Annotated in this window: 47 protein-coding genes and 1 pseudogene (2 of these 48 only partly in view); 32 read left to right on the forward strand and 16 right to left on the reverse strand. The window is 68.9% G+C overall.

Annotation, left to right across the window (positions count from 1 at the left end):
- The 3 genes in view from thrA to thrC are tightly spaced (at most 34 nt apart) and all read left to right on the forward strand, a layout consistent with a single transcriptional unit that may run on beyond the window.
- Positions 1-1,595: the 3' portion of a bifunctional aspartate kinase/homoserine dehydrogenase I gene (gene thrA, locus IC535_RS05870; RefSeq protein WP_228885054.1), read on the forward strand. The gene continues 925 nt to the left of window position 1, outside the view; 1,595 of the gene's 2,520 nt are visible here — the last part of the coding sequence; its start codon lies beyond the left edge, outside the window; its stop codon occupies positions 1,593-1,595.
- Positions 1,592-2,521, forward strand: a complete 930-nt coding sequence (locus IC535_RS05875) for a homoserine kinase (RefSeq protein ID WP_228885052.1) — start codon at positions 1,592-1,594, stop codon at positions 2,519-2,521. The genes thrA and IC535_RS05875 overlap by 4 nt, the downstream gene beginning before the upstream one ends.
- A gap of 34 nt (positions 2,522-2,555) precedes the next feature.
- Positions 2,556-3,848 carry a threonine synthase gene (gene thrC / locus IC535_RS05880; protein ID WP_228885050.1) on the forward strand — a complete coding sequence of 431 codons (1,293 nt, stop codon included), beginning with the start codon at positions 2,556-2,558 and terminating at the stop codon, positions 3,846-3,848.
- Between the two features lie 304 nt (positions 3,849-4,152).
- Here the strand turns inward: thrC and IC535_RS05885 are convergent, their stop codons facing one another.
- Entirely contained in the window at positions 4,153-4,914 is a 762-nt protein-coding gene (locus IC535_RS05885) for a helix-turn-helix domain-containing protein (RefSeq protein WP_228885049.1), read from the reverse strand.
- A 139-nt stretch (positions 4,915-5,053) separates the two neighbouring features.
- Between IC535_RS05885 and hisS the strand changes: the two genes are divergently transcribed.
- The 15 genes from hisS (at position 5,054) to IC535_RS05960 (ending at position 19,074) form a co-directional block, all read left to right on the forward strand.
- Positions 5,054-6,451, forward strand: a complete 1,398-nt coding sequence (gene hisS, locus IC535_RS05890) for a histidine--tRNA ligase (RefSeq protein WP_228885047.1) — start codon at positions 5,054-5,056, stop codon at positions 6,449-6,451.
- Positions 6,448-6,756 carry a hypothetical protein gene (locus IC535_RS05895; RefSeq protein ID WP_228885046.1) on the forward strand — a complete coding sequence of 103 codons (309 nt, stop codon included), beginning with the start codon at positions 6,448-6,450 and terminating at the stop codon, positions 6,754-6,756. Before hisS ends, IC535_RS05895 begins: the two co-directional genes overlap by 4 nt.
- A 190-nt stretch (positions 6,757-6,946) precedes the next feature.
- A complete protein-coding gene (locus IC535_RS05900) occupies positions 6,947-7,273 on the forward strand; it encodes a YerC/YecD family TrpR-related protein (RefSeq protein ID WP_228885044.1) in 327 nt (108 codons plus the stop codon).
- Positions 7,274-7,284: 11 nt separating this feature from the next.
- Positions 7,285-8,196, forward strand: coding sequence for an ATP phosphoribosyltransferase (hisG, locus tag IC535_RS05905; protein ID WP_228885042.1), 912 nt, complete (start codon positions 7,285-7,287; stop codon positions 8,194-8,196).
- Positions 8,197-8,207: 11 nt separating this feature from the next.
- On the forward strand, positions 8,208-9,503 hold the full coding sequence (hisD, locus tag IC535_RS05910) for a histidinol dehydrogenase (RefSeq protein WP_228885249.1): 1,296 nt from the start codon (positions 8,208-8,210) through the stop codon (positions 9,501-9,503).
- Complete coding sequence (gene hisC / locus IC535_RS05915) at positions 9,500-10,591, forward strand: histidinol-phosphate transaminase (RefSeq protein ID WP_228885040.1); 1,092 nt, start codon at positions 9,500-9,502, stop codon at positions 10,589-10,591. Before hisD ends, hisC begins: the two co-directional genes overlap by 4 nt.
- Positions 10,588-11,661: a bifunctional histidinol-phosphatase/imidazoleglycerol-phosphate dehydratase HisB gene (gene hisB, locus IC535_RS05920; protein WP_228885038.1), complete on the forward strand. Its 1,074-nt coding sequence runs from the start codon at positions 10,588-10,590 to the stop codon at positions 11,659-11,661. The genes hisC and hisB overlap by 4 nt, the downstream gene beginning before the upstream one ends.
- Positions 11,658-12,260, forward strand: a complete 603-nt coding sequence (gene hisH, locus IC535_RS05925; protein ID WP_228885037.1) for an imidazole glycerol phosphate synthase subunit HisH — start codon at positions 11,658-11,660, stop codon at positions 12,258-12,260. Before hisB ends, hisH begins: the two co-directional genes overlap by 4 nt.
- Positions 12,257-12,991: a 1-(5-phosphoribosyl)-5-[(5-phosphoribosylamino)methylideneamino]imidazole-4-carboxamide isomerase gene (hisA, locus tag IC535_RS05930; protein ID WP_228885036.1), complete on the forward strand. Its 735-nt coding sequence runs from the start codon at positions 12,257-12,259 to the stop codon at positions 12,989-12,991. Before hisH ends, hisA begins: the two co-directional genes overlap by 4 nt.
- A complete protein-coding gene (hisF, locus tag IC535_RS05935; RefSeq protein WP_228885034.1) occupies positions 12,985-13,761 on the forward strand; it encodes an imidazole glycerol phosphate synthase subunit HisF in 777 nt (258 codons plus the stop codon). The genes hisA and hisF overlap by 7 nt, the downstream gene beginning before the upstream one ends.
- Entirely contained in the window at positions 13,751-14,374 is a 624-nt protein-coding gene (gene hisIE, locus IC535_RS05940) for a bifunctional phosphoribosyl-AMP cyclohydrolase/phosphoribosyl-ATP diphosphatase HisIE (RefSeq protein ID WP_228885032.1), read from the forward strand. The genes hisF and hisIE overlap by 11 nt, the downstream gene beginning before the upstream one ends.
- Positions 14,375-14,510: 136 nt before the next feature.
- Entirely contained in the window at positions 14,511-16,109 is a 1,599-nt protein-coding gene (locus tag IC535_RS05945) for a calcineurin-like phosphoesterase C-terminal domain-containing protein (RefSeq protein ID WP_228885030.1), read from the forward strand.
- A 121-nt stretch (positions 16,110-16,230) separates the two neighbouring features.
- Positions 16,231-17,286, forward strand: coding sequence for a glucokinase (locus IC535_RS05950; RefSeq protein WP_429000325.1), 1,056 nt, complete (start codon positions 16,231-16,233; stop codon positions 17,284-17,286).
- A gap of 58 nt (positions 17,287-17,344) precedes the next feature.
- Positions 17,345-18,343, forward strand: coding sequence for a N(4)-(beta-N-acetylglucosaminyl)-L-asparaginase (locus IC535_RS05955; RefSeq protein WP_228885028.1), 999 nt, complete (start codon positions 17,345-17,347; stop codon positions 18,341-18,343).
- Positions 18,344-18,345: 2 nt separating this feature from the next.
- Entirely contained in the window at positions 18,346-19,074 is a 729-nt protein-coding gene (locus IC535_RS05960; RefSeq protein ID WP_228885027.1) for a copper homeostasis protein CutC, read from the forward strand.
- Positions 19,075-19,634: 560 nt separating this feature from the next.
- On the opposite strand, the gene IC535_RS05965 is transcribed toward IC535_RS05960, so the two are convergent.
- Entirely contained in the window at positions 19,635-22,706 is a 3,072-nt protein-coding gene (locus tag IC535_RS05965; protein ID WP_228885026.1) for a TonB-dependent receptor, read from the reverse strand.
- A gap of 448 nt (positions 22,707-23,154) precedes the next feature.
- On the opposite strand from IC535_RS05965, the gene IC535_RS05970 reads away from it, so the two are divergent.
- The 6 genes from IC535_RS05970 (at position 23,155) to IC535_RS05995 (ending at position 33,018) form a co-directional block, all read left to right on the forward strand.
- A complete protein-coding gene (locus IC535_RS05970; RefSeq protein ID WP_228885019.1) occupies positions 23,155-25,620 on the forward strand; it encodes a GH92 family glycosyl hydrolase in 2,466 nt (821 codons plus the stop codon).
- 117 nt (positions 25,621-25,737) lie between these two features.
- On the forward strand, positions 25,738-26,781 hold the full coding sequence (locus tag IC535_RS05975; protein ID WP_228885018.1) for a LacI family DNA-binding transcriptional regulator: 1,044 nt from the start codon (positions 25,738-25,740) through the stop codon (positions 26,779-26,781).
- A 69-nt stretch (positions 26,782-26,850) separates the two neighbouring features.
- On the forward strand, positions 26,851-28,137 hold the full coding sequence (gene fucP / locus IC535_RS05980) for an L-fucose:H+ symporter permease (RefSeq protein WP_228885247.1): 1,287 nt from the start codon (positions 26,851-26,853) through the stop codon (positions 28,135-28,137).
- 6 nt (positions 28,138-28,143) lie between these two features.
- Positions 28,144-29,139: a carbohydrate kinase family protein gene (locus tag IC535_RS05985; protein ID WP_228885016.1), complete on the forward strand. Its 996-nt coding sequence runs from the start codon at positions 28,144-28,146 to the stop codon at positions 29,137-29,139.
- On the forward strand, positions 29,136-30,329 hold the full coding sequence (locus IC535_RS05990; protein ID WP_228885014.1) for an AGE family epimerase/isomerase: 1,194 nt from the start codon (positions 29,136-29,138) through the stop codon (positions 30,327-30,329). Before IC535_RS05985 ends, IC535_RS05990 begins: the two co-directional genes overlap by 4 nt.
- A 61-nt stretch (positions 30,330-30,390) precedes the next feature.
- Positions 30,391-33,018 carry a beta-mannosidase gene (locus IC535_RS05995; RefSeq protein ID WP_228885012.1) on the forward strand — a complete coding sequence of 876 codons (2,628 nt, stop codon included), beginning with the start codon at positions 30,391-30,393 and terminating at the stop codon, positions 33,016-33,018.
- A gap of 77 nt (positions 33,019-33,095) precedes the next feature.
- On the opposite strand, the gene mtnC is transcribed toward IC535_RS05995, so the two are convergent.
- The 5 genes from mtnC to IC535_RS06020 form a co-directional block, all read right to left on the reverse strand.
- Positions 33,096-33,794 carry an acireductone synthase gene (mtnC, locus tag IC535_RS06000; protein ID WP_228885010.1) on the reverse strand — a complete coding sequence of 233 codons (699 nt, stop codon included), beginning with the start codon at positions 33,792-33,794 and terminating at the stop codon, positions 33,096-33,098.
- A 3-nt stretch (positions 33,795-33,797) separates the two neighbouring features.
- Positions 33,798-34,361, reverse strand: a complete 564-nt coding sequence (locus tag IC535_RS06005; protein WP_228885008.1) for a 1,2-dihydroxy-3-keto-5-methylthiopentene dioxygenase — start codon at positions 34,359-34,361, stop codon at positions 33,798-33,800.
- A 176-nt stretch (positions 34,362-34,537) separates the two neighbouring features.
- Positions 34,538-35,173 carry a methylthioribulose 1-phosphate dehydratase gene (locus IC535_RS06010; protein WP_228885006.1) on the reverse strand — a complete coding sequence of 212 codons (636 nt, stop codon included), beginning with the start codon at positions 35,171-35,173 and terminating at the stop codon, positions 34,538-34,540.
- A gap of 369 nt (positions 35,174-35,542) precedes the next feature.
- A complete protein-coding gene (locus tag IC535_RS06015) occupies positions 35,543-36,970 on the reverse strand; it encodes an amino acid permease (protein ID WP_228885004.1) in 1,428 nt (475 codons plus the stop codon).
- 69 nt (positions 36,971-37,039) lie between these two features.
- On the reverse strand, positions 37,040-38,518 hold the full coding sequence (locus IC535_RS06020; RefSeq protein ID WP_228885002.1) for an amino acid permease: 1,479 nt from the start codon (positions 38,516-38,518) through the stop codon (positions 37,040-37,042).
- 184 nt (positions 38,519-38,702) lie between these two features.
- Here IC535_RS06020 and IC535_RS06025 point away from each other — a divergent pair, with 184 nt between their 5' ends.
- The gene (locus IC535_RS06025; protein ID WP_228885000.1) at positions 38,703-39,284 is read left to right on the forward strand and encodes an NUDIX hydrolase; all 582 of its coding nucleotides are present in this window, start codon (positions 38,703-38,705) and stop codon (positions 39,282-39,284) included.
- A gap of 113 nt (positions 39,285-39,397) precedes the next feature.
- Here the strand turns inward: IC535_RS06025 and serA are convergent, their stop codons facing one another.
- Positions 39,398-40,639 (reverse strand): phosphoglycerate dehydrogenase, encoded by a 1,242-nt coding sequence (gene serA / locus IC535_RS06030; protein WP_228884999.1) that lies wholly within the window; start codon positions 40,637-40,639, stop codon positions 39,398-39,400.
- Between the two features lie 185 nt (positions 40,640-40,824).
- Between serA and IC535_RS06035 the strand changes: the two genes are divergently transcribed.
- The 3 genes from IC535_RS06035 to IC535_RS06045 all read left to right on the forward strand — a co-directional run bounded on the left by IC535_RS06035 (position 40,825) and on the right by IC535_RS06045 (position 44,388).
- Positions 40,825-42,213, forward strand: a complete 1,389-nt coding sequence (locus tag IC535_RS06035; protein ID WP_228884998.1) for an FAD-binding oxidoreductase — start codon at positions 40,825-40,827, stop codon at positions 42,211-42,213.
- A 61-nt stretch (positions 42,214-42,274) separates the two neighbouring features.
- Positions 42,275-42,571 (forward strand): DUF2388 domain-containing protein, encoded by a 297-nt coding sequence (locus tag IC535_RS06040; protein WP_228884996.1) that lies wholly within the window; start codon positions 42,275-42,277, stop codon positions 42,569-42,571.
- Entirely contained in the window at positions 42,571-44,388 is a 1,818-nt protein-coding gene (locus IC535_RS06045; protein WP_228884995.1) for a DUF4105 domain-containing protein, read from the forward strand. Before IC535_RS06040 ends, IC535_RS06045 begins: the two co-directional genes overlap by 1 nt.
- Here IC535_RS06045 and IC535_RS06050 read toward each other — a convergent pair.
- Together IC535_RS06050 and IC535_RS06055 are read right to left on the reverse strand one after the other, a co-directional pair.
- Entirely contained in the window at positions 44,366-45,433 is a 1,068-nt protein-coding gene (locus IC535_RS06050; RefSeq protein ID WP_228884993.1) for an ATP-binding protein, read from the reverse strand. The genes IC535_RS06045 and IC535_RS06050 overlap by 23 nt on opposite strands.
- Complete coding sequence (locus IC535_RS06055; RefSeq protein WP_228885246.1) at positions 45,433-46,179, reverse strand: response regulator; 747 nt, start codon at positions 46,177-46,179, stop codon at positions 45,433-45,435. Before IC535_RS06055 ends, IC535_RS06050 begins: the two co-directional genes overlap by 1 nt.
- Positions 46,180-46,307: 128 nt before the next feature.
- On the opposite strand from IC535_RS06055, the gene IC535_RS06060 reads away from it, so the two are divergent.
- The 4 genes and pseudogenes from IC535_RS06060 to IC535_RS18835 form a co-directional block, all read left to right on the forward strand.
- Positions 46,308-47,459, forward strand: coding sequence for an efflux RND transporter periplasmic adaptor subunit (locus IC535_RS06060; protein ID WP_228884991.1), 1,152 nt, complete (start codon positions 46,308-46,310; stop codon positions 47,457-47,459).
- A gap of 69 nt (positions 47,460-47,528) precedes the next feature.
- The gene (locus IC535_RS06065; protein WP_228884990.1) at positions 47,529-50,642 is read left to right on the forward strand and encodes a multidrug efflux RND transporter permease subunit; all 3,114 of its coding nucleotides are present in this window, start codon (positions 47,529-47,531) and stop codon (positions 50,640-50,642) included.
- Position 50,643: 1 nt separating this feature from the next.
- A complete protein-coding gene (locus IC535_RS06070) occupies positions 50,644-51,033 on the forward strand; it encodes a nuclear transport factor 2 family protein (protein WP_228884988.1) in 390 nt (129 codons plus the stop codon).
- A gap of 308 nt (positions 51,034-51,341) precedes the next feature.
- Positions 51,342-51,656 (forward strand): annotated as a pseudogene (locus IC535_RS18835) (hypothetical protein); the annotation flags it as partial.
- A gap of 12 nt (positions 51,657-51,668) precedes the next feature.
- Here the strand turns inward: IC535_RS18835 and IC535_RS06080 are convergent.
- The 6 genes from IC535_RS06080 to IC535_RS06105 form a co-directional block, all read right to left on the reverse strand.
- On the reverse strand, positions 51,669-52,229 hold the full coding sequence (locus IC535_RS06080) for a hypothetical protein (protein WP_228884985.1): 561 nt from the start codon (positions 52,227-52,229) through the stop codon (positions 51,669-51,671).
- Positions 52,219-52,785, reverse strand: coding sequence for an elongation factor P-like protein YeiP (yeiP, locus tag IC535_RS06085; protein WP_228884983.1), 567 nt, complete (start codon positions 52,783-52,785; stop codon positions 52,219-52,221). The genes IC535_RS06080 and yeiP overlap by 11 nt, the downstream gene beginning before the upstream one ends.
- A 78-nt stretch (positions 52,786-52,863) precedes the next feature.
- Positions 52,864-53,634 carry an SDR family NAD(P)-dependent oxidoreductase gene (locus IC535_RS06090; RefSeq protein WP_228884981.1) on the reverse strand — a complete coding sequence of 257 codons (771 nt, stop codon included), beginning with the start codon at positions 53,632-53,634 and terminating at the stop codon, positions 52,864-52,866.
- A 92-nt stretch (positions 53,635-53,726) separates the two neighbouring features.
- Positions 53,727-56,291, reverse strand: coding sequence for a sensor domain-containing protein (locus IC535_RS06095; RefSeq protein WP_228884979.1), 2,565 nt, complete (start codon positions 56,289-56,291; stop codon positions 53,727-53,729).
- Entirely contained in the window at positions 56,288-57,181 is an 894-nt protein-coding gene (locus tag IC535_RS06100) for a hydroxymethylglutaryl-CoA lyase (RefSeq protein ID WP_228884978.1), read from the reverse strand. Before IC535_RS06100 ends, IC535_RS06095 begins: the two co-directional genes overlap by 4 nt.
- Before the next feature lie 173 nt (positions 57,182-57,354).
- Positions 57,355-57,671 carry the 3' portion of a VOC family protein gene (locus IC535_RS06105; protein WP_228884977.1) on the reverse strand. 70 nt of this gene lie beyond the right edge of the window, so only the last 317 of its 387 coding nucleotides appear in the window; its start codon lies off the right edge, out of view; it ends in the stop codon at positions 57,355-57,357.

Raw genomic sequence — 57,671 nt, forward strand, 5'->3', positions numbered from 1 at the left:
CGGACCATCCCGGAACCCGGATCACCGCCGAGCGCACCGTATCCGGCCCGATCAAGGGCCTGACCCTGAGCCCGGACCTGGCCGTGCTGAACCTGGAAGGCACCGGCCTGATCGGTGTGCCGGGCACCGCCGAGCGGGTGTTCGCCGCGCTGCGCACTGCGCAGGTGTCGGTGGTGATGATTTCCCAGGGCTCGTCGGAGCACTCGATCTGCTGCGTGGTCAAACAGGCCGAGGCGGCGCGTGCGCGCGATGCGCTGCTGCACGCCTTCGCCCACGAACTCAGCCTGGGCCAGGTGCAGCGGGTGCAGCTCACCGGCAATGTCAGCGTGTTGGCGGCGGTGGGCGATGGCATGGCCGGGCAGCCGGGGGTGGCCGCGCGGCTGTTCCAGTCGCTGGGCCATGCCCAGGTCAATATCCTGGCGATCGCGCAGGGCTCGTCCGAACGCAACATCTCGGTGGCCGTCGACAGCGGCCATGCAATCAAGGCACTGCGCGCGGCGCACGCCGGTTTCTGGCTGTCGCCGCAGACCTTCTCGGTCGGGGTGATCGGCCCGGGCAATGTCGGTGCGGCGCTGCTGGCGCAGCTGCAGGCCGCGCAGGCCGGCTTGCTGGGCCGGGCCAATGTCGATCTGCGGCTGCGGGCGGTGGCCTCGCGCCAGCGCATGCTGCTGGACCAGCGCGGCGTGCAGGGCGACTGGCGCGCCGCGTTGGCCGCGCAGGGCCAGGCCACCGACCTGGAGCAGTTCACCGAACACCTGCTGTCGGCGCACCTGCCGCATGCGCTGATCATCGACTGCAGCGGCAGCGCAGCGGTGGCCGACCGCTACGCCGGCTGGCTGGCGGCCGGCATCCACGTGGTGACCCCGAACAAACAGGCCGGCGCCGGCCCGCTGCCGCGCTACCAGGCCATCCGCGCCGCGGCCGCCGCCAGCGGTGCGCGCTTCCGCTATGAAGCCACGGTGGGGGCCGGGTTGCCGGTGATCACCACGCTGCGCGACCTGGTCGATACCGGCGATGACGTGCTGGCCATCGACGGCATCTTCTCCGGCACCCTGGCCTGGCTGTTCAACAAGTACGACGGCCAGGTACCGTTTTCGCAGCTGGTCGCCCAGGCGCGTGGCATGGGCTATACCGAGCCGGACCCGCGCGATGACCTGTCCGGCGTGGACGTTGCGCGCAAGCTGGTGATCCTGGCGCGCGAAGCCGGGCGCGACCTCAGCCTGGAACAGGTGCAGGTGGAAAGCCTGGTGCCCGAAGTGCTGCGCCAAGCCAGCGTGGAAGACTTCATGGCCGGGCTGGAGGGGGTGGACGCCGCCTTCGCCGATCGGCTGGCCCAGGCCGATGCGCGCGGCGCGGTGCTGCGCTATGTGGCGCGCCTGTCCGCCGATACCGCCCAGGTCGGGCTGGTCGAACTGCCGCGCGGCCATGCCTTCGCCAACCTGCGGCTGACCGACAACGTAGTGCAGTTCACCACCGGCCGCTATTGCGACAATCCACTGGTGGTGCAGGGCCCGGGCGCGGGACCGGAGGTGACCGCCGCCGGTGTGTTCGCCGACGTGCTGCGGGTGGCGGTGGGCGAAGGGGCGCGGCTGTGAGCGTAGCCAACGGGCAGGCACGCGCGTTTTCGCCGGCTTCGGTGGGCAATGTGGCGGTGGGCTTCGATATCCTCGGCCATGCCCTGGCCGGGGTTGGCGATACTGTCACGGTGCGCCGCATCGATGCGCCGCAGGTGCGCATCGCCGCCATCCGTGGCGCCGCGTTCGCATTGCCGCTGCGCGCCGAGGACAACACCGCCGGGGTGGCCTTGATCGCGCTGCGGCAGGCATTGGCGCTGCCGTACGGGTTCGAGGTGGAAATCGACAAGGGCATCGCGCTGGGCTCGGGCATGGGCGGTTCGGCAGCTTCGTGTGTGGCTGCGCTGGTGGCGGCCAATGCGCTGCTGGACACGCCGCTGCCGCGCCAGGCGCTGTACCCGTTCGCGCTGGCCGGCGAGGCGGTGGCCAGCGGCGGCCGGCATGGCGACAATCTGGGCCCGATGCTGCTGGGCGGGCTGGTCCTGAGTACGGCCGAGCAGCTGGTGCCGATTCCGCTGCCGGCGGCCTGGCACAGCCTGCTGGTGCACCCCGACGCGGTGCTGGAAACCCGACGGGCCCGCGCCGCACTGCAGGGCCACTACGCATTGCCCGAATTCGTCGCACAGAGCGCCAACCTGGCGCTGGTGCTCAGCGGCTGCTTCACCGGTGATGCCGCGCTGGTCCGCGCCGGCCTGCGCGACGTGCTGGTCGAGCCGCGCCGCGCCGGCCTGATCGCCGGCTTTGCCGCTGCGCGCGATGCCGCACTGGCGGCCGGCGCGATGGGCGCCAGCATTTCCGGCGCCGGCCCCAGCGTGTTCGCCTGGTTCGAGCACGCCGAGGCGGCCCACCACGCGCAGGCGGCGGTGCAGCGCGCCTTTGCCGAGGCCGGTTTCGACAGCCAGGCCTGGGTATCGCCATTGAACGCGCCCGGCGCCTGTCTGCTGTGAATGCTGTGATCTTTCCTTTCTGCCAGGACCTGCGATGAATTTCGTTTCCACCCGCCATGCCGCGCCCGCCGTTTCACTGAGCCAGGCCATTGCCGCCGGACTGGCGCCCGACGGCGGCCTGTACGTTCCCCAGGTCCGTCCGTCGGCGCAGGCCTGGCAGCGCCAAGGCAGCCTGGCCGGCGATGCCGCTGCCGTGCTGGCGCCGTACTTCGCCGGCGATGCGCTGGCCGGGGCGCTGCCGGCGCTGTGCGCGCAGGCCTTTGATTTCCCCGCGCCGCTGCGCGCCTTGTCCAGCCCCGGCGACTTTGTGCTGGAGCTGTTCCATGGGCCGACCGCTGCGTTCAAGGATTTCGGTGCGCGCTTCCTCGCCGCCAGCCTGGCACGGCTGCAGCGCGACCAGCGGCAGCCGCTGACGATCGTGGTGGCCACCTCCGGCGACACCGGTGCAGCGGTGGCGGCCGCCTTCCATCGCCAGCCCGGCATCCGGGTGGTGGTGCTGTATCCCGATGGCCGGGTATCGCCGCGGCAGGCGCACCAGCTGGGTTGCTTTGGCGACAACATCCGCACCCTGCGCGTGGCCGGTTCGTTCGATGATTGCCAGGCGATGGTCAAGCAGGCGCTGGGTGACCGGCAGCTGCAGGCGCAGGTGCCGTTGAGTTCGGCCAACAGCATCAGCCTGGGCCGCTGGCTGCCGCAGATGAGCTACTACGCGCATGCCGCGCTGGAACACCACGCCGCTACCGGCAAGGTGCTGAACCTGGTGGTTCCCACCGGCAACCTGGGCAATGCGATGGCCGCAGTGCTGGCGCGGGCGATGGGCCTGCCGCTGGGCCGCATCGCGCTGGCGACCAATGCCAACGATGTGCTGCCGCGCTTTTTCGCCGGCGGCCAGTACCAGCCACGCACCAGCGTGGCCACCGTGGCCAATGCGATGGATGTGGGCGCACCGAGCAACTTCGAGCGGCTGCGCTGGCTGTATGCCGACGACGATGCGGCCTTGCGTGCCGATTTCCGGGTGGAGGCGGTGGATGATGCGGCCATCGCCGCGCTTATCGCGCGGCGCTGGGCGCAGGCCGGTGAGGTGTTCTGCCCGCATACCGCCACGGCGGTGGCCTTGCTGGAGAAGCTGCGCAGCGAAGGCGTGCAGGGCGACTGGGCGGTGGCGGCGACCGCGCACCCGGCCAAGTTCGAGTCGGTGGTGGAGCCGTTGATCGGGCAGCCACTGGCGGTGCCGGCGTCGCTGGAGGCGTTGCTGCAGCGGCCGGCCAGTGCGCAGGCCTGCGCGCCGGAGTATGGGGCGTTGCGTGAGGTGTTGCTGGAAGGATGAGGGGCTGTAGCGCCGGGCTCTGCCCGGCTGGCGTTGCTGCTGCTGTTTCCGCTTCGCGGATAACTTCAAAAACGTTTCGTGCCCCGCGCCCCTAGACCAGCGGGCGCTCGCTGTTCCAACGCGTCGCCACGCGCCCATGTGCTGCCGCACAGACCTCAGCACGCTTCATGCTTGGCCCGCGCCTCTTCGCCCCCGCTGCCGCTGCGATGCTCGGCTCGCTCCAACGGGGAGGTAGATCAAGATCAAGAGCAACAGCAACAGCAGCGGGGCAGAGCCCCGCTCTACGAGCAGAGGCTGGCGCCGCTCAGTACGTCTCGTCGGCCGACAGCAGGCGCAGGCCGTCTTCGTCGAGGATCTCGACGGTGTTCAGATGGGGCAGGGCGATCAGGCCCTGCTGGCGCAGCTTGGTGAAGGTGCGGCTGACCGTTTCCATGGTCAGGCCGAGATGGTCGGCGATGTCGCCGCGGCCCATCGGCAGGGTCACGCGCAGGCCGTTTTCGCCAAGGCGCGCCTGGCGTGCGGCCAGCCGCAGCAGGAAATCGGCCAGCTTCTCGGCCGGCTGCAGGCGGCCCAGCGACAGCGCCGCGTCGTGGGCGTCGTCCAGTTCCTGGCAGGCGCGCTGCAGCAGCTTGCGTTCCAGGTGCGGGAAGCGTGCGCGCAGGTCCTTCATCTGCGGCAGCGCCACCCGGCAGACCCGGCTGTCGGCGATCGCTTCGATGTCGTAGCGGTGGTGGTCGCTGCCGGTCAGGCCCAGGTAGTTGCCGGGCAGCACGAAGCCGCTGATCTGGCGGCGGCCGTCGGACAGGGTGCGGACCAGGCGCAATGCGCCGCCGGTCAAGGTATAGACATGTTGGCGCGGCTCGCCGGCACGGGCCAGGGTGGCGCCCAGCGGCAGCGGCAGCGATACGGTGACTCGTTCCAGCGCCTGTACCTCCTCCGGGGCCAATGCCGAACACACCGCCAGGTGGCGGACCGAGCAGTGCAGGCAGTCGCGCAGCGGCGAGCAGCCCGGCGTGGCAGGGTCTTCAACGGCGGAAAGCGCGGTACCGGGGTGGGGCCGGGTCATGTCGAACCAGGGAGCGGGGCCTGCCCATGATACGCCATGCGGCGGTTTGCCCGGGCTGCAGGCGCCATCGCGGTGGCGCGCCCGGCTGCGGCTAGAATATGCAGCTGGCCCATTCCCCCGTTCCGCAGGAGTCCCGCAAGTGATCAAGCCCCGTACGCCGCCCGGCATCATGGAATTGCTGCCGCGCGAGCAGATCGCGTTCCAGCGCATGCTGGACGTCATCCGCCGCAACTACGAGCGGTTCGGGTTCCTGCCGGTGGAAACCCCGGTGTTCGAGCTGTCCGACGTGCTGCTGACCAAGTCCGGTGGCGAGACCGAGCGCCAGGTGTATTTCGTGCAGTCCACCGGCGCGCTGGCCAACGCCGCCGAGGCCGGCGACAACGCGCTGCCCGAGCTGGCGCTGCGCTTCGACCTGACCGTGCCGCTGGCGCGTTACGTGGCCGAACACGAGCACGACCTGACCTTCCCGTTCCGTCGTTACCAGATGCAGCGGGTCTACCGCGGCGAGCGCGCCCAGCGCGGCCGCTTCCGCGAGTTCTACCAGTGCGACATCGATGTGATCGGCAAGGACACGCTGAGCACCCGCTATGACGCCGAAGTGCTGGCGGTGATCCACGCGGTGTTCGCCGAACTGCGCATCGGCGATTTCTCCGTGCAGTTGAACAACCGCAAGCTGCTGCGCGGCTTCTTCGAAAGCCTGGGCGTGGCCGATGGCGAGCGCCAGCTGGCGGTGCTGCGCGAAGTGGACAAGCTGGACAAGCGGGGTGCCGACTACGTGCGCGACACGCTGGGGGGCGAAGGGTTTGCGATCCCGGCCGAGCAGGTCGAGCGGATCCTGGCGTTCGTGGCGGTGCGCTCGTCCAGCCACGCCGACGCGCTGGCGCAGCTGGATGCGTTGCTGGCCGATCCTGCCGCCAGCGATACCCTGAAGGTGGGCGTGGCCGAGTTGCGCGAAGTGCTGGAACTGGTCAAGGCGCTGGGCGTGCCGGAAAGCGCGTATTGCCTGAATTTCTCGATCGCGCGCGGCCTGGACTATTACACCGGCACCGTCTACGAGACCACGCTGACCGACCACCCGCAGATCGGTTCGATCTGCTCGGGCGGCCGCTACGAAGACCTGGCCAGCCACTACAGCAAGTCCAAACTGCCCGGCGTGGGCATTTCGATCGGCCTGACCCGGCTGTTCTGGCAGCTGCGCGAGGCCGGGCTGATTGCCGGTATCGAAGACAGCAGCGTGCACGCCCTGGTGGCGCTGATGGACGATGCCAGCCTGCCGCAATCGCTGGACATCGCCCGCCGCCTGCGCGCCGGTGGCATCAATGCCGAAGTGCAGATGGAGCCGAAGAAGATCGGCAAGCAGTTCCAGTACGCGGCCAAGGCGGGGATCCGCTTTGTGGTGCTGGCCGGTGAGGATGAGCTGGCGCGTGGCGTGGTGGCGGTCAAGGACCTGCTGCGCGAGCAGCAGTTCGAAGTCTCCCGCGACGAGCTGGCCAGCGCCCTGCAGGTGGAGCTGGAACAGGCCAAGGTCATGCCGTGAAGCGGCTGGGGGTGGGGGCGCTGTTGGCGCTCCTGCTGGCCGGCTGCCAGAGCGATCTGTCGCTGCACAGCCGGCGGATCGGTCCGGGGCACTATCAGCTGGTGGCCGATCGTTGCCACCTGGGCTACCGGGATGCGCAGCAGCGCAATCCGCTGGAGCTGGACCTGGAAGGCCTGGCCACGCAGAAATGCCGCGGCCGCGCCGGGCCGCTGGAGGCCCTGCAGCAAATTCCCAGCCGCAAGGGCAGCCTGTTCGGCGAGTGCCTGCGCAGCGGCGCCCTGCGCGCCGAGGTGCGCTGCCGGTAGGTACCGACCGTTGGTCGGTACGGACCCACGGCGAAATGACACAACGATGGATGCCAACCATCCCCAACGCCCGCCCCGTGCGGGCGTTGTGCGTTTGCGCCTGGCTGAACCGGTCCCTTCGGCCTACGGGCCGAGTTTGACCACGCGGCAGCCTTGCGCTAATGTATTAGCACGCTATTACATTGATACGATGAAACTACGTCCGATCCCCCGCGAAAAAGATGCCCAGGCCGACCTGGCCCGCCTGGCCGAGGCCTTTGCCGCGCTGACCGGCGCCGGGCAGGTCACCGCGTTCCTGCGCGACCTGTGCACCCCGGCCGAGCTGGAGGCGCTGGCCGACCGCTGGAAGGTGGTGCCGCTGCTGCAACAGGGCGTGCCGTACCGCGAAATCCATGAATTGACCGGGGTCAGCGTGACCACCACCGGGCGCGTGGCGCGCTCGCTGGAACACGGCCACGGCGGCTATGCCGCCGCTGTTGCCGCCACCGCCATGCCCACGCCCGCCGAATCCAAGTAGAGACCCGCCCCATGAGTGCAACCCAGACCGCCCCGGCACGCGACCGGCTGCGTATCGCCATCCAGAAGAACGGGCGGCTGGCCGAGCCGGCGCGCAGCCTGCTCACCGCCTGCGGGCTGAGCTGGCGGCAGAGCCGCGACAAGCTGTTCTGCTATGGCGAATCGCTGCCGGTGGACCTGCTGCTGGTCCGCGACGACGACATCCCCGGGCTGATCGCCGATGGCGTCTGCGACTTCGGCATCGTCGGACGCAACGAACTGGACGAGCAGGGCGCCGCCCGCCGCCGGATCGGCCTGCCCGATGCCTACCAGGCGCTGCGCGGCCTGAACTTCGGCCAGTGCCGGCTGATGCTGGCGGTGCCCGAGGAATGGGAGTGGAGCGGGGTGGAACAACTGGCCGGCAAGCGCATCGCCACCAGCTACCCGGCGATCCTGGCCGACTGGCTGGCCGCGCGCGGGGTGGATGCCCAGGTGGTGGAACTGTCCGGTTCGGTGGAAATCGCGCCGCGCCTGGGCACCGCCGACCTGATCTGCGACCTGGTCTCCAGTGGCGCCACCCTGGCCGCCAACCAACTCAAGCCGGTGGAAACCCTGCTGGAAAGCGAGGCGGTGCTGGCCGGCCCGGTGAAGACCCCCGACGACGCCCGCGCCGGACTGATGGCGATGCTGCTGCGGCGGCTGGATGGCGTGGTCAAGGTGCGCGACAGCAAGCTGCTGATGTTCCGTGCCGCGCAGGATCGCGTGTCCGAACTGACCCGGCTGCTGCCCGATGCCGACCCGCTGGTGCAACTGCCCGACGACGGCGGCCACCTGCGCCTGCAGACCATGTGCCACGGCGCATTGACCTGGCAGCGGCTGGAAGACCTGGAGCGCGCCGGCGCGCAGGGCCTGATGGTGTTGAGCGTGGAGCGGTCGCTGGCATGAACGCACTGTCGATGAATGTCCAGCAGTGGTCCGCTCTGGACGCCGATGCCCAGGCGCAGGTGCTGCAGCGCCCGGTGCAGGCGGTGGCGGCACGCACCAGCGAGGCGGTGGCCGGCCTGATCGCGGCGGTGCGCGCCGATGGCGATGTCGCGCTGCGCGAAATCAGCCTGCGTTTCGATGGCGTGGCACCGGCCTCGTTCGAAGTGGGTGAGGCCGAGTTCGCCGCCGCCGAACAGGCGGTGTCGGCCGAGCTGCGCCAGGCGATGGTCGATGCCGCCGCGCGCATCCGGGTATTCCACCAGGCCGGGATGAGCCAGGGCTATGCGGTTGAGACCGCGCCCGGGGTTCGTTGCGAGCGCGTGGTGCGGCCGATCGGCCGGGTCGGCCTGTACGTGCCTGCCGGCAGTGCGCCGTTGCCCTCGACCGCCTTGATGCTGGGCGTGCCGGCGCAGCTGGCCGGCTGTCGCGAAGTGGTGCTGTGCACCCCGCCGCGCAAGGACGGCAGCGCCGATCCGGCGGTGCTGGTGGCCGCGCGGCTGACCGGCGTGCACCGCGTGTTCAAGCTCGGCGGCGCCCAGGCGATCGCGGCGATGGCCTATGGCACCGACAGCGTGCCGGCCTGCGACAAACTGTTCGGCCCGGGCAACAGCTTTGTCACCGAGGCCAAGCAGCAGGTGGCGCGCGATGGCGCGGCGGCGATCGACATGCCGGCCGGCCCTTCGGAAGTACTGGTGATTGCCGACGCCGGCGCCAACCCGGCCTTCGTCGCCGCCGACCTGCTGTCGCAGGCCGAGCACGGCCCCGATTCGCAGGTGCTGCTGCTGACCGATGACGCCGCGCTGCTGGCGCAGGTGCAGGCGCAGGTGCAGGTGCAGCTGGCGCGGCTGTCGCGTGCGGCGATCGCCGCCCAGGCCCTGCAGGCCTCGCAGCTGATCCTGGTCGACTCGCTGGCGCAGGCCTTCCAGATCAGCAACCGCTATGCGCCCGAACACCTGATCCTGGCCCTGCGCGCACCGCGCGACTGGCTGGCGCAGGTGGAAGCGGCCGGCTCGGTGTTCCTCGGCGACTACACCCCCGAAGCCCTGGGCGACTACTGCAGCGGCACCAACCACGTGCTGCCCACCGCCGGTGCCGCGCGCGCCTACAGCGGGGTCAGCGTGGCCAGTTTCCAGAACCTGATCAGCGTGCAGTCGGCCACCGCGCAGGGCATTGCCGCGATCGGCGGCTGCGCGCGCACGCTGGCCCGTGCCGAAGGCCTGGACGCGCACGAGAATGCGGTGGCACTGCGCATGGAGGTGGCCGCATGAGCGCGCCCGATGCGGTGATGTCGCTGGTCCGCGCGGACCTGCAGGCCTTCGCCGGCTATTCGTCGGCGCGCAGCAGCGCGCTGGTCGGCGATGTGTGGCTCAACGCCAATGAGTCGGCCTGGGCCAACCCGGCCGACAGCGAGGGCCGGGCGCGTCGCTACCCGGACCCGCAGCCGGCTGCGTTGCGTGCACGCTTGGCGCAACTGTATGGCTGCGCGACCGAGCAGCTGTTGATCGGCCGCGGCAGCGATGAGGCAATCGACCTGCTGGTGCGCGCACTGTGCGAGCCCGGCCGCGATGCGGTGCTGGTGACCCCGCCGGTATTCGGTATGTACGCGGTGTGCGCGCAGCTGCAGAACGCGCCGCTGCTGGAGGTGCCGCTGCGCGACGACGGCGATGCGCTCAACGCCGATATCGACGCGGTGATCGCCGCCGCGCTGGCCGGCAACGCCAAGCTGGTGTTCCTGTGTTCGCCCTCGAATCCGGCGGGCAGCGCGATCACGCTGGAGCAGGTGGAACGCGTAGCCACGGCGCTGCAGGGCAGGGCGCTGGTGGTGGTGGACGAGGCCTATGCCGAGTACGCCGCGCTGCCGTCGGCGGTCACGCTGCTGCCGCGTTACGGCAATGTGGCCGTGCTGCGCACGCTGTCCAAGGCGCACGCGCTGGCTGCCGCGCGCATCGGCAGCCTCATTGCCACGCCGGCGCTGATCGCGCTGTTGCGCCGCTGCCAGGCGCCATATCCGATTCCCGGCCCCTGTGCCGAGCTGGCGCTGGCGGGCCTGAGCGACAGCAACCTGCAGCTCACCGCCTCGCGCGTGGAGCGCATCAAGGCCGAGCGCGGCCGCCTGCAGCAGGCACTGGCCGTGCTGCCCGGCGTGCTGCGCGTGTATCCGTCGCAGGGCAATTACCTGTTGGTGCGCTTCAGTGATGCGCAGCAGGCCTTCGATGCGCTGTTGGCGGCCGGCGTGGTGGTGCGCGACCAACGCGCCGCGCCGCAACTGCACGACGCCCTGCGCATCACCATCGGCAGCACCCTGGAGAACGACCGTGTGCTCAGTGCGCTGGCTGCGCGGAGGGTAGCGGCATGACCCCCATCCTGTTCGTGGACCGCGACGGCACGTTGATCGAAGAGCCCGCCGATTTCCAGATCGATGCCTACGAAAAGATCCGCTTCGTGCGCGATGTGATCCCGGCCATGCTCAAGCTGCGCGACGCCGGCTACCAGTTCGTGATCGTCAGCAACCAGGACGGGCTGGGCAGCGAAGGCTACCCGCAGGCCAGTTTCGATGGCCCCAACGACCTGATGCTGCAGATCTTCGCCAGCCAGGGCATCGTGTTTCGCGACGTGCTCATCGATGGCAGCTGGCCGGATGACAATGCGCCCACCCGCAAGCCGGGCATCGGCATGATGCTGCCCTACCTGCAGGACCGCAGCATCGACTGGGCGCGCTCGGCGATGGTCGGCGACCGCCCCACCGACATCCAGTTCGCCGAGAACATGAAGATCCGCGGTTTCCAGCTGCGCACCGAACAGTTCGGTGGCCAGTGGGACTGGAACGCGATCGCCCACGAGCTGGCCGATGCGCCGCGCCGGGCCACCGTGCAGCGCAACACCAAGGAGACCAGGATCCGCGTCGAGATCGACCTGGACCAGGTGGCCGAGCCGCAGACCCAGACCGGGTTGCCGTTCTTCGACCACATGCTCGAACAGATCGGCAAGCACGGCGGCTTCGCGCTGCGGGTGCAGGCCGAGGGCGACCTGCACATCGATGAACACCACACCATCGAAGACACCGGCCTGGCATTGGGCCAGGCGCTGCGTGAGGCGCTGGGCGACAAGCGCGGCATTGGCCGCTACGGCTTCACCCTGCCGATGGACGAAACCCTGGCCAGCGCCGCGCTGGATTTCAGCGGGCGCCCGTATTTCGTGTTCGAGGGCGAGTTCAAGCGCGAACGGGTCGGCGACATGCCGACCGAACTGGTGCCGCACTTCTTCCGCTCGCTGTGCGATGCGGCCGGGCTCAACCTGCACCTGAGCGTGCGTGGCGACAATGACCACCACAAGGTCGAGGCCTGCTTCAAGGCGTTGGCACGCGCACTGCGCCAAGCCCTCCCGCGCCAGGGCAGCGCACTGCCCAGCACCAAGGGGGCGCTGTGAGCGAGGTTGCGTTGATCGATGCCGGCGGTGCCAACCTGGGCTCGGTGCGCTATGCGCTGGAGCGGCTTGGCGTGCAGGTGCGGCTGGTGCGCGATGCGCAGGGGCTGCAGGGCGCATCGCAGGTGATCCTGCCCGGCGTGGGCACCGCGCCACACGGCATGGCACGCCTGCACGCGCAGGGCCTGGTGCAGCCGCTGCGCGAACTGCAGGTACCGCTGCTGGGCATCTGCCTGGGCATGCAACTGCTGTTCGAAGGTTCCGAGGAAGGCCATGTGGAATGCCTGGGCCTGTTGCCCGGGGTGGTGCGCCGCCTGCACCCGGCCACCGGCATCCGGGTGCCGCACATGGGCTGGAACCGCCTGCTGCCGTTGCGGCCGTCGACCCTGCTGGACGGCGTGCCGGCGCGCGCCAGCGCCTATTTCGTGCACAGCTACGCCGCCCCGCTGGGCCAGCACACCGTGGCTGCCTGCGACCATGGCGGGCTGTTCGCCGCGGTGGTGCAGCAGGGCCGCTACAGCGGCGCGCAGTTCCACCCCGAGCGTTCGGCCGCCACCGGTGCGCAGATCCTGCGCAACTTCATCGAGAATCCCCCGACATGAGTTTTACCGTCTATCCCGCGCTGGACATCCGCCAGGGCAGCGTGGTGCGCCTGCTGCAGGGCGACTACGCCCAGCAGACCACCTATGGCGAGAATCCGCTGCCGCGTGCGCTGGCGTTCGCCGCGGCCGGGGCGGGCTGGATGCACCTGGTCGACCTGGACGCGGCGCGGGCGGGCGGCTACACCCTGGCGCCGCTGCTGTCTTCGATCGCGTCGCAGACCGGCTTGAAGGTGCAGACCGGCGGTGGCGTGCGCTCGCGCGACGACGTCGCCCGCATCCTCCAGGCAGGGGCCGCACGCGTGGTGGTCGGCTCGGTATCGGTGCGTGAGCCGGAAACGGTGATCGGCTGGTTGCGCGAGTTCGGCCCGGACCGGCTGACCATCGCCCTCGATGCCCGCCAGGCCGACGACGGCCGCTGGCTGTTGCCCGTGCATGGCTGGACCGAGACTGCCGAGGACACCCTGGACGTGCTCGCCCAGCGTTATGCCGAGGCCGGCATGCAGCACCTGCTGTGCACGGATATCGCCCGCGACGGCATGCTCTCCGGGCCGAACATCGGTCTGTACCGGCACCTGGCACGGTTGCTGCCGGGCGTGGCGGTACAGGCCTCCGGCGGCGTGCGTGATGCCGATGACGTCGCCCAGGCCAAGGCCGTCGGCTGCGGCGGCGCGATCCTGGGCAAGGCGCTGCTGGAAGGACGCATGACCCTGGAAGGAGCGCTGGCATGCTGAGCCGCCGCCTGATCCCGTGCCTGGACGTGCGCGACGGCCGCGTGGTCAAGGGCGTGCGTTTCCGCGACCACGTGGACATGGGCGACATCGCCGAGCTGGCGCTGCGCTACCGCGACCAGGGCGCCGATGAGCTGGTGTTCTACGACATCGGCGCCAGCCCGGAAGGGCGTGCGGTGGATGTTGGCTGGATCGAGCGCATCGCGCGCCTGATCGACATTCCGTTCTGCGTGGCCGGCGGCATTTCCGATGTGGAGACCGCACGCCGGGTGCTGCACGCCGGCGCCGACAAGATCTCGATCAACTCGCCGGCGCTGGGCCGTCCGCAGTTGATCGAGGAACTGGCCGATGCGTTCGGCGTGCAGTGCGTGGTGGTCGGCATCGATTCGGTGCGCGAGGCCGACGGCGAGTGGCGGGTGCGCCGTTTCAGCGGCGACCCTGACAAGACCCAGGCGGTGCCGTTGCGGACCCTGGACTGGCTGGTGCAGGCACAGCGGCGCGGTGCCGGCGAGATCGTGCTGAACTGCATGGACAGCGACGGGGTGCGCCGTGGCTACGACGTGGCCCAACTGCGCCAGGCACGTGCCCTGTGCGGCGTGCCGCTGATCGCCTCCGGCGGCGCCGGCCAGATGCAGCACTTCGCCGATGTGTTCGACCAGGCCGACGTCGATGGCGCGCTGGCCGCCAGCGTCTTCCACAGCGGCGCCATCGCCATTCCCGTGCTCAAGCAGTTCCTGCGCGACCAGCAGATCGAGGTTCGAGATGTCTATTGAAGTACTTCCATCGCGCCAGGCGCTGGATGGTCTGGATTGGGACAAGGGCGGTGGCCTGCTGCCGGTGGTGGTGCAGGACGCCGATACGCTGGCGGTGCTGATGCTGGGCTATGCCAACGCCGAATCGTTGGAGCTGACCCTGGCCACCGGCCACATGACCTTCTTCAGCCGCAGCAAACAGCGGCTGTGGACCAAGGGGGAGTCGTCGGGCAACGTGCTGGCGGTGGTCGCCGTACGCGTGGACTGCGACAACGACACCCTGCTGGTCAGTGCCCGCCCGGCCGGCCCGACCTGCCATACCGGCAGCGACAGCTGCTTCGCGCGCGCCCCGGGCAACTTCCTGGGCCGGCTCGACGCACTGGTGCACCAGCGCCAGCAGCAGCGCCCGGCCGGCAGCTACACCACCAGCCTGTTCGACGGCGGCACCCGCCGCATCGCGCAGAAGGTCGGCGAAGAAGGCGTGGAAACCGCGCTGGCCGGCGTGGTCCAGGACGATGCGGCGCTGCTGGGCGAATCGGCCGACCTGCTGTTCCACCTGATCGTACTGCTGCGGGCCCGTGGTTTGTCGCTGGACGATGCGGTGGCGGTACTGGCCGCGCGTCACGCCCGATGACGCACAGATATCGGTGATGCCACTCTGCCGGAGAAGGACGGCGTGGCCGGCAAGTTACGCCGTTTAACGCCGGTGAAACGCGCTGCAGGCGATGATAGGCGGCTGTTCCATCACCCACCCCGAACGGACCGACCCGATGACCCGCACTGCAACCTGGCTGGCCTGCCTGCTGTTGACCACCGCACCGGCCTGGGCCGCCGAGGTGACCGTAACCGGCAAGGTCTACCAGGAACGCGACGGCAAACCCGGGCGCGGTCCCACCGACCCGGGCCTGGCGGGGGTACAGGTTTCCAACGGTGAGGTGATCGTGCGCACCGCCGCCGACGGCAGCTATGCGCTGCCGGTGCGCCAAGGCCGCACGGTATTTGTGATCAAGCCCGATGAGTACCGGTTCCCGGCCGCCGGCAACGGCCTGCCGGCCTTCTGGCGGCATTACGCGCCGCAGGGCTCGCCGCGGCTGAAGTACGACGGCATCCATGCCACCGGCAGCAACGTGCGCAACTGGGATTTCGCGCTGGAACCGGCCAAGGGCAGCGAGGCGGCGCGCGCCGGCTTCGAGATGCTGGTGTTCTCCGATTCGCAGACGGCCAGCAAGCTGGACATCGACTACTACCAGCGCTCCATTGTCGAGCCGATCATCGGCAAGCACCCGGCGCGGCTGGGCACCACCCTGGGCGATATCGTCAACGACGACCTGGACCTGTACCCGGCGATCAACAAGGTCACCGCGCAGCTGCAGGTGCCGTGGTTCCACGTGCCGGGCAACCACGACCTGGACATGGACGCCACCGGCGATGCCCATTCGCTGGACAGCTGGCGCGCGGTCTATGGCCCGGACACCTATGCGGTGGAGGAGGGCGGGGCCAGCTTCGTGTTCCTGGACGATGTGATCTACGACCCCACGGCCAAGCCCAACTATGTCGGTGGGCTGCGCGCGGACCAGCTCACCTTCCTGGGCAACTATCTCAAGGGCCTGCCGCGCGACCGGCTGGTGGTGCTGGGCATGCACATCCCGCTGTTCGATGCCGCGCCGGGCCGGGAAACCTTCCGCCACGCCGACCGCAGCCGCCTGTTCGCCCTGCTCAAGGATTTCCCCAACGTGCTGGTGCTCAGCGGCCACAGCCATACCCAGCAGCACTACTACCATGGCACCGCCGAGGGCTGGCAGGGCGTCAGGCCGCTGCACGAGTACAACGTCGGAGCGGCCTGCGGCGCGTTCTGGTCGGGGGTCAAGGACAGCAGCGGCATCCCCGATACGACGATGAGCGATGGCACCCCGAACGGTTATGCGCTGCTGTCGGTCAAGCCCGGTGGCGAGTACAGCCTGCGCTATTATGTCGCGCGCGCGCCCGATGACTACCAGATCGCGCTGCATGCCCCCAAGGTGCTGCGCAAGGGTGCCTATCCGGCCTGGGGCGTTTACGCCAATGTGTTCATGGGCCAGGCCGATACGCGGGTGGAATACCGCGTGGACGATGGCGCATGGCAGACCATGAAGCGGGTCGAGCAGCCGGACCCGCGCCTGCTGCAGGAAAACGTCGCCGACGACCAGGCCGACCGCCTGCGCGGCTATGACCGTTCGCCCGAGGCGACCCCCTCGCCGCACCTGTGGCGCGGCGCGCTGCCCACCGACCTGGCCGCCGGCGAACACCGGGTGGAGGTGCGCGCGGTGCATGCCGACGGCCCCACCGCCGCCGCCAGCACCAGTTACCGCCTGCAGGTGGGCACGCCGTGAACAGCGTCCTGCCTGCGTTGCCGGTGGCGCATACGCCCCTGTACGGCACGGTCTGCTTTGCAAACCCCGGTCGATCGCCGAAAATCGCCGGGATTGATTCGATCCCAGCCAAGGCCTGCGAGTGAGCGTTGCGGTACCGTTTCCGGAACCTGTTCCGGCCCCTTCCGAGGCGACGCCCAACGCGGCGCCCGGTCTGGATTCCCGCCTTGAAGCGCTGCTCGTCGCCGACGTCGGCGGCACCTTCGCGCGCCTGGCGCTGGCGCAGGTACGCGCCGGCCAGCCGCCCCGGCTCAGCGGCCTGCGCCATTACCGCTGCGCCGACTATCCCAGCCTGGCGGCGATCCTGGCCGATTTCATCGCCACCGCGGCGCTGCCGCTGGATACCGCGGTGGTGGCCATTGCCGGCGTGCTTGAGGGCGACCACCTGGTCAATACCAACCTGACCTGGCCGGTGTCGGTGGAGGCCACCTGCCGCCAGGCCGGGCTGGCGTCGTTGGCGCTGATCAACGATTTCGAAGCAGTGGCCTACGCCATCCCGCACGTGGACGCCGACACCCTGGTGGCCTTGAACGGTGCGCCCGCCGACCAGCGCCGCTGGCCGGCGCTGGTGCTCGGCCCGGGCACTGGCCTGGGCGCGGCGCTGCGTTTTGCCGGCGGCCCGCAGCCGGTGCTGGCCAGCGAGGCCGGGCATGCCGCCCTGACCGCCGGCAACGCGCTGGAGCTGGCGGTCCTGGGCCGGATGCAGCAGCGCTGGGAACACGTGGACAACGAGCGCATCCTGTCCGGCAGCGGCTTGATGAACCTCTACCCCAGCCTGTGCGAGCTGCGCGGAGTCGCCCCGCACTGGTCGTCGCCCGAAGCACTGATCGCCGCCGCGCATGCCGGTGAGGACGCGCTGGCGGTGGAAACGCTGGAGGTGTTCTGCGCGTGGCTGGGCAGCCTGGCCGGCGATCTGGCGGTGACCTTCGGCGCCCGTTCGGTCTACCTGGCCGGTGGCATTCCCACCCGCATCGCCGCGTTCCTGCACGACGGCCGCTTCCGCGCGCGCTTCCTGGCCAAGGGGGTGATGGGCGAGGTATTAGCGCAGGTACCGGTATGGCGGGTGGAGCATGGCGAGCTGGGCGTGATCGGTGCGGCGGTGTGGCATGCCGAGCACCGGGTCCGCATCGCGGCGTAAGCAAGTGTGCCCGGCAGCGTGCCGGGCACAGGCGGGAATCCATGCAGGGAGAAGACGCATGACCGATCGCAGGCAGTTCCTCCAGGCCGGTGCACTGGCCGCCGGGGTGATGGCACTCCCGCGCGTGGGTGCGCAGGTGCAGGGCAGGGCGAAGGTGGTATCGACCTGGGACTTCGGCGTGGGCGCCAACCAGGCGGCATGGAAGGTGTTGTCCGCTGGCGGCACGGCGCTGGATGCGGTGGAAGCCGGTGCGCGCTGGGCCGAGAGCGAGCTGTGCAATCCCACCGTAGGGCGCTGCGGCAATCCCGACCGCGATGGCGTGCTCAGCCTGGATGCCAGCATCATGGCCGGCGACGGTCGCTGCGGTTCGGTGGCGGCGCTGACCGACATCCTGCACCCGGTGTCGGTGGCGCGCCGGGTGATGGAACAGACCCCGCACGTGATACTGGTCGGGCAGGGTGCCCAGCAGTTCGCCGTGCAGCAGGGTTTCGAGCGGCAGAAGCTGCTGACCCCGGAAGCGGAGAAAGCCTGGCGCGAATGGCTGAAGACCGCGCAGTACGCGCCGCAGATCAACGCCGAGCGGCGCGGCCGTCCCGGCGACAGCAGCAACCACGACACCCTGGGCATGTTGGCCATTGATGCCAGCGGTGCGCTGGCCGGGGCCTGCACCACCAGTGGCATGGCCTGGAAGCTGCACGGGCGGGTGGGCGACAGCCCGATCATCGGCGCCGGCCTGTATGTCGACAACGAGGTCGGTGCGGCCACCGCCTCGGGCGTGGGCGAGGAAATGATCCGCAACGCGGCCGCGTTCCTGGTGGTGGAGCTGATGCGCCAGGGCCGCTCGCCGGCGCAGGCCTGCCGCGAGGCGATCGCGCGGGTGGTGCGCAAGCGGCCGGAGGCCAGCAAGACCCTGCAGGTGTGCTTCCTGGCGCTGGACCGGCACGGCGAAGTGGGCGCCTATGCGCTGCACCGCGGTTTCGTCTACGCGGTATGCGACAAGGACCGCCAGGACGAGCTGCGCGATTCGGCCTCGGTCTACAGCAGCGGGCAGGCCTGAGCATGCCGCGCCGGCTGTTGGAGATAGCGTCCAATTCGGTGGCCTCGGCATTGGCCGCGCAGGCCGGTGGGGCCGACCGGATCGAGTTGTTCGACAACCTGGCCGAAGGGGGTACCACCCCGTCATTCGGCAGCATTGCACTGGCCCGTGAGCGCCTGACAATTCCGCTGTTCGTGCTGATCCGGGCGCGTCCGGGTGATTTCCTGTACAGCGCCGACGAGACGCAGATCATGCTGCGCGATATCGAAAACTGCCGGCTGCTGGGCTGCGACGGGGTGGTGATCGGCGCGCTGGATGCCGATGGGGAGGTGGATATCGCGCTGTGCACGGCGCTGGTCGCCGCCGCCGGGCCGATGCAGGTGACTTTCCACCGCGCCTTCGATGCCGCGCGCGATCTGCCGCAGGCACTGGAGCAGGTGATTGCGCTGGGTTGCCAGCGGGTGTTGAGTTCGGGCGGCCAGGCCAGCGCCGAAGCGGGTGCGGACATGCTGGCCGCGCTGGTCGCGCAGGCCGGTGGACGCATCGGCGTGATGGCCGGGGCCGGGCTCAACGCCGGCAACATCGCCAGCGTGGCCACGCGCAGTGGCTGCCATGAGCTGCATGCCTCGGCCAAGGCGACCCGGCAATCGACCATGCGCCACCACAATCCGGCACTGCCTGGGTTGTCGCCGGACTGGACCGCCACCGATGCGGCCGAAGTAGCCGCACTGCGCGCCGCGCTCGACGGGTAGGGACGGCAAGGATACCTGCCGGCCGCTGGCCGGCAATCCCATGTTCGCCCTTGCCGCCGCTGCGATGCTCGGCTCGCTCCAAGGGGGGAGGTAGATCAAGATCAAAATCACGGGCAACAGCAACAGCAACAGCAACAGCAACAGCAATCCGACCACGGTCTGACGTTGCTCCAGTTCCTGGCAATCCCATCACAGGTAGGTCCGACCCATGGTCGGACACGCATCGTCTCGGCATCACGCTGTCCGAGCATGGCTCGGACCTACGCTTTCCTATGCGTGCCAGTCATGTGTGGAGGGTTGGCGTGGGTGGGTTGGCGGGACTGTCGAAAACATGGATGTTTTCGCCAAGCCCCCACGGATGGGTTCACGGCGTGTCCCGCCAACCCACCCGCGCCAGCCCAATCAGCGCATACGTCGGTCATTGCCTTTGATCTAACGCTGCCGCCGTTCGCATCTGACTACCCGCATAGGCGAAGAAACAAAAAAAACGGCAGCCACCTGTACCAGCGCGGCTGCCGTGGAGGACCGTTGGCCCGCCTGCGGTGGTGGGCCGGTGCGGCTTAGAACTTCCAGGTCATGCCCATGTACAGCTGGCGGCCGGTGTAGCCATTGGACAGCAGGCGGGCCTTGCTGTCGTTGCCCAGGTAGATGCGCTGTTCGGACTTGGTGGCGTTGAGCACCGAGGCGGTCAGGGTCAGTGCCTCGGTGAAGTTGTAGGCCACGTTGAGGTCCAGCTGGTCGTAGGGTTCGGAGTACTGGGTCAGCCCGTTGTTCAGGCCGCCGACCACTTCGCCGCGACGGTTGTAGGAAGCACGCGCCAGGAACTTCTGGTTCTCGTAGAACACGGTGAAGTTGGCCTGGTTCTTGGCGCTGCCGACCAGCGGCGAGGCGCCGATCTCCACGCCGTCCAGCACCACCGCCGCCAGGTTGGTGTCGTTGTAGGTGTAGTTGGCCTGGAAGCCCAGGCCGAAATCGAAGCTGTACTGCGCGTACAGCTCCACGCCCTGGGACACCCCGTCCTGGCCGTTGGCCTGGGTCTCGTACTTCTGCACCGTCACCGTCTGGCCGCCGACATTCATCTGCTGGTCGCGCACCACCGGTACGGTGAAGTTGTCCACGTTCTTGCGGAACAGGGCCAGGCCGGCCACCGCGCCGGGCTGGAAGTACCATTCCAGGCCGATGTCGAACTGGGTCGCCTCGAACGGCTGCAGGCCCTTGTTGCTGCCCGACCCGTACCAGCCGGGGGTGTCGGTGCCGCCGGCGACGCGACGATCGTTGCTGTATTCCTCGCTGACGTAGCGCAGCCCGCCGGGGTAGGCGATATCGGTGTAGCCCGGGCGGGCGATCACCTTGGAGGCCGCGCCGCGCAGCACCAGGTTGTCGGTGATGTCCCAGGCGATGTTGAAGCTGGGCAGGAAGTCGGTGTAGGTCTTCTCCAGCGAGGACAGCGCATAGATCTTGTCGCGGACCTGCGGATCGGGCAGGCGCACGAAGCCGCCCTGGCAGCGCAGGCTGGGATCGGCGGCCGGGTCGTTGCAGCTCATCGGCGCGCCACTGGCGTTGTCGACGAAGTAATCGTTGAACCGCTCCACCGAATCGCTGGATTCGGCGAACTGCTTGGTCCGCACCACGCGCACCCCGACGTTGCCGCGCAGGCGTTCGGTGCGGAAGTTGGCCTGGAAGTAGCCGGAGAAGATCTTCTCCTCGACGTTGTAGACGAAGTCCTCTTCCTTGCGGCTGTGCGAGCCGCCGTAGGTCTGGTTGAGGTAGTTGATGTAGGCCGGATAGTCCACGCCCGGGAACACGTTGGCGTTGAAACCGCCGGTGATGTTGTTGATCGGGTTGGACAGGAAGAAGCCGGGCTGGGCGTTGCCGGCGGTCGGATCGCAGCCGGCCTGGTAGCGGTTGTTGTCGTAGTCGGCCGGGTCCAGGCCCTGGCATACCCAGTAGGTGTTGCCGGTATTGCGGTGCACCTTGCCGTCACGGTACTTGGCGCCGAACTGGATCGAGTCCAGCCAGCCGCTCTCGAACAGCTTGGTGACATCGGCCTGGAAGTAGTTCTGCTTGACCTCGGTCTGCATCCACGACGAGTCGGTGGAGCCGGTGTCGACCTCGGCGATGCCGGCCATGATCTGGTCCTGCAGGTTCGGCGAGACGGTCAGCGACGGGGTGCCGTTCAAATCCCAGCCGGTGTAGCTGTTGCCGGACTGCCACACGCCGTCGACCTGGCGGCGCGGCTTGGCCGACATGCGGAAGTTCATCGACGGGCCACCTTCGGACCAGGTGCGCCCGCCGGTGAAGGACGCCTTCCACAGCGGGCTGATGTCCCAGTCCACGGTCAGGTCGGCGGTCTGCGACAGCGCCTTTTCCTTGCTGTAGCCACCGGTCAGCTGCGGGGTCGGGATGGTGCAGTCGTCCGGGCCCCAGCCGCCGGGCGGCAGGCCGGCCGCGGCGGCCTGTTCTTCGCTGCAGTAGTAGGTCTTGCCGGCCAGCTTTTCATACTGCGCACCGGTGACGATGCTGCCGCTGGGGTCGAAGTCCAGCCCGTTGAGCAGGCGGCCACCGGCCCAGTTGCCGTCCTGGTTGTAGCGGGCGATGTTCCACTCCGGCACCTTGAGCATGTTCTGGGTGTAGTCGCCCTGCAGCTCGAAGCGGAAGTAGTTGGCGGTCAGGGTCAGGTTGTCCAGCGGCTTGAACTGGAAGGTCAGCTGGCCGCCCTTGCGCTCGCGCTCTTCTTCCTTGACGGCGAAGTTCACCGAGGTGGGCATGAAGAACTCGCTGTAGTTCTTCCCGGTCTGGTTGTTGAAGCCCGACTGGCCCCACCAGTAGTGGATGCCATCCTGCGGCAGCAGGTTGCCGTGCGCATCGCGCGCATCGGTGCCGTTGCCGTACCACTGGTAGTCCTCGGTGGTCACTTCCATGGTGCGGCTGGTGCGTTTTTGCTGGGTGGCGCCGATGAGCACGCCGAACCGCTCGTCCTTGCTGTGCCAGGAGTACAGCGCCGACAGCTGCGGATCGACGTCGTGGCTGGTGTCCGAGGAGGTGCCTTCCACGGTGACGTAGCCGGAGTTGGTTTCCATCTCCAGCGGGCGGCGGGTGCGCAGGATCACCGTGCCGCCGATGCCGCCTTCGTCGATGCGCGCTTCCGGCGATTTGAACAACTCGGCGGTGGACAGCATGTTCGACGGCAGCAGGGTGTAGTTGAACGAACGCGAGGCTTCGTTGTTGGTTTCCGAGGAGGCGACGTAGTTGCCGTTCAACTGGGTCAGGGTCAGGTCCGGGGCCAGGCCGCGCACGCTCACGCTCTTGCCCTCGCCGCCACTGCGGGTGATCACCACGCCGGGCACGCGCTGCAGCGCATCGGCGACGTTCTTGTCGGGGAACTTGCCGACATCCTCGGCGGTGATCACTTCGACCACGGCGTTGGCGTCGCGCTTCTGCTGCAGGCTCTTTTCGATGGAATAGCGGTAGCCGGTGACGGTGACGCTGTCCAGCGTGGTCGCCTCCGGCGAGGAGGTCGCCGCAGGGGCCTGCTGCGCGAACGCGCCGGCCGGCAGCATCACCGCGGCCAAGGCAAATGCGATCGCGGCGGACAATGTGTCGCGGCCGTGCATGCGTGAAGTCTGTTTCATTCCACTCTCTCCCTTGGATTGAACCGGTGGCGGCTACTGGAAATTTGTATCGATCTAATTTTTGTGGCGGATCTGTCTCGAACGACGCTGTACGTTATGCATCCCGCATGCATTGGGCAGTCCCCCGGCTCCCACGCCCGGCAATCATGACCGTTTTAAGTTGGATCGATCTAAACGATTGGCGCCGGATTTTTAGCACGGCCGGGCGGGACACGCATGCTGCTGCGCAATATGCGGCTCCAGGGAGGTGGCTGGCAGGGGCGACAGGAGGGCAATGCTGCGGCGCAGAATGCAACCGCGGAAAACCCCGTGGTCTACTTGGCCTGCGACTTGAATCGATCTAAATCCACCGGGGAGGGGGTTTGAGCGGTCTGCAGCCGGCATGATGCCGCCGGCACGGAACGCACGCTCCCGCCGCCGCACCGTCACCGAGCCACAGGATCCCGCCATGCGTCGATTGCCGTCCGCCACCGCGCCTCAATCATCCCGCCGCCCACTGGCAGGGCTGGCCTGCCTGCTGGCGCTGTCGTTCGCCCCGCTGTTGCAGGCCGCTGCGCCGGCCGCGCTGGAGCGGGAGGTCAATACCTTCATCGGCAGCAAGGACGACGGCAACACCTTCCCCGGCGCCTCGGCCCCGTTCGGCCTGATCCAGGTCAGCCCGATCGGCGAGCATTACGCCGGCTGGCGCTATGACGACCCCAAGATCCGCGGGTTCGGCCATTCCTTCCTGTCCGGCGCCGGCTGCTGGGAGCAGGGCGGCCAGGTCTCGGTGCTGCCGGTGACCGGCAGCATCGGCCCCGGTGGCGATTTCGATACCGACGACGCCAAGAGTTTCGACCACAAGCGCTACGCCTCGGCCTATACCCACGAGGGTGAAGTCGGCCAGGCCGGCTACTACAAGGTGCGCCTGACCAACTACGGCGGCATCGACGCCGAAGCCACCGCGCGCACCCGCGCGGCGGCCGAACGCTACACCTTCCCGGCGCAGGCCGGCACCGGCCATGTACTGGTCAACCTCGGCCAGGCCAACGAACGCCATACGGTGATCGGCAGCGTGGTCGACGTGGTCGGCGACCGCGTGGTGGAAGGCAAGCTGGTCACCAAGAGCTTCTGCGGCGGCCACCAGTACACCACCTGGTTCCGGATCGAATTCGACCGCCCGTTCCAGGCCTTCGGCACCTGGGGCGAGGGCGGCGGGCTGCCCGGCGCGCGGCATGGCATGGAAGGCGAACTCAAGCCGAGCGGCGCCTGGCTCAGTTTCGACCTGGGCAAGGGCCGCGCGGTGACCGCGGTCAGCGCGATCTCGCATGTGGATGCGGAAGGTGCGCGCGCCAACCTGCGCAGCGACGGCATGGCCGATGGCAAGCTGCTCGGCTTCGAGCGCATGCGCCTGCTGGCCCAGCAGCAGTGGCGGCAGGAACTGGCCGCGGTAAAGGTGCAGGGCGGCAGCAGCGATGACCGCACCGTGCTGTATACCGCGCTGTACCACGCACTGCTACAGCCGCTGACCGGCAGCGATGCCGACGGCCGCTACCGCGGCTACGACGATGCCATCCACCGCGCAGACGGCTGGACCTATTACGAGTACTTCTCGCTGTGGGACACCTACCGCGCGCAGAATCAATGGCTGGCGCTGACCAAGCCGGAGGTCGCCCGCGATATCGGCCGCAGCCTGCTGGCCATCGACGAGCAGGGCGGCTGGCTGCCGCGCTGGGGCTATGCCAACTTTGAAACCAATGTCATGACCGGCGACCCGGTGACCCCGTTCCTGGTCGACCTGTGGCGCTTTGGCGCGCTGGAAGGCCGCCAGGCCCAGGCCTACGCGGCATTGCGCAGGAACGCGTTCGGCACGCCGCCGATGAACTCGCGCCATGCCGGCCGCTCGGGCAACCCCAGCTACTTGGCCAATGGCTTTGTGCAGTACGACCGCGCGTTCCCGTCCAAGGGCATGGACGTGGACCCGCACCATGGCGGTTCGGCCACCCTGGAATACGCGCTGGCCGACTGCGCGCTGGCGCAGATGGCCGATGGCCTGGGCCATGCCGACGATGCCGCGCTGCTGCGCCAGCGCGGGCGCAACTGGCAGAAGGTCTGGGACCCGCAGGTACGCGATGAACAGAGCGGCTTTGCCGGCTTCCCGCGGCCGCGGATGGAAGACGGCAACTGGTATGTGCCTGCCGATGGCAAGTACAGCCCACGGTCGCACCATGGCTTCCATGAAGGCACCGCCTGGCAGTACCAGTGGCTGGTGCAGCAGGACGTGCCCGGGCTGGTGGCGGCCATGCACGGCCGCGAGCAGGCCGCGCGCCGGCTGGATACGTTCTTCGCCTATGACGCGCTGGTGCAGGCGCCGTTGACCGCCGCGCGCAAGGAGTGGGTGGTCGGGCCGTACAGCTACTACAACCAGTACCGCTACAACCCCAACAACGAACCGGACCTGCACGCGCCGTGGATGTACACCCTGATCGGCCAGCCGTGGAAGACCGCCACCGTGCTGCGCGCGGCCCAGCAGTTGTTCACCAATGCGCCCAACGGGGTCACCGGCAACGATGACCTGGGCACGATGTCGGCCTGGTACCTGTTCAGTGCGCTGGGCTTCTACCCGGCGGTGCCGGGCAGTGGCCAGTTCCTGCTGCATACCCCGCGCTTTGCGCGCGCCGAGGTGGCGCTGGGTCAGGGCCGCCGCCTGGCCCTGACCGCTGCCGGTGCCGACGGCCGCCGGTTGCAGTACATCCAGGGCGTGCAGGTCGACGGCGCGGCGCATGCGCCGGTGTGGCTGGACTGGGCGCGCCTGCGCGAGGGTGGCACGATCGATTTCGCGCTGGGCAGCCAGGCACCGCACGGTGGCTGGGGCACCGGCGTGGATGCGCTGCCGGTGTCCTATTGCGCCACCCCGGGCGCGGCGCTGGAATGAACTGCGGCCGCCGCTGGTGGTGGCCGGGGCCGGTCGGCCCCGACCGCCGGCACGGGCGTGGTCCGCAGTGGGATGCGATCGTTTAGGCTTGCACCACCCCAGGAGTCCCGCGACAGGATGAAAGACAAGGACACTTCCAGCGCCAAAGGCAGCCGTGCGGTGACCGTGACCGATATCGCCGATGCGATCGGCGTGTCGCGCGCGACCGTTTCGCTGGTGCTGCGCGGCAGCCCGCTGGTCAATGTCGACACCCGTGCGCGGGTGGAGGCCGAGCTGCGGCGGCAGCGCTATGTCTACAACCGTGGCGCGGCCAACCTGCGCCGGCGCACTTCCTCCAGCGTGGCGCTGGTGATCAATGACCTGTCCAACCCGTTCTTCGCCGAGTTCGCCTCGGGCGTGGACGAAGCGCTGGGCGGCAAGGGCTTTGTGACCCTGCTGGGCAGCACCGGCGAATCGCCGCAGCGCCAGCAGGCAGTGCTGACCACCTTGATGGAACACATGCCGGCCGGGTTGATCCTGTCACCGGCCGAAGGCAGCGATACCGCCGAGCTGCGCCAGGTGCTCGGGCACGCCAACGTGCTGCTGTTCAACCGGGAACTGCCCGGCGCCGACTGGGATTTCCTGACCCTGGACAACCAGCAGGGCGCCTACCTGGCCACCCGCCACCTGATCGAGCGCGGCCACCGGCGCATCGCCTTCTTCGGCGGCCATGCCGCGTCCAGCTCCTGCCACCAGCGCCGCAGCGGCTATGCCCAGGCCTTGCAGGAAGCCGGCATCGAGGTGCAGGCGCCGTGGTTGATCGAGTCTGCGCCCAGCCGCCTGGATGCGGCCGCACGCAGCGGCGAGCTGTTCCTGGAAGCGGTCGCGCCCACCGCGGCGGTCTGCTACAACGACAGCGTCGCGCTGGGGCTGATGCTTGGCCTGGCCTCGCGCGGGGTGCAACCGGGCCGCGACTTCGCCGTCACCGGCTTCGACGATATTTCCGAGGCCGCCGTGGCGCTGCCGCCGTTGACCACGGTGACGGTCAACCCGCGCGAGCGCGGGCGGCAGGCCGCCGAACTGCTGCTGCAACGACTCGACCACCCCGATGCCGCGCCACAGCGTACTGTGGCACCGGTCCAGCTGCGTATCCGCGACAGCAGTGGCCCGGCCACCGCCTGATCGCGTTCCCCCCTTTACCTTTCCGCGCAATGAGGCGCGTACCGAATGCCCATTTCCCCAACCCCCCGCATGCCGACCCCGTCCTCGTCCGCGCCGGTGATGAACACGCGCATGGCCCTGGCCGTGGCCACCACGATCTTCTTCATGTGGGGGTTCCTGACCTGCCTCAACGACATCCTGATCCCGCACCTGAAGGCGGTGTTCGAACTGAACTATGCCAAGGCGATGCTGGTCCAGTTCACCTTCTTCGGGGCGTACTTCCTGATGTCGCTGCCGGCCGGCCGGCTGGTGGCTCACCTGGGCTACAAGAAGGGCATCGTGGCCGGTCTGGCCATCGCCGCGGTCGGCGCGCTGGGCTTCTGGCCGGCGGCCGAACTGCGCGTGTATGAAGCCTTCCTCGGCGCACTGTTCGTGCTGGCCACCGGCATCACCGTGCTGCAGGTGGCGGCCAACCCGTACGTGGCCCTGCTGGGCCCCGAGCAGACCGCCTCGAGCCGGCTGACCCTGGCCCAGGCGCTGAACTCGCTGGGCACGGCGATCGCGCCGATCTTCGGCGGCCTGTTGATCCTGGGCAATACGGTCAAGAGTGCCGACGAGCTGGCCGCGCTGCCGGCCGCCGAGCAGATCGCCTACCGCGTGCAGGAAGCGCAGTCGGTGCAGGGCCCCTACGTGGGCCTGGCCATCGCGCTGGCGCTGCTGGCGGTGTTCGTCTACCTGTTCCGCCTGCCGGCGCTGACCGAAACCACCGAACAGGGCGACAGCGGCAGGCATACCCTGCTCGATGCGCTGCGCCACAGGCACGTGCTGTTCGGCGTGCTGGCGATCTTCTTCTACGTGGGCGCGGAAGTGTCGATCGGCAGCTTCCTGGTCAACTACCTGTCGATGCCGTCCATCGGTGGCTTCACCGAACAGCAGGCCACCCATTACGTATCTGCGTACTGGACGATGGCGATGATCGGCCGCTTTGCCGGTTCGGCGATCATGACCCGGTTCTCGCCGCGCGTGCTGCTGACCCTGTTTGCGAGCATGAACGTGGCGCTGCTGGCGCTGACCATGCTCAGCCAGGGCCAGGTGGCGTTGTACTCGGTGGTGGCGATCGGCCTGTTCAACTCGATCATGTTCCCGACCATTTTCGCGCTCAGCATCGAACGCCTGGGGCCGCTGACCAACAAGGCTTCCAGCCTGTTGATCATGGCCATCGTCGGCGGCGCGGTGGTGCCGTACCTGCAGGGCCTGCTGGCCGACCGCATCGGCCTGCAGGAGTCCTTCATCCTGCCGTTGGTCTGCTACGCCTACATCCTCTACTACGGTCTGTCGGGCTCGCGCCCGAGCGCCGCATTCCGCCCGGAAAGCTGAGCCAAAATGTCCAAGATCGTCTGTTTCGGCGAGATTTTGATCGATCTACTCGCCCAGCCGCCGGCCTCGCCGGATACCCCGCGCGCGTTCCTGCAGTACGCCGGCGGCGCCCCGGCCAATGTCGCGGTGGCTGCCGCGCGGCTGGGTGCCGATACCCATTTCGCCGGCATGCTGGGCCAGGACATGTTCGGCGACTTCCTCGCCGACAGCCTGGCCGGCGCCGGGGTGGCCACCGACTGCATCGTGCGCACCGACGCGGCCAAGACCGCGCTGGCATTCGTCGCGCTGGACGCGCACGGCGAGCGCAGTTTCAGCTTCTACCGGCCGCCGGCGGCGGACCTGCTGTTCCGCAGCGGGCACTTCCACCCCAACTGCTTTGCCGGCACGCGCAGCTTCCATGTGTGTTCCAACAGCCTGACCGAGGCGGAGATCGCCGAGGCCACGCTGGACGGCATGCGCCGCGCGCGCGAGGCCGGGGCGATGGTCAGCATCGACCTCAACCTGCGCCCGGCGCTGTGGCCGGCCGGTGTCGATCCGCTGCCGCGGCTGTGGGAAGCGCTGTCGCTGGCCGACTTGGTCAAGCTCTCGCGCGAAGAACTGGACTACCTGGCCGCGGCGCAGGACGGCGGCAATGATGCGGTCATCGCGCGGCTGCTGGCTGCCCGCGCGCAGGCGGTGGTGGTCACCGATGGCGCCGCGCCGATCCACTGGCGCACCCGCCACGGGCAGGGCGTGCTCACCGGCTTCCGGGTGCAGACCGTGGATTCCACCGCCGCCGGCGATGCGTTCGTCGGTGGCCTGCTGTTCGGGATCGGCGAGCGCGGCGGCGACGGCAGCGCCTTCGCCGGCTTCTGCCAGGACCCGGCCGCCCTTGCCGGTGCGATCCGTTTCGGCGCCGCCGTCGGTGCGCTGGCGGTGACCCGCAAGGGCGCCTTCGCCGCGATGCCCAGCCTCGATGAAGTCCAGCAACTGCTGCAGCAACAACAGGATGACGCCGCATGACCACGCCGGTTCCGCCCAGCCCCGAGTTCCGTTCGCCCGCGTTCCTGCGCGCGCATATCGCCCAGACCATGGCGTTCTACCAGCCGCACGAAATCGACCCCAAGGGCGGTTTCTTCCACTACTACCGTGACGACGGCAGCGTCTACGACGCCGGCCACCGCCACCTGGTGAGCAGCACCCGTTTCGTGTTCAACCATGCCATGGCCTACCGCGAGTTCGGCAAGCCCGAAGACCTGGCCGCGGTGGTGCACGGGGTGGACTACCTGCGCCAGGTACACCGCAACCCGGCCACCGGCGGTTACGCCTGGACCCTGCGCGATGGCGTGGTCGAAGATGCCACCAACCACTGCTACGGCGTGGCCTTCGTGCTGCTGGCCTACAGCTGCGCGCTCAAGGCCGGGATCGACGAGGCCCGTGCGTGGATGGACGAAACCTGGCAGCTGCTGGAGACGCGCTTCTGGGAACCGGCGTTCGGCCTGTACAAGGACGAAGCCGACGCGCAGTGGAACTTCAGCGACTACCGCGGCCAGAACGCCAACATGCACATGTGCGAGGCGATGCTGGCCGCGTTCGAGGCCAGCGGTGAGGACCGTTACCTCGGTCGTGCGCTGCTGCTGGCCGACCACATGACCCGCCGCCAGGCGGCGCAGGCCGACGGCCTGGTCTGGGAGCACTACGACCGGCAGTGGCAGATCGACTGGGACTACAACCGCGACAACCCCAAGCACCTGTTCCGTCCGTGGGGCTTCCAGCCGGGCCACCAGACCGAGTGGGCCAAACTTCTGCTGATTCTGGACCGCCACGTACAGGCCGACTGGCTAGTGCCGACCGCGCGGCATCTGTTCGATGTGGCGGTGGAGCGCAGCTGGGACGCCGCGCGTGGCGGGCTGTATTACGGCTTCGCGCCCGATGGCAGCGTCTGCGATGACGACAAGTATTTCTGGGTGCAGGCCGAATCGCTGGCCACCGCCGCGCTGCTGGCCAGGCGCACCGGCGATGCCATGTACTGGGGCTGGTACGACAAGCTCTGGGGCTACGCCTGGCAGCACATGATCGACCACCGCCATGGCGCCTGGTACCGCATCCTGGACGCGGACAACCGCAAGTACAGCGACGAGAAGAGCCCGGCCGGCAAGACCGATTACCACACCATGGGCGCGTGCTACGAAGTGCTCAACGTGGTGCGCTGAGCGCGGCTGGCTTGATGACGTTGCCGGCCAACGGCCGGCCCAACCCGGGGTAGGCATGGGCATGCATTGTCGTATCCGTTCGATGGCCTGGCTGCTGGTGCTGCTGCTGGCAGCGTGGGCGCTGCCGCTGGCCGCCGCGCCGCTGCAGGCGCAGTGGCAGTTCCGGCTGCTGCCCGGCGATGCGCACGGCGCGGCGCACCCGGGCCTGCAGCAGTGGCGTCCGGCGCAGGTGCCGGGCGCGGTGCATACCGACCTGCTGGCCCAGGGACTGATCCCCGACCCCTACGTGGGCGCACCGGAGGCGGGCCTGCAGTGGATCGGCCTGGCCGATTGGGAATACCGCGCACGCTTCGACGTGGACGCGGCCACCCTGGCGCGCGCGCATGCCGAGCTGGCCTTCGAGGGGCTGGACACCTTCGCCACCGTCACCCTCAACGGCCAGCCGCTGCTGCAGGCCGACAACAGCCACCGCACCTGGCGTGCGCGGGTGGACGGCAGGCTGCGCGCCACCGGCAATGAACTGCAGATCGTGCTGCGCTCGCCGATATCCACCTTGCTGCCGAGTGTGCAGGCAATGCCGCACAGGATCGCCGGCAATTACCCCTCGCCGTATGGCGATGAGCCCAAAGACGCCATGGTGGGCAATTTCGTGCGCAAGCCCGGTTATCACTTCGGCTGGGACTGGGGCCCGCGCTACGTGACCGCCGGCATCTGGCGACCGGTGCGGCTGCAAAGCTGGGATGCCCAGCGCCTGACCGCGCTGGCCGTGCACACCCGTGCCCTGGATGCGGCCGAGGCGGAGCTTGAGATCGCGGTCGAGGTGGAGAGCGCGGCGGTGGGCTCGGCTGCGCTGCAGGTCGAAGTGCTGGACCCGGACGGCAGGCGCGTGGCGCGCATCGACCGCAAGGCGATGCTCAAGGCCGGTGCCAACACCGTCGCGGTTCCGGTCGCGCTGCAGCAGCCGCGGCGCTGGTGGCCGGCCGGGCAGGGCGAGCAGGCGCGTTACACCGTGCGCGCCACACTGGGGCCGGACGCCGCCGCGGCCGGTCGCATCGAGCAGCGCATCGGCCTGCGCACGGTGGAGCTGCGCCGCGAGGTGGACCGCGCCGGCGGGCAGGGCTTCGCCTTCGTGATCAACGGCGTGCCGATCTTCGCCAAGGGCGCCAACGTGATTCCGTTCGACATGTTCCCGGCGCGCGTGGACAGCGCGCGGATCCGTCGCGAACTGACCGCCGCACGCGACGCCAACATGAACATGCTGCGCAACTGGGGCGGCGGCTACTACGAGGACGATGCGTTCTTCGACATCGCCGACGAACTGGGCCTGCTGGTCTGGCAGGACTTCATGTTCGGCGGCGGCATGCAGCCCGGCTACGATCCGGCGTTCCGCGCCAACGTGGTGGCCGAGGCGCGCGACAACGTGCGCCGGCTGCGCCATCACCCCAGCGTGGTGCTGTGGTGCGGCAACAACGAGGAGGAGACCGCGTGGAAGGACTGGGGCCACGGCCGTGACCTGACGGCGGCCGATCCTGCTTTCGCCGCGAAGGTCTGGCAGGGCTACGTGGACCTGTTCGGCAACGACCTGCGCCAGGTGGTGGCCGAGGAGGGCCTGGGCGTGCCGTACTGGTCGAGCTCGCCGGGCAACGACCTGGACGAAAAGGCCAACGATTCCACCCGCGGAGACAAGCATTACTGGCAGGTGTGGGGCAATCCGGCGCTGCCGGTCACCGCCTATCTGCGCGAAACGCCGCGTTTCATGTCCGAATACGGCCTGCAGGCCTGGCCGCTGCTGCGCACCCTGGGCGGCATCATTCCCGCCGTCGAGCAGCGCGTGGACAGCGCCACGGTGCGCGCGCACCAGAAGTTCATGGCGGGCGAGGGCAACCAGCGCCTGCTCAAGTACATCGAGGAGGAGTACGGCACGCCCCGTGATTTCCCGGCATTCGTCTACCTGAGCCAGGTGATGCAGGCCGACGGCATCCAGCTGGCCGCGCTGCACCATCGCGCATCGCGGCCGTACACGATGGGCTCGCTGTACTGGCAGCTCAACGATGTGTGGCCGGGCGCGTCGTGGTCCAGCATCGATTACGCCGGGCGCTGGAAGGCGCTGCATTTCCACGCAAGGCGGTTCTTCGCCGACCAGGCGGTAGCGGCATTGCGCGACGAGGGGGTGACCCGGGTCAGCCTGCTCAACGACCGGCAGCAGGGTCTGCAGGCGACGTGGCGGCTGCGCGTGATCGATCTCGACGGCACCTTGCGCAGCGCACGCAAACACCGCGTGGCGTTGCCGCCGCTGTCGGCGCTGGAGGTGGGGCGGTTTGCCGATGCGGAGCTGTTGAACGGTGCCGACCCGACCCGCACGGTGGCGGTGGCCGAGCTGCTGGATGGCGGGAAGCTGCTGTCGCGGCAGGTCGTGTATTTCGTGCCGGCCAAGGCGCTGGCGTTGGCCCCGGCGAAGATCGACAGCGCGTTGCGCGCCGATGGCGACGGCTACGTGCTGACGCTGCGCTCGCCCACGCTGGTGCGTGCGCTGTGGATCGGGTTCGATGGGCTGGATGCCACGCTCGACGACAACGCGCTGGACCTGGTGCCGGGAGAGACGGTGGCGATCCGGTTGCGGGCGGATGCGGATTTGGCGACGCTGCGCAGCACATTGCGCCTGCAGTCCCTGGCAGACGTGATCCGGTAGAGCCACGCCATGCGTGGCTGGCGCGGTGCTGGCATCGCGCGAACAGCATCCACGCATGGCGTGGAGGATGTACCAGGTTACAGCGTGATCTGCTGGAAATTCTCGACGCGGTGATGGCCATGGGTGGCTTCACCACTGCGCGGCAACGGGTAATCCTCAAGCCGATCCAGCAGACGGGTCTGCAGGCCCGCCTCGCGGGCAGCATCCAACTCTTCCACCACATCGGACAGGAACAGGATCTGCCCGGCAGGCACGCCGATGGCATCGACGATGTGGCGGTAGCTGTCCGCCTCGCGCTTGCCGCCCACTTCGGTGTCGAACCAGCCCGAGACCAGCCCGGTCAGGTCGCCGGCTTCGCTGAAGCCGAAGAACAGTTTCTGCGATGGCACCGAGCCGGAGGAATACACGTACAGCGGCTTGCCCTGGGCATGCCAGCCCTTGAGCACGGCGGCCACTTCCGGATAGAAGTGCGCTTGGTAGTCGCCGTTGCGGTAGCCGGCTTCCCAGATCATGCCCTGCAGGGCCTTGAGCGCGGTGTGCTTGCGGTCCTGGTCGATCCAGCCCTGCAGCGTTTCCACGATCAGGCTGTCCTGGCAGGCGCCGCCGATCTCCACGGCCACCGCATCCAGCCAGCGGCGCACCTCCGGCTCCTGCCCGTGCGCGGCGACGAACGCCGGCAGTGCCTTGCGCGCATACGGGAACAGCACGTTCTTGACGAACGAAATGCTGCTGGTGGTGCCTTCGATATCGGTGAGGATGACGGTCGGATGCGGCATGGATCAGTCGGCCTGGTGCTGTTGGGGGTGGTAACGCGGGAACTGCTGGGCGATGTCGCTGCCGGTGAAATGGCCGACCCAGCCATCGGCTTCGGTGAAGAAGCGGATGGCGACGAAATTGGGCGCTTCGCCCATGTCGAACCAATGGGTGATGCCATCGGGCACGGCGATCAAATCGTTCTTGACGCACTCGATCTCGTAGACCTTGCCGTCCACGTGCAGGGTGAACAGGCCCGAGCCGGCCACGAAGAAGCGCACCTCGTCTTCCTTGTGGAAGTGCTCGTCCAGGAACTTCTTGCGCAGCTCGGCGCGGTTGGGGTTGTCCGGGGCGATCGAGGCCACGTCCACGCTCTTGAAGCCGTGCTCGGCCACCAGGCGGTCGATGTCGGTCTTGTAGGCGGCAAACACCTCCTCCTGGCTGGCGCCCGGGGCGACCTCATGGGCGGCCTGCCAGCGTTCGAAGGTGACCCCGATCTGCTTGAGTTCGGCGGCGATCGTCGCGCCATCGCGGCTGTCCAGCAGCGGGGCGTCCGGGGCGGTGTCGGCAAAAATGCGGAGTCGGCTCATGGCGGCGGCAGCGAGGCGAAGAGGGGGAAGGAAAGGGTACCAGTGCGGCGCCGGGACAGGGGCGGTGCGCTGATGGTGAAGCGCGGAATACAGATTCTCTTCAGGAATCTGCCCCGGGGTAGTGCCGGCCGCTGGCCGGCTCCCCATGAACGGCGGGAGGCCCGGAGCCGCCCACGTCAGCCCCGCAGTTTGCGCAGCTCCAGCTCGCAGTGGAACAGGAACTCGAAGGCCTCCATATGGCGGCGCGCTTCGGCCATGGTACGGCCCCACGCGTACAGGCCGTGGCCGTCGATCAGGTAGCCCCACAGGCATTGGGTATCCAGCAGGGCGTCGACCTGGGCCGACAGCACGTCCATGTCCTGGGTATTGGCGAATACCGGCACCTCGATGGCCATCTCGTGGGTGCTGTTGCCGTGGAAGGCCTTGAGCAGCTCATAGCCCTCCAGGCGGATATGGCCCTGCGGCGCGTACAGGCGCGAGGCGATGGTCTGCACCGGCGAATGAGTGTGCAGCACGCAGCCGATTTCCGGGAAGCGGCGGTACAGCTGGGTATGCAGCAGGGTTTCGGCGGACGGGCGTAGCGGCCGGCCGACGGCCTTGCCGTCGAAATCCACCACCATGATGTCGTCCTCCACCAGCCGGCCCTTGTCCTTGCCGGATACGGTGATCGCCGCGTGGCGGTCATCCAGGCGGTGGGAGAAGTTGCTGCTGGTGGCCGGGGTCCAGCCGGCGTGGGCGAGTTCGCGGACGTTGTCGATCAGCAGCTGGGCCAGTTCGCTGAGGCGGGTGGTGTCGTAGGGGGAGGTGTTCATGCTGGCATTTTAGCTAGGAAGGCCTTTAAAAGCATAAAGCAGGTTCTGCGGCTGGGCCGGGCGGGGTGGGGTTGTGCGTGACGACCCACGGTCGTCACCTACCAATCTCCTCACCTTTCGATGCTGTTGCCTTTGCCATTCGCACCGTCGCCGCACGCTGTCGAAGGTGGGGCGGTATGGGTTTGCGGGGGTATCGGCGCCATGGATGGCGCTGCTAAGCCTACACGGACGTACTTGCGGCGTCCCCCGCAAACCCATACCGCCCCGCCTAACCCACGCCAACTGCCGAGCCTATGCTCTTGCCGTTGCCGTTGCCGTTGCCGTTGCTGTTGAAAAAGCGGGCCGCCGGGCCGCAGGCCCGGCATCCCATTACTTCCCGCGCAGGCGGCTGTGCCGGTAGCCGTAGCCGAAGTAGATCGCAAAGCCCAACGCCGTCCAGATCCCCATCAGCATCCAGTTGTGCGCGGTCATCGCGGTCAGCAGGGCGATGCAGCTGAGCACGCCCAGCGTGCAGATCAGCCATGCCATCGGCATCCGGAACGGGCGTGGCAGGTCCGGCTGGGTGCGGCGCAGGATCAGCACCCCGGCGCAGACCGCGGCAAAGGCGATCAGCGTGCCCATCGAGGTCAGCTCGCCGAGGATGTCCAGCGGGAACAACGCGGCCAGCAGGGCGATGCCGATGCCGGTGATCACCGTGTTGAGGTGCGGGGTGCGGTACCTGGGGTGGATCTTGGTGAACATCGGCGGCAGCAGGCCGTCGCGGCCCATGATCATGAAAATGCGCGGCTGCGCGATCACCATCACCAGCACCACCGAGGACAGCCCGATCAGCGCACCGATCTCCACGATCACGCGCAGCCAGTCCAGCTGCGGATGGGCGGCCACTGCCGTCACCACCGGCTCGTCGGTGCCCAGCAGCTGGTAGGGCACCAGCCCGGTCATCACCGCCGCCATCGCGATGTACAGCACCGTGCAGATCACCAGCGACAACAGCATGCCGATCGGCATGTCGCGCTGCGGCTTGTGCGATTCCTGCGCGGCCACCGACACCGCCTCGAAGCCGATATAGGCGAAGAACACCATCGCCGCCCCGCGCAGCACGCCGTCGAAGCCGTACTTGCCCGGGCCTTCGTTTTCGGGGATGAACGGGGTCCAGTTGGCCGGGTCCACGTACTTCCAGCCGACCACGATCACCAGCACGATCAGCGCGGTCTTGAGCACCACCATCGCCATGTTCATCGCCGAGGACTTGCTGATGCCCACGTAGCACAGCCAGGTCAGCAGCAGCACCAGCACCGCGGCCGGGATATTGGCGATCGCCCCGGTCGGGCGCAGTTGCGCGTCCAGCGGGGCGCTGACCAGCGCTGCCGGCAGCTGGATGTCGAAATGACTGAGCAGGCTCAGGAAGTAGCCGGTCCAGCTGACCGCCACCGCCGAGGCCGATACCCCGTATTCCAGCACCAGCATCCAGCCGATGAACCAGGCCGACAGCTCGCCGAAGGTGGCATAGGTATAGGTGTAGGCGCTGCCGGAGACCGGCACCATCGCCGCGAATTCGGCGTAGGCCATCGCGCAGAACGCGCAGCAGATCGCGGCCAGCACGAACGACAGCATGATCGCCGGGCCAGCGTGGTTGGCCGCGGCCTGGCCGGTGATCACGAAAATGCCGCCGCCGATCACCGCGCCGATGCCCAGCGCGGTCAGCCCCCAGGGGCCCAGCGTGCGGCGCAGGCTCAGGCCGTTGGCGTCTTCATGGGCGGCGTGCGGATGCTTGGTGGCCCATAGTTGCTTGAACATGGTCTTGGATTTCTTCTAGGGTGCGGGGCATCAAACGACCGGGCCGGCACTGGGCCGGCCCGGAAGCAGTCAGGCGGAGGGCTTGTTCAGCTTGCTGTGGCGCATGCCGTAGCCGAAGTAGATGCACAGGCCCAGCAGGGTCCAGGCCACGAACAGGTGCCAGTGCACCACGAACGCCTGCCAGAACAGGAACAGGCACGACAGCGCGCCCAGCGGGCAGATCACCCACACCAACGGCACCCGGAACGGGCGCGGCAGCTCGGGGCGGGTGTAGCGCAGGATCAGCACGCCGACGCAGACCGTGGCGAAGGCCAGCAGGGTGCCCATCGAAACCAGCTCGCCGAGTACGTTCAGCGGCACCATGCCGGCCAGCGCGGCGGCCACGACGCCGACGATCACCGTGCTCCAGTACGGGGTCCGGAAGCGTGCGTGGACCTTGCCGAAGATCTTCGGCAGCAGGCCGTCGCGGGAAATGGTGTAGGCGATGCGGGTCTGGCCCATCATCATCACCAGCACCACCGAGGACAGGCCGGCGATCGCGCCGATCTCCACCGCGGTCTTCAGCCAGGCCAGGCTGGGGTAGTCCTGCAGTGCGGTGGCGACCGGCTTGTCGGTGCCCAGCAGGTGGTAGGGCATCATCCCGGTCAGTACCGCGCAGACGATGATGTAGACGATGGTGCAGACCGCCAGCGAGCCGAGCAGGCCGATCGGCATGTTGCGCTGCGGGTCCTTGGTTTCACCGGCGGCGGTGGAGACCGCGTCAAAGCCGATGTAGGCGAAGAACACGATGGTGGCCGCGCGGAACACCCCGCTCCAGCCGAACTCGCCGGACACGCCGGTGTTTTCCGGGATGAACGGGTGCCAGTTGGCCGGGTCCAGGTGCACCGCACCGAAGCCGATGAACAGGCAGATCACGGTGACCTTGATCGCCACGATGATCGCATTGACGAAGGCGGACTGGGTCACCCCCACGTACAGCAGGCCGGTCACCGCCGCCACGATCAGCACCGCCGGCAGGTTGAACAGCTTGCCCGAGGCGATGAACTCATGCCCGGTCCAGGCGATCGGCGCGGCGCTGAGCGCGTCCGGGAACGGCATGTGCAGCGTGGTGGTGATGAAGCTGATCAGGTAGGCCGACCAGCCCACCGCGACCGAGGCCGAGGCGAACAGGTACTCCAGCACCAGGCACCAGCCGATGAACCAGGCCATGCCTTCGCCCAGGGTGGCGTAGGAATAGGAGTAGGCGCTGCCGGAGACCGGCATCATCGCGGCGAACTCGGCGTAGCACAGCCCGGCCAGCGCACAGGCGAAGCCGGCGAACACGAAGGAGAGCATTACCGCCGGCCCGGCGTGGTTGGCCGCGGCCTGGCCGGTCAGCACGAAGATGCCGGCGCCGATCACCGCGCCGATGCCGAGCATGATCAGGTGCTTGGCTGTGAGGGTCCGTTTCAGTGTGGGCTCGCCGTCCAGGCTGCCTTCGATGGGTTCGCCAGCATCGACGTGCGGTGCCGGTGCGACCGGTTTGACCCTCAACAGAGACTTCAGCATGCAGTGCTTCCCTAAATGAACAAAGGTGAGGCGCGCGGTACATTGCCGCGCACCCTGATGGCAACTGGGCGCCCCAACGGAGCGGGGCCCGCTGTACCTTAGCCAAAGCTGAAGGCACCGCACAAGCACAAATGCAGCATCGGCCGGCGATAATCGGCAAATTCGCCCCCGACCGTGCCCTGCCATGCCGCCCAACCTCCAATCCATTGCCGTTGCTGATGCCGCGCTGCGTGCGCAACTGGCCGATTACGCCGCCCGCCAGCCCGAACACGCTGCGCTTGCTGACGAATTCAGCACACTTCTGGATGATCCGGAAAATCCGTTCCTGCGCCAGCGCCTGGCCGGACATTTCACCGGCAGTGCCTGGCTGGTCAGCACCGACGGGCAGCGCGTGCTGCTCACCCACCACCGCAAGCTGGACCGCTGGCTGCAGCTGGGCGGCCATGCCGACGGCGAGCGCGACCTGGCCCAAGTGGCGCTGAAGGAGGCCGAAGAGGAGTCCGGGCTGGGCGGGTTGGTGCTGGAGGATGGCGGGTTGTTCGACATCGATAAGCACTGGATCCCGGCGCGCCACGACGTACCCGGGCATTGGCATTACGACGCGCGCTATGTGGTCCGTGCGCTGGGCAGCGAGCAGTTCGCGCTCAGCGAGGAATCGCTGGCGCTGGCCTGGCGCCAGATCACCGACGTGGCCAACGCGATGATCGATACCCCGGACGGGGATGATTCGCTGCCGCGGATGGCAAAAAGATGGTTGCAGCGATGACCGCGCCGAAACGAACGGCATCCACGCATGGCGTGGATCTACAAAACGGGGACGGGTGTAGTTAAGCCGGCGGCTTAACTACACCCGTCCCCGTTTTAATGCCTGGCGGCCGGTCAGTACAGCACGCGGGTGCGCAGCGTGCCGGGGATCGCCGCCAGCTCTTCGCGGACCGCGCCGGCCTGGGCTTCGCTGGCGGTGATGTCGATCACCACGTAGCCCACCTTGGCATCGGTACGCAGGAACTGGCCGTCGATGTTGACGTTGTGGCGCGAGAAGATCTCGTTGACCCTGGACAGCACGCCCGGCACGTTCTGGTGGATGTGCAGCAAGCGCAGGCTGTCCTCGTGCTCGGGCAGGGTCACCTCGGGGAAATTCACCGCCGACAGGGTGCTGCCGTTGTCGCTGTAGCGCACCAGCTTGGCGGCCACCTCCACCCCGATGTTGTCCTGCGCCTCCAGCGTGCTGCCGCCCACATGCGGGGTCAGGATCACGTTGTCGTGCGCGGTCAGCGGCGACACGAACGCATCGCCGTTGCCCTTGGGCTCGACCGGGAACACATCCAGTGCCGCGCCGCCGATATGGCCGCTGCGCAGCGCCGCATCCAGCGCGTCGATATCGACCACGGTGCCGCGCGCGGCGTTGATCAGGTGCGCGCCCGGGCGCATCCGCGCCAGTTCGGCCGCGCCGATCATCCACTGCGTGGACGGCGTTTCGGGAACATGCACGGTGACGATGTCCGCGCGCGCCAGCAGGTCGTCCAGGCTGATCGCCGCACGCGCGTTGCCCAGTGACAGCTTGGTTTCCACGTCGTGGAAGATCACCTGCATGCCCATCGCCTCGGCCATCACCCCGACCTGGGTACCGATGTGGCCGTAGCCGATGATGCCCAGCGTCTTGCCGCGCACCTCGTGGCTGCCGGCGGCCGACTTGGACCAGCCACCGCGGTGGCACTCGGCATTCTTCTGCGGAATGCCGCGGGTCAGCATGATCGCCTCGGCGATCACCAGCTCGGCCACGCTGCGGGTATTGGAGTAGGGCGCGTTGAACACCGGGATGCCGGCATGCTCGGCCGCGTCCAGGTCGACCTGGTTGGTGCCGATGCAGAAGCAGCCCACTGCCATCAGGCGCTTGGCATTGGCCAGCACCTCGGCGCTGAGCTGGGTGCGCGAGCGGATGCCGACGATGTGGGCCTCGGCGATGCGCGCTTTCAGTTCGTCCTCGGGCAAGGCCTTGCTGTGCAGCTCGATCTGCGAATAGCCGGCTGCGGTGAACACGTCGATCGCGGTCTGGCTCACCCCCTCCAACAACAGCACGCGGATATCCTGCTTCGGGAACGAGGTCTTCTTCGGCGACATGGGCAAGCGGCAGCATGGAGGACGGGAGCGCCCAACTATGCCAGAACCCGGCCCGGATTGTGCAGTGCGCCAAACCGCAGCCGGATGGTTTCAGATGCATCCGTTTGGTTGGGCGAGCGGGGCATTCAGGCCCCCAGCGGTGGTCTGCTACCCTTGCCGGCTTACTCCCGTTCCGTGCTGATGCCATGACCGATCCGCGCCTTTCTTCGCTGTTGCAGGACTGCCCCGGGCTGCGGCTCACCACCGAGCCGGCCGACCTGGAGCACTACGGGCGCGACTGGACCCGGCGCTGGACCCCGGCGCCGCTGGCGATCGCGCTGCCCGGCAGCGTGGAGGAGGTGCAGGCGATCCTGCGTTGGGCCTCGGCGCACCAGGTCGCGGTGGTGCCCTCGGGCGGCCGCACCGGCCTGTCCGGTGGCGCGGTAGCCGCCCATGGCGAACTGGTGCTCAGCCTGGAGCGGATGAACAAGCCGCTGGCCTTCGATGCGGTCGACCGCACCCTGACCGTGCAGGCCGGCATGGCGCTGGAAGCGGTGCACAACGCCGCCCTCGAACACGGGCTGATCTACCCGGTGGATTTCGCCGCGCGCGGTTCGTGCTCGATCGGCGGCAATATCGCCACCAATGCCGGCGGCATCCGGGTGATCCGCTACGGCAATACCCGCGAGTGGATCGCCGGGCTCAAGGTGGTCACCGCCGACGGCCAGCTGCTGGAACTCAACAAGGGCCTGATCAAGAACTCCAGCGGCTACGATTTCCGCCAGCTGCTGATCGCCTCCGAAGGCACCCTGGGGGTGATCGTGGAGGCGACGCTGCGGCTGACCGACCCGCCGCCGGCCAGCAACGTGATGCTGCTGGCCGTGCCCAGCTTCGACGTGCTGATGCAGGTCTTTGCCGCCTTCCGCGAGCGCCTGCAGCTGCAGGCCTTCGAATTCTTCACCGACCGCGCGCTCGAGCACGTGCTCGCCAATGGTGCGCAGGCCCCGTTCGAGCAGGTGCATCCATTCTATGTGGTCACCGAGTTCGCCGCCGGCGACCAGGCCCAGGAGGACGCGGCGATGGCCGCCTTCGAGGCCTGCATGGAACAGGGCTGGGTCAGCGACGGCGTGATCAGTGCCAGTGATGCGCAGGCCGCGCAGCTGTGGCGCCTGCGCGAAGGCATCACCGAGGCGGTGGCCCGCTACAAGCCCTACAAGAACGATGTGTCGGTGCGGATCTCGGCGATGCCCGCGTTCATGGCCCAGACCCAGGCGCTGATCGGGCAGGCGTATCCGCAGTTCGACGTGGTCTGGTTCGGCCATATCGGCGACGGCAACCTGCATATCAACGTGCTCAAGCCCGATGCCACCGCCGACGCCGAGTTCCTTGACCAGTGCGAGCAGGTGACCAAGCTGCTGGCCCAGGTGCTGGCCCGTTTCGACGGCAGCATCTCGGCCGAACACGGCATCGGTCTGGTCAAGAAGGCGTATCTGGACAGCACCCGCAGCGCGGCGGAAATCGCCCTGATGAAGGCGGTCAAACATGCGTTTGATCCACAAGGGCTGCTGAATCCCGGCAAGCTGTTCGACCTGTAGGCCGCGACAGGCCTTCACCCAGCCTATACGCTCTGCGTTTTCCACCGCGAACGACACCATGATGATGCGTCCGATCCTGCTTCTCGCCGTGCTTGCCCTGCCGCTGCCGGCGCTGGCCTCCAGTTTCGCCGGTTCTTCGGCCGGTTCCGCCTCCGGCGCGTCCTCGGCCGGTTCGTCCAGCTCGGACGATGACAAGATCGTGCTGGACGCGCGCAACGATGCCGCCGCGTTCGTCGCCAGCGACGGCGCCATCCGTGGCGCGCGCCTGGAGGCGGCGTTGCTGCACCTGCGCGAACGCGATGCCGCGCAGCGCGGTGCCAGCGACCTGGCCCTGGCCCGGGCCATGCTGGCGCGCTGATGCAGGCACCTGGCCGGGTCCGCCGCTGGCGTTGGGCGGTCCTGGCGGCGGCGTTGGCCGCGCCGCTGGCGCAGGCCGCGCTGCGGTTCGACCTGCAGCCCGACGGGTTGGACCCGACCCGGCGCGCGGCCGCCGAACGCATGCTGCAGGAAATGCAGCAGCAGCTGCCGCCGGCCTGGCAGGCGCGCTTCGAGCAACCGGTAACGGTCCGCTGGTCGGATACGCTGCCCGACCACGTGCATGGGCGCGCCGGTCAGGGCGCGATCACCCTGCGCCGCGACCTGCTCGACCAGGTGCGCCCGGCCGAGCCGGTGCCGCGCGCGCTGCAGGCCGCGCTGATCCACGAACTGACCCATGTACTCGACCGTTCCGCCCAGGGCGGCTGGTCGCGCAGCGGGCGCTGGCGCGATCTCAGTGGCTGGCAGCAGCGGCCGTGGCGGCTGGGGCGCAGCGCCAACCGTTTCAGCCAGCGCAGCCCCGATGCGTACGAACGCAGCAGCCCGGCCGAGTTCCTGGCGGTGAACGCCGAACATTTCCTGCTCGATGCCGGCTATGCCTGCCGGCGTCCGGCGCTGGCGGCGTGGTTCACCGACACCATCGGCGCCAGCGGGCTTGCCGCGCACTGCGACGGGCGGCTGCCACTGGTACAGGCCGAGGCGGTCAACGGCGCGGCATCGCTGCTGCAGCTGGATCCGGCGCGGGTCTATGCGGTGGACTACCTGCTGGCCGAGGGCAACGACCGGCTGATGAGCCGCTGGGGCCACAGCATGCTGCGCCTGGTGATCTGCGCCCCGGGGCGGGCGCCGGGGCCTGCCTGCCGGATGGACCTGGCCCATCACCGGGTGCTGTCGTTCCGCGCCTTCGTCGACGACGTACAGATTTCCAGCTGGCGCGGGCTCACCGGCGCCTACCCGTCGCGGCTGTTCGTGCTGCCGTTGAACCAGGTCATCAACGAATACACCCAGGTGGAGCTGCGCGGACTGTCGTCGGTGCCGCTGCGGCTGGCCCCGGCGCAGATCGCCAGCCTGCTCGAGCGGGTGGCGCAGGTGCACTGGAGCTACGACGGCCGCTACCTGTTCGTCAGCAACAACTGCGCGGTGGAAACCGGCAAGCTGCTGCAGGAGGGCGTACCGGGCTGGGCCACGCCGGGGTTGAACCGGATCACCCCGCGCGGCCTGCTGGCGCGGCTGCAGCGCGAAGGGCACGCCGATACGCGTGTGCTCGACGACCGTGCGCTGGCCATCCGGCAGGGCTACTACTTCGCCTCGGCGCAGGATCACTACCAGCAGTTGTTCGACGTGGCCCGCGCCGAACTGCCGCTGCAGGACGTGCGCGTGGAGGACTGGCTGCGGCGCCCGGCAGCGCAGCGGGCAGGGTACGTGGACGCCGCCGGCCTGCGCACGACGTCGGCCCTGCTGTTGCTGGAACAGGCCGCGCGCCAGCGCGAGGAACTGCGCGCCCGCGACGTGCTCAAGCGCGCGCTGGGCAATTCGGCCGCGGGCACGGATGCGGCCCGCGATGCGCTGATGGCCTTGCTGCGCGACAGCGGCCAGCTGGTCAGCCCGTCCACCTTGGTGCCGTCGGGGGGCTACGGGCTGCCGCTGGGCAGCGAGCGCGACGCGGCAGCGGCGGCGACCGCGCAGCTCAGCGCCCACGGCGTACCGGCCTGGCAGCAGCTGCAGCAGCAATTGCGCGCGCTGCTGCCGGCAGCGCAGCAGCGCGAACTGGCCACCATCGATGACTCCCTGGCCCGGCTGGGCGCGCGGATGCGCGCACTGGCCGGCGCCGATGCGGCTACTGGCGCGGCAATTCGATGACGAACCGCGCACCGCCCAGTGGGCTGGCGGTGCAGGACACGCGGCCACCGTGCGCATCGGCGATCGCCTTGACCACGGCCAGGCCGAGCCCGCTGCCGCCGCGCTGGCGCGAACGCGAGCCATCGCCGCGCATGAACGGATCGAAGATGTTCGCGCTCAAAGCCGGGTCGATGCCCGGGCCTTCATCGTCGACCGACACCTGCACATGGGTGAGCGTGTCGTGCACGGCGATCCGCACCCGCCCGGGGGCGGCATAGCGGCGCGCGTTTTCCAGCAGCGCCATCAAGGCCTGGCGGACCCGGGTCGGGTCGCAGTGGGCGGGGTGTTCTTCGCGCGAGGTTTCCAGTTCCAGCACGAAGCCGCCGCTGCGGAAGCCGGGGTCGACCAGGGTCATCACCGTGTGCACTTCGTGCACCACATCGCTGCGGGCACGGCGCACGTCCAGCCGCGCGCTGTCGGCCAGGCTGAGCACGCGCAGGTCTTCGATCAGCCGCGACAGCCCTTCCACCTGGGCCAGCAGGCTGCGGAACTGCGCCTGGTCGGGCTGGAACACGCCTTCGGCCAGGCCCTGCAGGCGCCCGCGCAGGATGGTCACCGGGGTGCGCAGTTCGTGGGCGATGGCCGCATGCCACATCAGCCGGTCGGCCTCCATGTTCTGCAGCCGGCGCGCCATCGCGTTGAAGTCGTCCACCAGCAGGGCCACCTCGCCCAGCGAGTGGTCGCTGGCGGTGGCGCGTGCGCCCAGGTCGCCGCCGGCCAGCTTGCCGATGCTGTCCACCACCGAGTTGAGCGGGGTCAGGATGCGCTGGGACAACCGCACCGAGGCGGCCACCGCCAGGGCAAGCCCGATCAGGGTGACCCCGGCCATCCAGACCAGCTCGGGGCCGCTGGGCATCCAGCCGACCGGTTCCTCGGCGGCCAGCGGGAAGAACTCCACCAGTACGGCATACAGGAAGTAGGAGCTGAGCAGGATCATCACGATCACCGCCAGCACCATCAGCGACATCGACAGCACGATGTGCCGGCTCAGACCGGAACGGCGCATCAGTGGTCGGCCGTGAGCCGGTAGCCGACCCCGCGCACGCTGGCCGGCACGTTGCCCAGGCCGACGTCGTCGAGCTTGCGGCGCAGCTTGCTGACGTGGCTGTCCACGGTGCGCTCCAGCGCTTCGCTCTCGGGCAGGCACTGCAGCATCAGCTCGCTGCGGCTGAAGATCCGCGACGGCGCCAGCGCCATGCAGTGCAGCAGCTTGTATTCGGTCAGGGTCAGCAGCAGCTCATGGCTGTAGCCGTCGCCTTCCACATGCACCGAATGGTTCTGCGGGTCGATCACCAGCGGGCCCACCCGCAGGATGCCCGGTGTGGCCTCGCGTGGGGCATTGAGCGTGCGCCGCAACACCGCACGGACCCGCGCGGCGACCTCGGCCGGGTTGAACGGTTTGACCACGTAGTCGTCGGCGCCCATGCGCAGCGCGGTCAGCTTGTCCAGGTCCTGGTCCAGCGCGGTCAGCATGATCACCGGCGTATCGCCGCGCTGGCGCAGGGTATTGAGTACCGTCCAGCCATCCATGCCGGGCATCTGCACGTCCAGCAGGACCAGGTCCGGGCGGGCGCTGCGGTGCAGTGCCAGTGCGTTCAAGCCGTCGTGGGCGCGCAGCGTGCGCAGGCCCTCGCGGTGCAGGTAGGCGGCGACGATATCGGCGATGTCCGGCTCGTCTTCGACGATCAGCACCAGCGCGGTGAGCGAGCGGTCCCATTGCGCCTGCGCGCTGGATGATTCGGTGGCGTGCATGCGGGCCATGGCCGGAAGGTGCTTGTACTCCATCGTATCTCCACATTTCCTCCATCGAAACCCCACGCAGGCCACGCAGACTTCGCCGTTCATGATTCTGGCCGGGCGTCCGGCCCCTTGTGCGACCGATGAAAACCTTCAAGCAATACACCGCCCTGTGTGCGGTGCTGGCCGTCGCGCTGACGGCCTGTTCCAAGCCGCAGGCCGAACTGCCGGCAGTGCCGCAGGTCAGCGTGCTGGCGCTGTCGCCGGCGGCGGTACAGCGCGACGATGAACTGCCCGGCCGGGTGGCGGCACTGCGTACCGCGCAGATCCGTGCCCAGGTCGGCGGCATCGTGCTCAAGCGGCTGTTCGAGCAGGGCGCGGAGGTAGAGGCCGGCGCGCCGCTGTTCCAGATCGACCCGGCCGCGTTCCGTGCCGACCTGGACAGTGCCGCCGCGCTGCTGCAGCGCAGTGAGGCGGCCTTGCTGCGGACCGCGGTGCAGGCCGAACGGCTGCAGTCGCTGGCCGCCGCGCAGGCGGTCAGCGAGCAGGCGCGCGATGACGCGCGCGCCGAACACCAGCAGGCGCTGGCCGATGTGGCCCACGCGCGCGCCACGCTGGCGCGGCGCAGGCTGGACCTGCGCTACGCCACGGTGCAGGCGCCGATCTCCGGCCGCATCGACCAGGCCCTGGTCACCGAAGGGGCGCTGGTGACCACCAGCGATGCCACGCCGATGGCGGTGGTGCAGCAGCTGGATCAGGTGTACGTGGACGTGCGCCAGCCGGCCTCGATGCTGGAGAGCATCCAGCGCAGCGTGGCGGCGGGCCGGTTGGACAAGGCCGACGGCCTGCCGGTGACCCTGGTCGGTAGCGCAGGCCAGGTCTACCCCGAGCAGGGGCGGATCCTGTTTTCGGGCATCAACGTGGATGCGCAGACCGGTGATGTCGTGCTGCGCGTGGTGGTCGACAACCCCGACCGCCGCCTGCTGCCGGGCATGTTCGTGCGGGCCCGGGTGCCGCGCGGGGTGCAGCCGGCCGCCCTGCTGCTGCCGCAGCAGGCGGTGCTGCGCAGCAGTGGCGGGCAGGCCTATGCGTGGGTGATCGGCAGCGATGGCAAGGCGGTGATCCGCACCATCGAGATCGACGGCCAGGTCCACCGCCGCTACGTGGTCCGCAGCGGGCTGCGTGCCGGCGAGCGGGTGGTGGTGGAAGGCCAGGAGCGGCTGCAGGAGGGCATGGCGGTCACCGCCCGGCCGTGGCAATCCCGGTCGGACACCGACGCGCTGGCCGCGCCCTGACCGCGATTGGATCAACTTTCCCCTGGATGATGGTGTCGGCCGTTGCGGCCGATGCACAAAGGACGTGGCATGCCGCAGTTTTTCATTGACCGCCCGGTGTTCGCCTGGGTACTGGCGATTTTCGTGGTGCTGGCCGGGGTACTGGCGATCCCGCGCCTGGCGATCGAACGCTATCCGGCGGTGGCCCCGCCCAGCGTGAGTATCTATGCCAGCTACCCCGGCGCCACCGCGCAGACCATGAACGATGCCGTGGTCGGGCTGATCGAGCGCGAACTGTCCGGGGTCAAGCACCTGCTGTACTTCGCCTCGTCCACCGATACCTCCGGTGAAGCCACCATCACCGCCACCTTCCGGCCCGGCACCGATCCGGAGCTGGCCCAGGTGGACGTGCAGAACCGGATCAAGGCGATCGAGCCGCGGCTGCCGCAGGTGGTGCGGCAGAACGGGTTGAGCGTGGAGGCGGCCGATTCGGGCTTCCTGATGCTGGTCGGGCTCAAATCCAGCGACGGGCGGCTGGACGAGGTGGCGCTGGGCGACTACATGGCGCGCAGCATCGTCGAGGAACTGCGGCGCATCGACGGCGTCGGCCGGGTGCAGCTGTTCGGTGCCGAGCGCGCGATGCGGATCTGGGTCGATCCTGCCCAACTGGTCGGCTATGGGCTGACCCTGGCCGACCTGGCGGCGGCGATCAATGCGCAGAACGCGCAGATCGCGCCGGGCCGGGTCGGCGATTCGCCGGCGTTGCCGGGTCAGCGGGTCACCATTCCGCTGACCGCCGAAGGCCAGCTGAGCACGCCCGAAGCGTTCGCGGCGATCGTGCTGCGCGCCAACCCGGACGGCTCCCGGGTGGTGATCGGCGATGTGGCCCGGGTCGAGCTGGGCGCGCAGAGCTATGCCTGGTCCACCCGCGAGGACGGTACCCCGGCCACCGCCGCGGCGATCCAGCTTTCGCCCGGGGCCAACGCGGTGCATACCGCCGCGGCGGTGCGCGCGCGCATGGCAGAACTGGCGCCGACCCTGCCGGCCGGCATGCAGGCCAGCGTGCCGTTCGACACCGCACCGTTCGTGGAGATCTCCATCCGCAAGGTGCTGACCACCCTGGTCGAGGCGATGGTGCTGGTGTTTGCGGTGATGTACCTGTTCCTGCAGAACATCCGTTACACGCTGATTCCGGCGATCGTGGCGCCTATCGCATTGCTGGGTACCTTCGCGGTGATGCTGGCGGCGGGGTTCTCGATCAACGTGCTGACCATGTTCGGCATGGTGCTGGCGATCGGCATCATCGTCGACGATGCGATCGTGGTGGTGGAAGGCGTGGAGCGGATCATGGCCGAAGAAGGGCTGCCGCCGCGCGAGGCCACCGTCAAGGCGATGAAGGAGCTGACCGGGGCGGTGGTCGGGATCACCCTGGTGCTGACGGCGGTGTTCATTCCCATGGCGCTGGCCGATGGTTCGGTGGGCGCGATCTACCGGCAGTTCACCCTGGCCATGGCGATGTCGATCCTGTTCTCGGCGCTGCTGGCGCTGAGCCTGACCCCGGCACTGTGCGCCACCTTGCTGGCGCCGAGCACGCGTGGCCACCACGGCCGGGGCGGGCTGTTCGGCCGCTTCAACCGTGGCCTGGAGCGCATGACCGGCCGCTACCAGGGCTGGGTGGTGCGCATCGTGCGGCGCGGCGGGCGCAGCATGGCGGTGTTCGCTGCGCTGGTGGTGGCGCTGGGGCTGGGCCTGCACCTGCTGCCCGGCGCCTTCCTGCCCGAAGAGGACCAGGGCTATTTCATGACTTCCATCCAGCTGCCGGCCGACGCCACCGCCGAGCGCACCCTGGAAGCGGTGCAGACCTATGAGGCGCATGTCGCCTCGCGCCCGGGCATCGCCTCCAACCAGTCGATCCTGGGCTACAGCTTCGCCGGCTCCGGGCCGAACGCGGCGCTGGCCTACACCATGCTCAAGGACTGGGGCGAGCGTGCCGGCGCCACGGCCGCCGGCGAAGTGGCGCGCGCGCAGGCGGCGATGGCCAAGGTGCCCGAAGGGCAGATCATGAGCCTGATGCCGCCGGCGATCGACAGCCTGGGCAGTTCCTCCGGTTTCGAGCTGCGCCTGCAGGCCCGCGCCGGGCAGGATCACGCGCAGCTGCAGGCGGCCCAGCAGCAGTTGCTGGCACTGGCCCAGGCCAGCCCGCGGCTGCGCGATGTGTATGCCGAAGGACTGCCGGCGGGCAGTACGGTGCGGCTGGAGATCGACCGGCACAAGGCCGAGGCGATGGGGGTGGGCTTTGCCGACATCAGCGATACGCTGTCGGCGGCGATGGGCTCGCAGTACGTCAACGATTTCCCCAATGCCGGGCGCATGCAGCAGGTGATCGTGCAGGCCGATGCGCCGCACCGCATGCATATCGAGGATGTGTTGAAGCTGCACGTGCGCAATGCCGGCGGTGGCATGGTGGCGCTGTCCGAACTGGTCACCCCGGTATGGTCGCAGGCCCCGTTGCAGCTGGCGCGCTACCAGGGCTTCCCGGCGCTGAGCCTGTCCGGCGCTGCCGCACCGGGCACCTCCAGTGGCCAGGCCATGGCCGAAATGGAGCGGCTGGCGCGGCAGCTGCCGCCCGGCTTTGCGCTGGCCTGGACCGGGCAGTCGCTGCAGGAGCACCAGTCCGGCGCGCAGGCGCCGTGGCTGATGCTGCTGTCGATGCTGGTGGTGTTCCTGGTGCTGGCCGCGCTGTATGAAAGCTGGACCATTCCGGCGGCGGTGATGCTGGTGGTGCCGCTGGGGTTGTTGGGCGCGGTGGCGGCGGTGTTGCTGCGTGGCCTCCCCAACGATGTGTTCTTCAAGGTCGGGATGATCACCGTGATCGGCCTGTCGGCCAAGAACGCGATCCTGATCGTGGAATTCGCGCGCCAGCTGCAGCAGCAGGGGCGCAGCCCGGTGGATGCGGCCATCGAGGCCGCGCGGCTGCGGCTGCGCCCGATCCTGATGACCTCGCTGGCGTTCGCGCTGGGCGTGGTGCCGCTGATGCTGGCCCGCGGCGCATCGGCCGAGACCCAGCATGCGATCGGCACCGGGGTGTTTGGCGGCATGCTCAGCGCCACGGTGCTGGCCGTGCTGTTCGTGCCGCTGTTCTACGTGCTGATGCAGAACGTGCGGCGTTGGCAGTGGCCAGGGCGGCGACGCCGCGGAGGATGAGATGAGCGAGGCATTGCTGGAATCCAACATCGCCCGTGCCGAGGCGGAGCTGCAGCGCTTGCTGCTGGCCCAGGACGTGGCCGCAGTGCAGGCGTGGCTGTCGCCGTCGCTGTTCTTCACCGACCAGGTGGGGCAGTGGTTGGGGGTGCATCCGTGCATGGCGGCGTGGTCGGCGCAGCGGTTGGCGATTACGGCGTTGGACCAGGGTGCGGTGGAGTACCTGCTGTGCGGCCAGCTGGCGCTGGTGTCCAGTGATGTGCGGCTGGGCTGTGCCGGCGCCGATGGCGAGCAGGTGCATGCGCTGCGCCTGCTGCGGGTCTGGGCCAGCTGTTCCAGCCCGGACGGGGTGCACCTGCTGTCGGTCGGGGTATTGCCGGCGCGCGGGCGCTGAGGCGTTGCGGGTGTGCCGGAGTCAGTGCCGCTTCACCTCCGGCGGTGCCGCCGCGGCTAGGATCACGGGTTGACCGCAACAACTGCAAGGAGTCGAACATGCGTGCATTTCCATGGCTGTTGAGCCTGACCATCGTGGCCGGGCTGAGTGCCTGCCAGCCGGCGCAGCAGGGCGGGAGTGCCGTTGCGGCGGACGCGGGCAAGCAGGCGCAGGCCGCCGAGGCACCGGCTGTGGTCGACCCCACGGTGGGGGGCGATACCGATGCCGGCGCGCAGGGTGCTGCGGTACCGGCCGCCGACGCGGCGAGCTCAGGCTTCCGCGCCACCGGCAACGAGCCGGGCTGGCTGGCCGAATTCACCCCCGGTGCGGCCCCGCGCCTGCGCGTGGAAACCGGCTACGGCGAGCGCACGTTCGAGATCGCCGCGCCCACCCAGGGCAAGGATGGCTGGTCGGGCAAGGCGGCCGACGGGACCGAGATCAAGCTGACCTTCCAGCGCACGGTGTGCCAGGACGACATGAGCGGACAGGCGTTCGGTGCCACCGTCAGGTTGACCGTGGGCGCGCGCCAGTACCACGGCTGCGGCGATTTCGTCGGGGCACCGGCGCTGGCCGCCAGGCCGTAACCTGCCGTCGCCTCAGCGCATGTCCTGCGGGCGGCAGTAGTCCGGCGCGGTATCGGTGAACAGGTCGTAGCGTTTGCCGACGCCGATCAGCGCGTGGCGGATGGCGCAGTCATCGAAATGGTGTTCGTAGAGCGCCTCGAACCGGCGTTCGCGGCCGTCGCAGAATTCCGCCCATGCCGCTTCCAGGTCGCGCTTGCGTGCCGCGTCGTAGGGTTCTTCGCCGGCGAAGTGCTGGCAGAGGTTTTCACGTTCGAGGAAGGCGCGCACGTCGGCCGGCATCTGGCAGTAGATGCCGATGTCATCCAGGTCGCCTATGGCGTTGGACACTTCGCAGCCGGCGTCGGCGTGCGCACGCTGCAGTTCATTCAGGCCGGGCATGCCGGCGCTGTGGCTGGCCTGGGGCGCAGCCTCCGGTGGCGTGCTCGTGGCCGGTTCGGTGCTGGCATGCGCGGCGGCCACGACCGCGCCCGGCGGCGTCGCCCGGGCTTCATCCGCGCTGTGGTCCGCTACCCGCGGCGAACACGCCGCGAGCAGGGACAGGCCACACAGCAGGACCAGACGCCTAGTCGGCACGGCCGGCGAATTCACCGGTGGTGGTGTTGACCAGGACGCGCTCGCCGTTGGCGATGTACTCCGGCACCATGATTTCGATCCCGGTGCTGAGCTTGGCCGGCTTGGGCCGCTTGGTGGCGGTGCCGCCCTTCAGTTCCGGCGGGGTTTCCACCACTTCCAGCACCACGCTGGTCGGCAGCTGCACGCCCACCGGGGTCTCGTCGATGACCTGCACGTAGATGCCACTCAGCCCGTCGGTGATGTAGCCGGCGTCATCGCCGAGCACCTCGGCATCGACCATGTAGGGGGTGTAGTCCTCATCGTCCAGGAACACGAACGCATCGCCATCCATGTAGGAGTAGGTGGCCTGGCGGCGCAGCAGTTCCACTTCGGGCAGGTTGTCGTCGGCGTCGAAACTGGCGTCGAGCTTGTTGCCGCCGGGCACGCTGTACATGATGAAGCGGAAGCGGACATTGCCGCCGCGGCCCTGCGGCGAGCTGCGTTCGATGTCGCGGATCTGGTAGACGCCGTTGTTGAATTCGACGACGTTGCCTTTCTTGATGTCGTTGGCTTTCATGGGAATGAAGGTCGGTTCGTGGAGGTGGCGGGCGCCATGCCGGGCGCCCTGCGGTTGCGGCCGGCGTCGCGGCCGCGCTTACTTCGGTGCCAGGCGCACGGCCCCGTCCAGGCGGATGGTCTCGCCGTTGAGGTAGGTATTGCCCAGGATGTGCGCGACCAGGCCGGCGAAGTCTTCCGGCTTGCCCAGCCGCGGCGGGAACGGGATCGAGGCGGCCAGCGATTCCTGCACGGCCGGCGGCATGCCATCGACCATCGGCGTCCAGAAGATGCCCGGGGCGATGGTCATCACGCGGATGCCGAAGCGCGACAGTTCGCGCGCCATCGGCAGGGTCATGCCGACCACGCCGCCCTTGGAGGCGGCATAGGCGGCCTGGCCGATCTGGCCCTCGTAGGCGGCCACGCTGGCGGTGTTGACGATCACCCCGCGTTCGCCGTCGTCGCCGGCGGCGTTGTGCTGCATGCGGTTGGCGGCGGCCTTGGCGACGTTGAAGCTGCCGACCAGGTTGACCATCACCGTATTCTGGAAGTTGGCCAGCGGCATCGGTGCTTCCTTGCCGAGCACGCGGCCGGCGCCGAGGATGCCGGCACAGCTGACCGCTGCATTGAGGCCACCGAGGAAGTCGTGGGCGGCATCGATGCTGGCCGCCACCGCGGCTTCGTCGCTGACATTGGTGCTGAAGTAGCGCGCATTGGCCGCGCCCAGTTCGGCCACCGCGGCCGCGCCCTTGTCGTCATTGAGATCGAGCAGGGCCACCTTGGCGCCATGGGCGACCAGGTGCCGGGCCACCGACAGGCCCAGGCCGGACACGCCACCGGTGATGACGGCGCGGACAGAAGACAGTTGCATGGCACGGTTCCGCTGGTTCAAGAACCGCCGATTCTAACGGAACCGGGCTGGCGCAACCGGACCGCCGTGCCTGGGGCAGGGCGGCACCGCGCTCAGTGGCGCTGGGCCAAGCGCCGGGCGAACTCGTCGGGCAGCAGCCCCGGGGCGAACAGGAAGCCCTGGCCGACCGCCACGCCCAGGCCCTGCAGGAACTGGCGCTGCGGTTCCGATTCGATGCCCTCGGCGACCAGGCCCAGCCCCAAGCTGCGCGCGATGCCGCATACCGCCTCGCACACCGCCACGTCCGAGCGGTTGCCGGGCACGCCCTCGACGAACAGCTGGCTCAGTTTCAGCCCGTGGATCGGCAGCCGGCGCAGGTAGTTCAAGGCGCTGTAGCCCTCGCCGAAGTCGTCGATGGTCAGCAGCACGCCCATTTCGCGCAGCCGCGCGAAGGTGCGCAGGGTGTCCGGGGCGTCCTCGATCAGCACCCGTTCGGTGAACTCCAGCTCCAGCGCGCTGCCGGGCAGGCCGAACGCATCCAGGGCCTGGGCCACCTGCCGGGCCAGGTCGTCACCGACGAACTGCCGGTAGGACACATTGACCGCCACGCGCACGATGCCCAACCCGGCGTCCTGCCACTGGCGCACCTGGCGGCAGGCTTCGCGCAGCACCCACAGCCCGATCCGCACGATGTCGCCGGTGCTTTCGGCATGGCCGATGAAGATGTCCGGGCGCAGCTCGCCCAACTGCGAGTTGCGCCAGCGGATCAGGGCCTCGGCGGCGATCAGCTGGCCGCTGCGCAGGTCCACCTGCGGCTGGTAGACCAGATGGAACTCATCGTCGTCCAACGCGCGGTGCAGCCGGCTTTCGATCTGCAGGCGGTCGTGCTGGCGCTGCGCCAGCTCGGCCGAGAACACCTGCCACCCGTTGCGGGTGCGGCGCTTGCAGTCGTACATGGCGATGTCGGCGTTCTGGATCAGCTGCTGCGGGCGTAGCCCGTCCTGCGGTGCGCGCGCGATGCCGATACTGGTGGTGACCGCGAACTCGTCGCTGCCGAACCGGAACGGGGTGCTGAAGGCCCGGGTGATCGCCTCGGCCAGGCGTTCGGGCTGGTCGGGCTGGTCGCGGGTGTCGCAGACCACCAGGAACTCATCGCCGCCGAAGCGCGCGAGCAGCCCTTCGGTGCCGATCGCGGTGGCGATGCGGCGGGTGGCGTCGATCAGCAGCTCGTCGCCGGCATTGTGCCCGAGCAGGTCGTTGACGGTCTTGAAGCGGTCCAGGTCGATGTACAGCACCGCCACCCGGCAATGGGTGGGGTTGGCCATGCGCGTGCCCAGATCGTTGAGCACCGCATCGCGGTTCATGATCCCGGTCAGCGGGTCGGTACGCGCCTGGATGCGCAGGGTTTCCTCGGCCTGCTTGCGTGCGGTGATGTCCTGCACGGTGCCGGCGATGCGTGCGGCATCCACATCGCCGGCCTCGGCCTCGCCGATCATGCGCACCCAGAACGAGTGGCCGTCGCTGCGCTGGCCCTGCAGCTCCAGCTCGAACGGCAGCTGCCGGTCGATCACCTCCAGCAGCGCCTGCTGCAGCTGGGCGCGGTCGTCCACGCGCAGGCAGTCGAGCAGGTGCGACATGTCCTGCATCGGCAGCTCCTGGCCGAGGATGCGCGCGGCCTCGTCGGTCAGGTACAGGCGCTGCAGGCCGCGGTCCCATTCCCAGCCGCCGATGTGGGCCAGCGACTGGGCGCGGTCGAACAGGGTGTTGTTGCGCTTGAGCTCGGTGATGTCGCTGAACAGCCCGAACACATGGTCCGGGCAGTCGCGGCCAGTGCCGAACACCGGCACGTTGGTGGTGGAAATCCAGATCATGCGCCCGCGCGGGCGGTGGTACAGGCCGACGATGGTGCTGCGGATGATGCGCCCGGTGCGCAGCGACACCGCCGCCGGCCATTGGTCGCGGTTGAGCGGATGGCCGTGTTCGTCCACGCTGATCCAGTCGTCGGGCGACAGCATCGTCTGCAGGCTGTTGCCGTTGCCGGGGATGCCCAGGATGCGGTGCGCGGCCGGATTGGCCGAGACCACGCGCAGGTCGCGGTTGAACAGCACCACGCCCTTGTCGATCGATTCCATCAGCAGCCGGTAGCGCGACTCGGCCTGCCAGCGGCTGCTCAGGTCGCGCGCCACCGCCACGATGCAGTGCTCGCCCTGGTGTTCGAACCCGGCCGAATGCACTTCCACCGGGAAGCGGCTGCCGTCGCCGCGCATGTTGGTGACTTCGATGACATAGGTCTCACCGCGGCCCAGCGCTTCCCATACCGGGTCCAGGTGGTCGCTGGGCAGGTCCGGGTTCAACAGCTCGATCGGTTGCCCGATGATGTCTTCGCGGGCACGCCCGTAGGCGCGCACGCCGGCCTGGTTGAGGTCCAGCACCACCCCCGATTGGCTGAGGATGCTGACCGGGTCGGGTACCGCATCGAACAGTGCGGCGTAGCGGCGCAGGGCCGACTGGCGCTGGTCCATGGCTTCCTGCAGGGCCTGCCGCGCATCGCGCAGCAGGGCATGCAGGTCTTGGCCCGGCGGGCGCGCCAGGGCGTGCTCCAGGGCGGCCAGCGCGTGGACGTGGGCGGTGAGATGGTCACCGACCGCCGCGCCCCGGCGCTGGCCGCGGCGGCTCATGTGGCCGCCAGCGCCTTGCCGGTCTTGCTGCCGGTCTGCCGGCCCAGCCGTGCGGCCAGCCAACGGCCGGTGGCGGCCAGCGCCGGCAGGTCGATGCCGGTGCGCATGCCGATGCCGTGCAGCAGGTACACCACATCCTCGCTGGCGACGTTGCCGCTGGCGCCCTTGGCGTAGGGGCAGCCGCCGGCGCCGGAGACGGCGGCATCGACCACCCGCACGCCTTCTTCCAGGCAGGCGTCGATATTGGCCAGGGCCTGGCCATAGGTATCGTGGAAGTGCACCGCCAGCGCGGCCATCGGGACTTCGGCGGCCACCGCATGCAGCATCGCCCGCGCCTTGCGCGGAGTGCCAACGCCGATGGTGTCGCCCAGCGAGATTTCGTAACAGCCCATTTCATGCAGGGCGCGCGCCACGCGCACCACCTCGCCGAGTGCGACCTCGCCCTGGTAGGGGCAGCCGAGCACGGTGGACACATAGCCGCGCACCTTGACCCCATCGGCCTTGGCGCGTTCGAGGACAGGCGCAAAGCGCGCCAGCGATTCGTCGATGCCGGCATTGGTGTTGGTGCGGTTGAAGGTTTCCGAGGCCGCGGTGAACACCGCCACTTCGGCCACGCCCACCGCGCGCGCGCGATCGTAGCCCTGTTCGTTGGGCACCAGCACCGGGTAGGCGATGCCGGGCCGGCGTTCGATGCCGGCATATACCTCGGCCGCGTCGGCCAGCTGCGGTACCCAGCGCGGACTGACGAAGCTGGTGGCCTCGATGGTGCGCAGCCCGGTCAGCGACAGCTGCCGGATCAGTTCGATCTTGTCGGCGGTGGCCACCGGCTGGGCTTCGTTCTGCAGGCCATCGCGCGGGCCCACTTCGACGATACGGACAAAATCATCCACGGCCGGTCTCCCGGCGGACGGTAAGGCGCACGGCCAACAACGGACGGGGCAGGGGTTGGGTCACGGGGATTCCTGGCAGGTGAAAGGTGGCCCGCCTTCCCCGGCGGGCCACGAAAGGGGGATACGCGGGATCGGCGGAAAAGCGGCCACCCGCGGTGGAAAACCCGGCCGGCTCAGCCCGGGCGGTGGCAGACCACTTCGATGTTGTTGCCGTCCGGGTCGAGCACGAAGGCGCCGTAATAGTGGGGATGGTAGTGCTCGCGGATGCCCGGCGCACCGTTGTCGCGCCCGCCCGCGGCCAGCGCGGCCTGGTGGAAGGCGTCCACCTCGGCGCGGCTGCCGGCGGCGAAGGCCACGTGCACGCCGCCGTGGGCGCCGGGCGCGTTGCCGATCCAGAAGTCCGGCTTGCCGTCGCGGCCGAAGCCGGCGTGGTCGTGGTCGCCGGTCTGCGCGGCGCTGACCTGCATCACCACGCTGATGCCCAGCGGGG

Origin of the sequence: Stenotrophomonas rhizophila (genome assembly GCF_020857975.1) — a bacterium.
In the GTDB taxonomy this organism is placed as follows: domain Bacteria; phylum Pseudomonadota; class Gammaproteobacteria; order Xanthomonadales; family Xanthomonadaceae; genus Stenotrophomonas; species Stenotrophomonas rhizophila_C.

Excerpts from the sequence above, each read along its gene's own strand:
- thrC (WP_228885050.1), top strand. The coding sequence starts at position 2,556 with ATGAATTTCGTTTCCACCCGCCATGCCGCGCCCGCCGTTTCACTGAGC.
- IC535_RS05885 (WP_228885049.1), bottom strand. The coding sequence starts at position 4,914 with ATGACCCGGCCCCACCCCGGTACCGCGCTTTCCGCCGTTGAAGACCCT.
- IC535_RS05900 (WP_228885044.1), top strand. The coding sequence starts at position 6,947 with ATGAAACTACGTCCGATCCCCCGCGAAAAAGATGCCCAGGCCGACCTG.
- hisG (WP_228885042.1), top strand. The coding sequence starts at position 7,285 with ATGAGTGCAACCCAGACCGCCCCGGCACGCGACCGGCTGCGTATCGCC.
- hisD (WP_228885249.1), top strand. The coding sequence starts at position 8,208 with ATGAATGTCCAGCAGTGGTCCGCTCTGGACGCCGATGCCCAGGCGCAG.
- hisC (WP_228885040.1), top strand. The coding sequence starts at position 9,500 with ATGAGCGCGCCCGATGCGGTGATGTCGCTGGTCCGCGCGGACCTGCAG.
- hisB (WP_228885038.1), top strand. The coding sequence starts at position 10,588 with ATGACCCCCATCCTGTTCGTGGACCGCGACGGCACGTTGATCGAAGAG.
- hisA (WP_228885036.1), top strand. The coding sequence starts at position 12,257 with ATGAGTTTTACCGTCTATCCCGCGCTGGACATCCGCCAGGGCAGCGTG.
- hisF (WP_228885034.1), top strand. The coding sequence starts at position 12,985 with ATGCTGAGCCGCCGCCTGATCCCGTGCCTGGACGTGCGCGACGGCCGC.
- hisIE (WP_228885032.1), top strand. The coding sequence starts at position 13,751 with ATGTCTATTGAAGTACTTCCATCGCGCCAGGCGCTGGATGGTCTGGAT.
- IC535_RS05945 (WP_228885030.1), top strand. The coding sequence starts at position 14,511 with ATGACCCGCACTGCAACCTGGCTGGCCTGCCTGCTGTTGACCACCGCA.
- IC535_RS05955 (WP_228885028.1), top strand. The coding sequence starts at position 17,345 with ATGACCGATCGCAGGCAGTTCCTCCAGGCCGGTGCACTGGCCGCCGGG.
- IC535_RS05960 (WP_228885027.1), top strand. The coding sequence starts at position 18,346 with ATGCCGCGCCGGCTGTTGGAGATAGCGTCCAATTCGGTGGCCTCGGCA.
- IC535_RS05965 (WP_228885026.1), bottom strand. The coding sequence starts at position 22,706 with ATGAAACAGACTTCACGCATGCACGGCCGCGACACATTGTCCGCCGCG.
- IC535_RS05970 (WP_228885019.1), top strand. The coding sequence starts at position 23,155 with ATGCGTCGATTGCCGTCCGCCACCGCGCCTCAATCATCCCGCCGCCCA.
- IC535_RS05975 (WP_228885018.1), top strand. The coding sequence starts at position 25,738 with ATGAAAGACAAGGACACTTCCAGCGCCAAAGGCAGCCGTGCGGTGACC.
- fucP (WP_228885247.1), top strand. The coding sequence starts at position 26,851 with ATGCCGACCCCGTCCTCGTCCGCGCCGGTGATGAACACGCGCATGGCC.
- IC535_RS05985 (WP_228885016.1), top strand. The coding sequence starts at position 28,144 with ATGTCCAAGATCGTCTGTTTCGGCGAGATTTTGATCGATCTACTCGCC.
- IC535_RS05990 (WP_228885014.1), top strand. The coding sequence starts at position 29,136 with ATGACCACGCCGGTTCCGCCCAGCCCCGAGTTCCGTTCGCCCGCGTTC.
- IC535_RS05995 (WP_228885012.1), top strand. The coding sequence starts at position 30,391 with ATGCATTGTCGTATCCGTTCGATGGCCTGGCTGCTGGTGCTGCTGCTG.
- mtnC (WP_228885010.1), bottom strand. The coding sequence starts at position 33,794 with ATGCCGCATCCGACCGTCATCCTCACCGATATCGAAGGCACCACCAGC.
- IC535_RS06005 (WP_228885008.1), bottom strand. The coding sequence starts at position 34,361 with ATGAGCCGACTCCGCATTTTTGCCGACACCGCCCCGGACGCCCCGCTG.
- IC535_RS06010 (WP_228885006.1), bottom strand. The coding sequence starts at position 35,173 with ATGAACACCTCCCCCTACGACACCACCCGCCTCAGCGAACTGGCCCAG.
- IC535_RS06015 (WP_228885004.1), bottom strand. The coding sequence starts at position 36,970 with ATGTTCAAGCAACTATGGGCCACCAAGCATCCGCACGCCGCCCATGAA.
- IC535_RS06020 (WP_228885002.1), bottom strand. The coding sequence starts at position 38,518 with ATGCTGAAGTCTCTGTTGAGGGTCAAACCGGTCGCACCGGCACCGCAC.
- IC535_RS06025 (WP_228885000.1), top strand. The coding sequence starts at position 38,703 with ATGCCGCCCAACCTCCAATCCATTGCCGTTGCTGATGCCGCGCTGCGT.
- serA (WP_228884999.1), bottom strand. The coding sequence starts at position 40,639 with ATGTCGCCGAAGAAGACCTCGTTCCCGAAGCAGGATATCCGCGTGCTG.
- IC535_RS06035 (WP_228884998.1), top strand. The coding sequence starts at position 40,825 with ATGACCGATCCGCGCCTTTCTTCGCTGTTGCAGGACTGCCCCGGGCTG.
- IC535_RS06040 (WP_228884996.1), top strand. The coding sequence starts at position 42,275 with ATGATGCGTCCGATCCTGCTTCTCGCCGTGCTTGCCCTGCCGCTGCCG.
- IC535_RS06045 (WP_228884995.1), top strand. The coding sequence starts at position 42,571 with ATGCAGGCACCTGGCCGGGTCCGCCGCTGGCGTTGGGCGGTCCTGGCG.
- IC535_RS06050 (WP_228884993.1), bottom strand. The coding sequence starts at position 45,433 with ATGCGCCGTTCCGGTCTGAGCCGGCACATCGTGCTGTCGATGTCGCTG.
- IC535_RS06055 (WP_228885246.1), bottom strand. The coding sequence starts at position 46,179 with ATGCACGCCACCGAATCATCCAGCGCGCAGGCGCAATGGGACCGCTCG.
- IC535_RS06060 (WP_228884991.1), top strand. The coding sequence starts at position 46,308 with ATGAAAACCTTCAAGCAATACACCGCCCTGTGTGCGGTGCTGGCCGTC.
- IC535_RS06065 (WP_228884990.1), top strand. The coding sequence starts at position 47,529 with ATGCCGCAGTTTTTCATTGACCGCCCGGTGTTCGCCTGGGTACTGGCG.
- IC535_RS06070 (WP_228884988.1), top strand. The coding sequence starts at position 50,644 with ATGAGCGAGGCATTGCTGGAATCCAACATCGCCCGTGCCGAGGCGGAG.
- yeiP (WP_228884983.1), bottom strand. The coding sequence starts at position 52,785 with ATGAAAGCCAACGACATCAAGAAAGGCAACGTCGTCGAATTCAACAAC.
- IC535_RS06090 (WP_228884981.1), bottom strand. The coding sequence starts at position 53,634 with ATGCAACTGTCTTCTGTCCGCGCCGTCATCACCGGTGGCGTGTCCGGC.
- IC535_RS06095 (WP_228884979.1), bottom strand. The coding sequence starts at position 56,291 with ATGAGCCGCCGCGGCCAGCGCCGGGGCGCGGCGGTCGGTGACCATCTC.